The organism is Virgibacillus salinus, from assembly GCF_900102415.1.
GTDB classification, from domain to species: Bacteria; Bacillota; Bacilli; order Bacillales; family Amphibacillaceae; genus Lentibacillus; species Lentibacillus subterraneus.
The window spans coordinates 519,043-576,713 of record NZ_FNKD01000002.1; the positions used below are offsets into that span (position 1 = coordinate 519,043).

At 33.9% G+C, this 57,671-nt stretch carries 66 protein-coding genes, 2 pseudogenes, 1 riboswitch and 1 other annotated feature (2 of these 70 only partly in view); of the genes and pseudogenes, 23 read left to right on the forward strand and 45 right to left on the reverse strand.

Translation table 11 applies throughout. The annotated features are described in order from the left end of the window. Window positions 1-770, reverse strand: the 5' portion of a protein-coding gene (locus BLS02_RS09440; RefSeq protein ID WP_092492755.1) for a C40 family peptidase. Its footprint begins 256 nt before the window's first position; 770 of the gene's 1,026 nt are visible here — the first part of the coding sequence; the start codon lies at window positions 768-770; its stop codon lies off the left edge, out of view. Window positions 771-1,453: 683 nt separating this feature from the next. Here BLS02_RS09440 and BLS02_RS09445 point away from each other — a divergent pair. From BLS02_RS09445 to BLS02_RS09475, 7 genes are all read left to right on the forward strand, one after another. Then, the gene (locus BLS02_RS09445; protein WP_092492756.1) at window positions 1,454-2,410 is read left to right on the forward strand and encodes a thymidylate synthase; all 957 of its coding nucleotides are present in this window, start codon (window positions 1,454-1,456) and stop codon (window positions 2,408-2,410) included. Between the two features lie 23 nt (window positions 2,411-2,433). Next, window positions 2,434-2,925 carry a dihydrofolate reductase gene (locus BLS02_RS09450; protein ID WP_092492757.1) on the forward strand — a complete coding sequence of 164 codons (492 nt, stop codon included), beginning with the start codon at window positions 2,434-2,436 and terminating at the stop codon, window positions 2,923-2,925. Between the two features lie 12 nt (window positions 2,926-2,937). Further along, window positions 2,938-3,522: a molybdenum cofactor guanylyltransferase gene (mobA, locus tag BLS02_RS09455; protein WP_092492758.1), complete on the forward strand. Its 585-nt coding sequence runs from the start codon at window positions 2,938-2,940 to the stop codon at window positions 3,520-3,522. 270 nt (window positions 3,523-3,792) lie between these two features. Further along, window positions 3,793-3,999 (forward strand): twin-arginine translocase TatA/TatE family subunit, encoded by a 207-nt coding sequence (tatA, locus tag BLS02_RS09460; protein WP_092492759.1) that lies wholly within the window; start codon window positions 3,793-3,795, stop codon window positions 3,997-3,999. 19 nt (window positions 4,000-4,018) lie between these two features. Beyond that, window positions 4,019-4,210, forward strand: a complete 192-nt coding sequence (tatA, locus tag BLS02_RS09465) for a twin-arginine translocase TatA/TatE family subunit (RefSeq protein ID WP_092492760.1) — start codon at window positions 4,019-4,021, stop codon at window positions 4,208-4,210. Between the two features lie 68 nt (window positions 4,211-4,278). After that, window positions 4,279-5,040, forward strand: a complete 762-nt coding sequence (tatC, locus tag BLS02_RS09470) for a twin-arginine translocase subunit TatC (RefSeq protein WP_092492761.1) — start codon at window positions 4,279-4,281, stop codon at window positions 5,038-5,040. A gap of 3 nt (window positions 5,041-5,043) precedes the next feature. Then, on the forward strand, window positions 5,044-5,265 hold the full coding sequence (locus BLS02_RS09475; RefSeq protein WP_092492762.1) for a YozE family protein: 222 nt from the start codon (window positions 5,044-5,046) through the stop codon (window positions 5,263-5,265). A gap of 23 nt (window positions 5,266-5,288) precedes the next feature. Here BLS02_RS09475 and BLS02_RS09480 read toward each other — a convergent pair whose 3' ends face one another. Then, window positions 5,289-5,618 (reverse strand): YolD-like family protein, encoded by a 330-nt coding sequence (locus tag BLS02_RS09480; RefSeq protein ID WP_175476761.1) that lies wholly within the window; start codon window positions 5,616-5,618, stop codon window positions 5,289-5,291. A gap of 97 nt (window positions 5,619-5,715) precedes the next feature. Here BLS02_RS09480 and BLS02_RS09485 point away from each other — a divergent pair, with 97 nt between their 5' ends. The 6 genes from BLS02_RS09485 to BLS02_RS09510 all read left to right on the forward strand — a co-directional run bounded on the left by BLS02_RS09485 (window position 5,716) and on the right by BLS02_RS09510 (window position 12,805). Further along, window positions 5,716-6,867 carry an exonuclease SbcCD subunit D gene (locus BLS02_RS09485; protein ID WP_092492764.1) on the forward strand — a complete coding sequence of 384 codons (1,152 nt, stop codon included), beginning with the start codon at window positions 5,716-5,718 and terminating at the stop codon, window positions 6,865-6,867. 1 nt (window position 6,868) lies between these two features. Further along, window positions 6,869-9,979 carry an AAA family ATPase gene (locus BLS02_RS09490; RefSeq protein ID WP_092492765.1) on the forward strand — a complete coding sequence of 1,037 codons (3,111 nt, stop codon included), beginning with the start codon at window positions 6,869-6,871 and terminating at the stop codon, window positions 9,977-9,979. 403 nt (window positions 9,980-10,382) lie between these two features. Beyond that, window positions 10,383-10,811, forward strand: coding sequence for a VrrA/YqfQ family protein (gene vrrA / locus BLS02_RS09495; protein ID WP_092492766.1), 429 nt, complete (start codon window positions 10,383-10,385; stop codon window positions 10,809-10,811). Window positions 10,812-10,897: 86 nt separating this feature from the next. Continuing rightward, window positions 10,898-11,857: a peptide-methionine (S)-S-oxide reductase MsrA gene (msrA, locus tag BLS02_RS09500; RefSeq protein WP_092492767.1), complete on the forward strand. Its 960-nt coding sequence runs from the start codon at window positions 10,898-10,900 to the stop codon at window positions 11,855-11,857. Window positions 11,858-11,906: 49 nt separating this feature from the next. Then, a complete protein-coding gene (locus BLS02_RS09505; RefSeq protein WP_092492768.1) occupies window positions 11,907-12,113 on the forward strand; it encodes a DUF6501 family protein in 207 nt (68 codons plus the stop codon). Between the two features lie 140 nt (window positions 12,114-12,253). After that, on the forward strand, window positions 12,254-12,805 hold the full coding sequence (locus BLS02_RS09510) for a histidine phosphatase family protein (RefSeq protein ID WP_092492769.1): 552 nt from the start codon (window positions 12,254-12,256) through the stop codon (window positions 12,803-12,805). Window positions 12,806-12,813: 8 nt separating this feature from the next. Here BLS02_RS09510 and BLS02_RS09515 read toward each other — a convergent pair whose 3' ends face one another. Next, window positions 12,814-14,004 carry a M14 family metallopeptidase gene (locus BLS02_RS09515; RefSeq protein WP_092492770.1) on the reverse strand — a complete coding sequence of 397 codons (1,191 nt, stop codon included), beginning with the start codon at window positions 14,002-14,004 and terminating at the stop codon, window positions 12,814-12,816. A 146-nt stretch (window positions 14,005-14,150) separates the two neighbouring features. On the opposite strand from BLS02_RS09515, the gene BLS02_RS09520 reads away from it, so the two are divergent. Beyond that, window positions 14,151-14,393, forward strand: coding sequence for an indolepyruvate ferredoxin oxidoreductase subunit alpha (locus tag BLS02_RS09520; RefSeq protein ID WP_092492771.1), 243 nt, complete (start codon window positions 14,151-14,153; stop codon window positions 14,391-14,393). Window positions 14,394-14,425: 32 nt separating this feature from the next. Here BLS02_RS09520 and BLS02_RS09525 read toward each other — a convergent pair whose 3' ends face one another. After that, entirely contained in the window at window positions 14,426-14,695 is a 270-nt protein-coding gene (locus BLS02_RS09525) for an acylphosphatase (protein ID WP_092492772.1), read from the reverse strand. Window positions 14,696-14,989: 294 nt separating this feature from the next. Here BLS02_RS09525 and BLS02_RS09530 point away from each other — a divergent pair, with 294 nt between their 5' ends. The 8 genes from BLS02_RS09530 to BLS02_RS09565 all read left to right on the forward strand — a co-directional run bounded on the left by BLS02_RS09530 (window position 14,990) and on the right by BLS02_RS09565 (window position 24,284). Beyond that, entirely contained in the window at window positions 14,990-15,406 is a 417-nt protein-coding gene (locus BLS02_RS09530) for a hemerythrin domain-containing protein (RefSeq protein WP_092492773.1), read from the forward strand. 35 nt (window positions 15,407-15,441) lie between these two features. Continuing rightward, window positions 15,442-15,762 (forward strand): hypothetical protein, encoded by a 321-nt coding sequence (locus tag BLS02_RS09535; protein ID WP_092492774.1) that lies wholly within the window; start codon window positions 15,442-15,444, stop codon window positions 15,760-15,762. 28 nt (window positions 15,763-15,790) lie between these two features. Then, the gene (locus tag BLS02_RS09540; RefSeq protein ID WP_092492775.1) at window positions 15,791-16,066 is read left to right on the forward strand and encodes a hypothetical protein; all 276 of its coding nucleotides are present in this window, start codon (window positions 15,791-15,793) and stop codon (window positions 16,064-16,066) included. Continuing rightward, window positions 16,063-19,743 carry a nitrate reductase subunit alpha gene (locus BLS02_RS09545; RefSeq protein ID WP_092492776.1) on the forward strand — a complete coding sequence of 1,227 codons (3,681 nt, stop codon included), beginning with the start codon at window positions 16,063-16,065 and terminating at the stop codon, window positions 19,741-19,743. Before BLS02_RS09540 ends, BLS02_RS09545 begins: the two co-directional genes overlap by 4 nt. Then, window positions 19,733-21,235 carry a nitrate reductase subunit beta gene (gene narH, locus BLS02_RS09550; RefSeq protein ID WP_092492777.1) on the forward strand — a complete coding sequence of 501 codons (1,503 nt, stop codon included), beginning with the start codon at window positions 19,733-19,735 and terminating at the stop codon, window positions 21,233-21,235. Before BLS02_RS09545 ends, narH begins: the two co-directional genes overlap by 11 nt. A gap of 4 nt (window positions 21,236-21,239) precedes the next feature. Beyond that, window positions 21,240-21,842, forward strand: a complete 603-nt coding sequence (gene narJ, locus BLS02_RS09555; RefSeq protein WP_092492778.1) for a nitrate reductase molybdenum cofactor assembly chaperone — start codon at window positions 21,240-21,242, stop codon at window positions 21,840-21,842. Window positions 21,843-21,871: 29 nt separating this feature from the next. Continuing rightward, window positions 21,872-22,567 (forward strand): respiratory nitrate reductase subunit gamma, encoded by a 696-nt coding sequence (narI, locus tag BLS02_RS09560; protein WP_092492779.1) that lies wholly within the window; start codon window positions 21,872-21,874, stop codon window positions 22,565-22,567. A 196-nt stretch (window positions 22,568-22,763) separates the two neighbouring features. Further along, entirely contained in the window at window positions 22,764-24,284 is a 1,521-nt protein-coding gene (locus tag BLS02_RS09565; RefSeq protein WP_092492780.1) for an FAD-dependent oxidoreductase, read from the forward strand. A 46-nt stretch (window positions 24,285-24,330) separates the two neighbouring features. Here BLS02_RS09565 and BLS02_RS09570 read toward each other — a convergent pair whose 3' ends face one another. Further along, window positions 24,331-25,218 carry a LysR family transcriptional regulator gene (locus BLS02_RS09570; RefSeq protein ID WP_092492781.1) on the reverse strand — a complete coding sequence of 296 codons (888 nt, stop codon included), beginning with the start codon at window positions 25,216-25,218 and terminating at the stop codon, window positions 24,331-24,333. Window positions 25,219-25,325: 107 nt separating this feature from the next. Here BLS02_RS09570 and BLS02_RS09575 point away from each other — a divergent pair, with 107 nt between their 5' ends. Next, entirely contained in the window at window positions 25,326-26,381 is a 1,056-nt protein-coding gene (locus BLS02_RS09575) for a citrate/2-methylcitrate synthase (protein ID WP_092492782.1), read from the forward strand. Window positions 26,382-27,263: 882 nt separating this feature from the next. Here the strand turns inward: BLS02_RS09575 and BLS02_RS09585 are convergent. The 40 genes and pseudogenes from BLS02_RS09585 to BLS02_RS19405 all read right to left on the reverse strand — a co-directional run. Then, a complete protein-coding gene (locus tag BLS02_RS09585) occupies window positions 27,264-27,617 on the reverse strand; it encodes a hypothetical protein (protein WP_092492784.1) in 354 nt (117 codons plus the stop codon). 173 nt (window positions 27,618-27,790) lie between these two features. Next, complete coding sequence (locus BLS02_RS09590; protein ID WP_092492785.1) at window positions 27,791-28,357, reverse strand: GNAT family N-acetyltransferase; 567 nt, start codon at window positions 28,355-28,357, stop codon at window positions 27,791-27,793. 79 nt (window positions 28,358-28,436) lie between these two features. Continuing rightward, window positions 28,437-28,685 (reverse strand) — a binding site (T-box leader). Between the two features lie 147 nt (window positions 28,686-28,832). Continuing rightward, window positions 28,833-29,393 (reverse strand): hypothetical protein, encoded by a 561-nt coding sequence (locus BLS02_RS09595; RefSeq protein WP_092492786.1) that lies wholly within the window; start codon window positions 29,391-29,393, stop codon window positions 28,833-28,835. A gap of 165 nt (window positions 29,394-29,558) precedes the next feature. Beyond that, entirely contained in the window at window positions 29,559-33,014 is a 3,456-nt protein-coding gene (locus tag BLS02_RS09600; RefSeq protein ID WP_092492787.1) for a YncE family protein, read from the reverse strand. A 174-nt stretch (window positions 33,015-33,188) separates the two neighbouring features. Continuing rightward, window positions 33,189-33,271: riboswitch (cyclic di-GMP riboswitch) on the reverse strand. A 643-nt stretch (window positions 33,272-33,914) separates the two neighbouring features. Further along, window positions 33,915-34,580, reverse strand: a complete 666-nt coding sequence (locus BLS02_RS09605; RefSeq protein WP_092492788.1) for an EAL domain-containing protein — start codon at window positions 34,578-34,580, stop codon at window positions 33,915-33,917. A 112-nt stretch (window positions 34,581-34,692) separates the two neighbouring features. Beyond that, entirely contained in the window at window positions 34,693-35,277 is a 585-nt protein-coding gene (locus BLS02_RS09610) for a bifunctional transcriptional activator/DNA repair enzyme AdaA (protein WP_092492789.1), read from the reverse strand. After that, on the reverse strand, window positions 35,261-36,547 hold the full coding sequence (locus tag BLS02_RS09615; protein ID WP_092492790.1) for an APC family permease: 1,287 nt from the start codon (window positions 36,545-36,547) through the stop codon (window positions 35,261-35,263). Before BLS02_RS09615 ends, BLS02_RS09610 begins: the two co-directional genes overlap by 17 nt. Window positions 36,548-36,699: 152 nt before the next feature. After that, on the reverse strand, window positions 36,700-36,978 hold the full coding sequence (locus BLS02_RS09620; protein WP_092492791.1) for a hypothetical protein: 279 nt from the start codon (window positions 36,976-36,978) through the stop codon (window positions 36,700-36,702). A gap of 247 nt (window positions 36,979-37,225) precedes the next feature. Next, window positions 37,226-37,528, reverse strand: coding sequence for a hypothetical protein (locus BLS02_RS09630; RefSeq protein ID WP_092492793.1), 303 nt, complete (start codon window positions 37,526-37,528; stop codon window positions 37,226-37,228). Window positions 37,529-37,955: 427 nt separating this feature from the next. Further along, entirely contained in the window at window positions 37,956-38,408 is a 453-nt protein-coding gene (locus BLS02_RS09635; protein ID WP_092492794.1) for a hypothetical protein, read from the reverse strand. A gap of 583 nt (window positions 38,409-38,991) precedes the next feature. After that, the gene (locus tag BLS02_RS09640) at window positions 38,992-39,651 is read right to left on the reverse strand and encodes a hypothetical protein (RefSeq protein ID WP_092492795.1); all 660 of its coding nucleotides are present in this window, start codon (window positions 39,649-39,651) and stop codon (window positions 38,992-38,994) included. 142 nt (window positions 39,652-39,793) lie between these two features. Next, window positions 39,794-40,291, reverse strand: coding sequence for a GNAT family N-acetyltransferase (locus BLS02_RS09645; protein ID WP_092492796.1), 498 nt, complete (start codon window positions 40,289-40,291; stop codon window positions 39,794-39,796). 194 nt (window positions 40,292-40,485) lie between these two features. Then, window positions 40,486-40,827 carry a VOC family protein gene (locus tag BLS02_RS09650; protein WP_092492797.1) on the reverse strand — a complete coding sequence of 114 codons (342 nt, stop codon included), beginning with the start codon at window positions 40,825-40,827 and terminating at the stop codon, window positions 40,486-40,488. A gap of 170 nt (window positions 40,828-40,997) precedes the next feature. Next, complete coding sequence (locus BLS02_RS09655; RefSeq protein WP_092492798.1) at window positions 40,998-41,534, reverse strand: dihydrofolate reductase family protein; 537 nt, start codon at window positions 41,532-41,534, stop codon at window positions 40,998-41,000. A gap of 161 nt (window positions 41,535-41,695) precedes the next feature. Continuing rightward, window positions 41,696-42,028 (reverse strand): MazG nucleotide pyrophosphohydrolase domain-containing protein, encoded by a 333-nt coding sequence (locus BLS02_RS09660; protein ID WP_092492799.1) that lies wholly within the window; start codon window positions 42,026-42,028, stop codon window positions 41,696-41,698. Between the two features lie 185 nt (window positions 42,029-42,213). Continuing rightward, a complete protein-coding gene (locus tag BLS02_RS09665; protein WP_092492800.1) occupies window positions 42,214-43,044 on the reverse strand; it encodes a GNAT family N-acetyltransferase in 831 nt (276 codons plus the stop codon). A gap of 216 nt (window positions 43,045-43,260) precedes the next feature. Continuing rightward, window positions 43,261-44,130 (reverse strand): GNAT family N-acetyltransferase, encoded by an 870-nt coding sequence (locus BLS02_RS09670; protein ID WP_092492801.1) that lies wholly within the window; start codon window positions 44,128-44,130, stop codon window positions 43,261-43,263. 47 nt (window positions 44,131-44,177) lie between these two features. Next, a pseudogene (locus BLS02_RS09675) lies at window positions 44,178-44,455 on the reverse strand (aminoglycoside 6-adenylyltransferase); the annotation flags it as partial. A gap of 295 nt (window positions 44,456-44,750) precedes the next feature. Then, the gene (locus BLS02_RS09680) at window positions 44,751-45,110 is read right to left on the reverse strand and encodes an ester cyclase (RefSeq protein WP_092492802.1); all 360 of its coding nucleotides are present in this window, start codon (window positions 45,108-45,110) and stop codon (window positions 44,751-44,753) included. A gap of 615 nt (window positions 45,111-45,725) precedes the next feature. Further along, a complete protein-coding gene (locus BLS02_RS09690) occupies window positions 45,726-45,920 on the reverse strand; it encodes a hypothetical protein (protein WP_092492804.1) in 195 nt (64 codons plus the stop codon). A gap of 369 nt (window positions 45,921-46,289) precedes the next feature. Continuing rightward, complete coding sequence (locus BLS02_RS09695; RefSeq protein ID WP_092492805.1) at window positions 46,290-46,619, reverse strand: hypothetical protein; 330 nt, start codon at window positions 46,617-46,619, stop codon at window positions 46,290-46,292. A 243-nt stretch (window positions 46,620-46,862) separates the two neighbouring features. Continuing rightward, a complete protein-coding gene (locus BLS02_RS09700; protein ID WP_254788751.1) occupies window positions 46,863-47,165 on the reverse strand; it encodes a hypothetical protein in 303 nt (100 codons plus the stop codon). 203 nt (window positions 47,166-47,368) lie between these two features. Next, on the reverse strand, window positions 47,369-47,719 hold the full coding sequence (locus BLS02_RS09705) for a YqfO family protein (protein ID WP_092492807.1): 351 nt from the start codon (window positions 47,717-47,719) through the stop codon (window positions 47,369-47,371). A gap of 181 nt (window positions 47,720-47,900) precedes the next feature. Continuing rightward, entirely contained in the window at window positions 47,901-48,071 is a 171-nt protein-coding gene (locus BLS02_RS18945; protein ID WP_175476762.1) for a hypothetical protein, read from the reverse strand. Window positions 48,072-48,248: 177 nt separating this feature from the next. Next, window positions 48,249-48,437, reverse strand: coding sequence for a hypothetical protein (locus BLS02_RS09710; RefSeq protein ID WP_092492808.1), 189 nt, complete (start codon window positions 48,435-48,437; stop codon window positions 48,249-48,251). Window positions 48,438-48,446: 9 nt separating this feature from the next. Next, window positions 48,447-48,587 carry a hypothetical protein gene (locus tag BLS02_RS18950; protein ID WP_175476792.1) on the reverse strand — a complete coding sequence of 47 codons (141 nt, stop codon included), beginning with the start codon at window positions 48,585-48,587 and terminating at the stop codon, window positions 48,447-48,449. 10 nt (window positions 48,588-48,597) lie between these two features. Continuing rightward, complete coding sequence (locus tag BLS02_RS09715; protein ID WP_092492809.1) at window positions 48,598-49,179, reverse strand: hypothetical protein; 582 nt, start codon at window positions 49,177-49,179, stop codon at window positions 48,598-48,600. Window positions 49,180-49,310: 131 nt separating this feature from the next. Beyond that, on the reverse strand, window positions 49,311-50,519 hold the full coding sequence (locus BLS02_RS09720) for an MFS transporter (protein WP_092492810.1): 1,209 nt from the start codon (window positions 50,517-50,519) through the stop codon (window positions 49,311-49,313). A 227-nt stretch (window positions 50,520-50,746) separates the two neighbouring features. Continuing rightward, window positions 50,747-51,388 (reverse strand): alpha/beta hydrolase, encoded by a 642-nt coding sequence (locus BLS02_RS09725; RefSeq protein WP_092492811.1) that lies wholly within the window; start codon window positions 51,386-51,388, stop codon window positions 50,747-50,749. Window positions 51,389-51,511: 123 nt separating this feature from the next. Further along, a complete protein-coding gene (locus BLS02_RS09730; protein WP_092492812.1) occupies window positions 51,512-51,814 on the reverse strand; it encodes a hypothetical protein in 303 nt (100 codons plus the stop codon). 153 nt (window positions 51,815-51,967) lie between these two features. Then, the gene (locus BLS02_RS09735) at window positions 51,968-52,492 is read right to left on the reverse strand and encodes a hypothetical protein (protein ID WP_092492813.1); all 525 of its coding nucleotides are present in this window, start codon (window positions 52,490-52,492) and stop codon (window positions 51,968-51,970) included. Window positions 52,493-52,689: 197 nt separating this feature from the next. Beyond that, window positions 52,690-53,235, reverse strand: coding sequence for a nucleotidyltransferase family protein (locus BLS02_RS09740; RefSeq protein ID WP_175476793.1), 546 nt, complete (start codon window positions 53,233-53,235; stop codon window positions 52,690-52,692). A gap of 125 nt (window positions 53,236-53,360) precedes the next feature. Then, a complete protein-coding gene (locus BLS02_RS18765) occupies window positions 53,361-53,513 on the reverse strand; it encodes an ester cyclase (RefSeq protein WP_139180784.1) in 153 nt (50 codons plus the stop codon). Further along, window positions 53,510-53,746 carry a nuclear transport factor 2 family protein gene (locus tag BLS02_RS09745; RefSeq protein WP_092492815.1) on the reverse strand — a complete coding sequence of 79 codons (237 nt, stop codon included), beginning with the start codon at window positions 53,744-53,746 and terminating at the stop codon, window positions 53,510-53,512. Before BLS02_RS09745 ends, BLS02_RS18765 begins: the two co-directional genes overlap by 4 nt. Before the next feature lie 137 nt (window positions 53,747-53,883). Beyond that, window positions 53,884-54,414, reverse strand: coding sequence for a GNAT family N-acetyltransferase (locus BLS02_RS09750; RefSeq protein ID WP_092492816.1), 531 nt, complete (start codon window positions 54,412-54,414; stop codon window positions 53,884-53,886). Window positions 54,415-54,575: 161 nt separating this feature from the next. Next, window positions 54,576-55,094 (reverse strand): annotated as a pseudogene (locus tag BLS02_RS09755) (Nif3-like dinuclear metal center hexameric protein); the annotation flags it as partial. 358 nt (window positions 55,095-55,452) lie between these two features. After that, window positions 55,453-55,749 (reverse strand): hypothetical protein, encoded by a 297-nt coding sequence (locus BLS02_RS09760; protein ID WP_139180785.1) that lies wholly within the window; start codon window positions 55,747-55,749, stop codon window positions 55,453-55,455. Window positions 55,750-56,255: 506 nt separating this feature from the next. After that, window positions 56,256-56,771 carry a phosphoribosylanthranilate isomerase gene (locus BLS02_RS09770; protein WP_092492818.1) on the reverse strand — a complete coding sequence of 172 codons (516 nt, stop codon included), beginning with the start codon at window positions 56,769-56,771 and terminating at the stop codon, window positions 56,256-56,258. A 513-nt stretch (window positions 56,772-57,284) separates the two neighbouring features. Next, window positions 57,285-57,539: an LAGLIDADG family homing endonuclease gene (locus tag BLS02_RS19400; RefSeq protein ID WP_368073008.1), complete on the reverse strand. Its 255-nt coding sequence runs from the start codon at window positions 57,537-57,539 to the stop codon at window positions 57,285-57,287. Window positions 57,540-57,557: 18 nt separating this feature from the next. Beyond that, a protein-coding gene (locus tag BLS02_RS19405) for an LAGLIDADG family homing endonuclease (RefSeq protein WP_368073009.1) crosses the window boundary here: on the reverse strand, window positions 57,558-57,671 show its 3' portion. The gene runs 45 nt beyond the window's last position; 114 of the gene's 159 nt are visible here — the last part of the coding sequence; its start codon lies off the right edge, out of view — the gene reads right to left on this strand; its stop codon occupies window positions 57,558-57,560.

A 57,671-nucleotide genomic window follows, 5' to 3' on the forward strand; every position in this document is an offset into this window, starting at 1 on the left:
TGGATAAAACCGCTGCAATCGAATCCTCTAGTTGATTCACCACCCCAAACATATGGTGTACCAATTTGAGCATGTGCCGCATCAATTGCACTTGAATAATTAGTACTTGTAACTTTAACCTTTTTTGTCTTTTGTGTTTCCTCTTTTGATTCCTTTTTTACCTTTTGTTCTATTTTCTGTTCTTCATTCTCGTCTTTTTCATATAACGCAGTCAATGATGATTCTGTTACTTGATCAGACTCACCTATTAATTTTAACCCATGTTCTTCTTCAGCAATTTCTAATGCTTTTTTAGTGAGTGGACCATATATTCCGTCTAAATCTCCTTCATAATAACCGAAGTATTGTAATGCATATTGTGCTATTTTTACATCTTCACTTTTCATCCCCGGATAGATAGACTCAGACATTTCATCTATTTGTTCCATGTACTTTTTCTTTTCTTTATTAATCAGTGTAGTTAATGTAATCATATCTGCTTGGCCGCTGATTGTTATATTATTGTCAGCCTGAAACTTTTTTAAAGCATGCTCAGTTAAAACCGTGAAATCTCCATGAATTTCGTCGTCGTAGTAGGATAATTTGTTTAATTTGTGTTGTAGAACACGAACAGATTCACCGTGCTGTCCATACTCTAACTGTTCTGCTTCTAATAGCTGCTTATTTTGAAGGACAGGATATGCATCAACATAAACAGAAAACGGTTGACTTAACACGTAACTATACAGAATAGATTGTTTAACCACATGTTCTACAGTACCATTCAGCATACAAATATCCCCTTTCTTGTTGACTCTTCTTAACAGATTTATGTCGATTTAGCGTTGATTATGCCCCAGCTAGTTTACGTTTGTGTTACAATAAATTAAATTATAATGATGATGTGAAATCCTAAGGGGTGTTTTTTTAAAAGCTTGTTGCTTTACCAAAGTAATGAAATCATATAAACTGCGATGTAAGCTTAAGGTACCCTATCGTAGCATATAGTGTGGCTCACTATTCGCACATTCCAACTGCTGATTTAAATGGTTTAAAATCTTGTTTTTATTCATTACAATATAAAATTGTTAATTTCCAGGAAATTGTTTAGAAAACATGGCTTATCACCATGAAGTAAGAAGTAGTTAGCTTTCTTAACTTTGATCATATCCAGCGGCGGAAATACACGAGGACTTTTTCGGGTCACCGGCTAAAAACCGGCCACGTCCTGTGACCAACGCTGGTACTAGAACGTCCTGTTCGTCGAAGCAACAGATGAAGATCCCGCAGGAAGCGGTTTTTGCTTCCGGGGAAGCTGAAGCGTTGCCCTAAGTGCGTGAATTTTACTTCTGCAACGATGTCTTAATAAAATATTTACAACATTACATGTTTAAATCAACTGCAAAAAATTAAAAAGCAACAATACTTATGAAAAGATCCAATCATAATTATGATGGTATATGGAGGGTTAAAAATGCTGAAAGGTGAACAAGCATATTTGGATTTGTGCAAACATGTTCTAGAAAACGGAACGATAAAGGAAGATCGAACAAATACTGGTACATATTCAATTTTCGGTCATCAAATACGTTTTGATTTAAGTGAAGGATTCCCGCTTCTAACAACTAAGAAAGTTCCATTTCGTTTAATATCCAGTGAATTGTTATGGTTTATTAAAGGGGATACGAACATTCGTTATTTACTGCAAAATAATAATAACATCTGGAATGAATGGGCATTTAAAAAGTGGATAGAGAGCAGTGATTACGACGGACCTGATATGAATGACTTTGGAAACCGCAGTCAGCAGGATCCTCAATTTAATATTATTTATCAGGAACAAATGAAGAACTTTAAAGAAAAGATACTTCATAATGATGACTTTGCAAATAAATTTGGTGATTTAGGTTCGGTGTATGGGAAACAATGGCGTGATTGGAAAACATCCCAAAACGAAACCATCGACCAATTAAAAGAAGTTATTGAATCCATCCGCAACAAACCGGATTCAAGAAGGCATATCGTATCGGCTTGGAATCCTGAAGATGTTCCGAATATGGCCTTGCCGCCATGTCATACACTATTTCAATTTTACGTAGCTGATGGTAAGCTTTCGTGTCAGCTTTATCAGCGTAGCGCAGATATATTTTTGGGTGTACCATTCAACATAGCAAGTTATGCGTTATTAACCTATTTAATTGCCCATGAATGTAATCTTGAAGTAGGCGAGTTTGTCCATACACTAGGTGATGCACATATTTATACAAACCATGTGGAACAAATAAAAACACAGCTTGGTCGTGATTTAAGACCATTACCAAAACTTAAAATTAATAAGGAGAAAAATTCGATTTTCGATTTTGAATTATCCGATTTTGATTTAATTGATTATGATCCACATCCTTCAATTAAAGCACCAATCGCAGTCTAAAATTTAAAGGAGGCGAAAATATCATGATATCATTACTTGTAGCTATGGATAGCAACCTAACAATTGGCGCTGACAACGATTTGCCATGGCGTTTGCCAAATGACTTGAAGTTTTTTAAGCAAAAATCAACCGGAAACACAATCATTATGGGGCGAAAAACATATGAATCAATGGGCAGACCATTACCAAACCGCAAAAATGTTGTGATTACACGACAGCAAACTGACTTTCCAGATGAAGTTGATGTGATTGATAATATGGAAATCATACGTGAATGGAACAACGAAAATCCCGAACAAGAATTTTTTGTTATTGGGGGAGGCATTATCTTTGAGCAGATACTGCCATATGCAGATCGGATGTATATTACCTGGATTGAAGAGACGTTCGAAGGGGATACATATTTCCCTGAATTCTCACAAGAAGATTGGAATTTAACATCTAAAGTAAAAGGGGAAAAGAACGAGAAAAACCCTTACGATTATTATTTTCTGCAATATGATCGTAAACGATAGGTAGTGTTGTAAATGAATATTTCTGGAGTTGTTCTTTCAGGTGGAAAGTCGTCCCGAATGGGAACAAATAAATCTCTCTTAACATTGGAAGGTAAACCAGTCATTGAACATATTACAAATGAACTTCAATTAGTAAGTCACAATGTTTCAGTGATTTCTAACACTCCGTCATCTTTTGATTTTCTTAATCTTGATTTGTATGGGGACAGGTATCTGAACTCAGGTCCACTTGCTGGTCTAGAGTCAGCAATGTATAACATTAATGCAGATATATATATATTTGCAGCTTGTGATATGCCATTTGTACATAAGGATGTATTTAATTATTTATTACAATCATTAGGTGAATTTGATGCCGTTGTTCCAATTTATAAAGAAAAGATGCATCCGCTGTCAGGAGTTTATACCAGTAATATCCTACCTGAAATACAGCAGCAATTAGCGAAAAATCAGCTAAAAGTCAGGGAGTTATTTAACCACATAAATGTAAACTATGTTAAAAATTTTAAACACATTTCGAACCAGGTTGTGACAAGGCATTTTTTTAATATGAACTATCCAGATCAATATAAAGAAGCAAAACTATTTAGCAGTTAAGCAAGAAATAATTTTTAACATAGGTGCAACTGACATTTTCCATAAAAGCTCGCACTCGAAGTATAAGGCGTTCTAAAACAGTAAAATACGCTTTCATAAGAACCTGTTTAACGAATGCCAAGTTTTCTAAAGTTGTTAAACAAGAGAAATTCATGTTAAACTATATACGTTTACATAAACTATGTCTATTATGTGTATTTTTCGTTTTTGGATATACGTCATTGTCTAAATACATTATAATATAATTAATTATACAAAGAAGGTGTTACGATGTTATCTAGTATAGGATTTCCAGGACTTATTCTGATTTTGATTATTGCTTTGGTCATTTTTGGTCCGAAAAAATTACCTGAAATTGGCAAAGCAGCAGGTAATACATTGCATGAATTCAAGAATTCAGCACGTGATTTAACAAGTGATGTTTCAGATGAGGTAAAAGAAACAAAAAGTATCATTAAGAGTGAAGAAAGTAAATAATCTTGCGGAGTGATTATGAATGATTGGAAATATTGGCATTCCAGGGTTAATTTTAATTCTTGTTATTGCTTTAATCGTTTTTGGGCCATCAAAATTACCTGAAATCGGCAAAGCTGTTGGCAGTTCTTTAAAAGAATTCAAAAATGCAACAAAAGATATTGTCTCAGATGATGATTCCAGTAAAAATGATAAATCATCAAAAAATAATTGACTTGTTGAAGGTGTAGGGGAAAGTACCTTACATCTTCTTTTGCGCTTGAGTGCTGGAGGAGTGAAATAATGTCTGAAGAACAGCAATTTGAAAATGAAAAAGAAATGAACCTGGTAGGACATTTATCAGAATTAAGAAACAGGCTTATTGTTACAGCAGTTGTATTCATTACTTTATTTGTTATTGGGTTTATCTATGTTGAATCAATTTACTATTTTTTCACAAAAGATTTGGACTTTACTTTAAAAATTACAGGGCTAACTGACACTGTTTCCGTTTATATAACACTGGCTGGATTGGTTGCAATAATTGGTACATTGCCGTTACTTTGTCTGCAAATTTGGCTATTTATTAGACCAGGGTTAACTAAAACTGAACAACGAGCATCATTACTATACATACCAGCTATTTTCTTGTTGTTTATAGGTGGTTTAGTTTTTGGATATATTATTTTTGTTAATCTAATAATACCGTTTTTACTATCGTTAAATACCGGAATGTTTGATGAAATTTTCACGTATGATAGGTACTTCAAGCTACTATTTCGTATAACAATTCCGTTTGCACTATTATTTGAAATCCCAATTTTATCAATGTTCCTTACAAGTTTGGGGATTCTTACGCCTGAATTTATGCGTAAAACCAGAAAATACGCTTACCTTATCCTTGTAATAGTAGGAGCAATAATTACCCCGCCAGACTTTGTTTTGCAAATCGTTGTGGCGATACCTTTAATCGTGTTATATGAAATCAGTATTTATTTATCCGGAATTGTTTATCGAAAAAAAATTAAAAAGCATCAGGAGTTTATGGAGAATAATGAGGTGTAACCTATGCGATCATTCTATCATTATATGATGACACATCGGGGAAAGAAACAAGCTGATGATGAGAGTCGGCTTGCTGATTGGATTTTTTACGATCATGATTTCCCAAAGCATTCAACAGATTATGATGAGATTAGCAATTATTTAGAATGGAACAGCCCTTTTGCCAACGCTCTATCTGTGTTCGATCAACTATGGGATATTTATACAACTAAAAACATTGATTAGGCTCTGGTAATTTACCAGAGCTTTTATCTAATCGTAATGGATAATATATCATCAAATGCTATCGTTATCTGAGTAGAATCAGTTAATTGCAATATTACATTATTCGTTTGACTATCTAATTTAGTGATTATTCCAAGACGGTTTATAACTGTTCCATCTGAATAAATAGATACTGAAATAGCTGATTTGTATTCAAAGGCTTCCAGTATTTGAGCATTAAGCATCTCTGTTTCTTGTGAATCTAGCACAGGTCTTGACATTCGGTAATCATCCCGCCACATATCCTGAAGCAGTTTAACATGTTCCGGAAGCATCAGTGAAGCCCACTTTATTGTACCTCGATCTTTTGACATTATAACCACCTCACACTTATTATATGCAAACATATGTTCTTATTCAACTAAAAGTATCTGATTAATGATAAACTTATCATACGAGGGGGGAAGGAAAATGAAAATACTACATACAGCGGATTGGCATCTAGGGAAGATTGTAAATAGTGTTCATATGACAGAAGAACAGGATTATGTACTCCAGCAATTAGTGGAAATTATCGATAGAGAAAAGCCGGATATCATAATAATTGCCGGTGATCTATATGATCGTGCAGTACCACCGAAAGAAGCTGTTGAATTATTAAATAGAACCCTAACCAAAATTATTCAGGATTTTAAAATACCTATACTTGCAATAGCTGGAAATCATGACAGTCCAGATCGTCTTGAATTCGGAAATCAGTTATTCCGTTCACAGCAACTATATATTGAATCCAAATTAACAAGCATGCTAGAACCTATTGTTATTCAGGATAAATCGGGTCCAGTAAATTTTCATTTAATCCCATATTTAGAGCCAGCGGAAGTTCGGGCCTTTTTTGATGATGAGGACATCTATTCTCACCAATCAGCAATGGAAGCAATCGTAAACAAGATTGAACAAGAAAATAATATGAATGAAAGACACGTCTTTATTGGACACGCATTTTTAGCTGGGGGAATGGAGTCAGAATCGGAAGAACGATTGTCAATGGTGGGTGGAAGCCCTTATATAGATACAACGTTATTCCAAAATTTTTCATATGTAGCTTTAGGACATTTACATCAGGCACAACGTGTAATGGATGAAACGATCAGATATAGTGGATCCATTTTAAAGTATTCATTTTCTGAAGCTAAACATAAAAAGTCAATAACAATGGTCAACCTTGATAAAGATGGAGAAGTTCATCTGTCACTTATTCCACTTATACCAAAACACGACATGAATATTGTAGAAGGATATTTTGATCAACTAATTAATGACCCAATCGAAAAAAATGATGATTATTTACATATTCGTTTATTGGACGATGGTCAGATTGTTGATCCAATGAATAAATTGCGAAAAGTATATCCTAATATACTGCGACTTGAACGCGTTATGCGGACATCGAAAAATGGCCTTCTTGATTTGGAGCAAATCCGAAAAAAGCAAACACAATCACATACAGAGTTGTTTGCCTCTTTTTACGAAGAGATTAAGGGAGAATCAATATCTGAAGAAAGTAAACAGAAAGTAGAAAAGATTGTAACATCACTATTGGAAAGAGAAAGAAGGGAATAGTTTGCGTGCGATATCACTTAGTCTTACTGCATTTGGACCATATTGGAATAAACAAGTAATTGACTTTAATGAATTGGGCGGAGAATCAATATTTTTAATAACCGGCCCAACCGGAGCAGGTAAAACAACGATATTTGATGCAATTTGTTTTGCGCTTTATGGGCGTGCCAGTGGTTCTGATCGTGATCAGGACACGCTTAGAAGTCACTTCGCAAGTATTGATGAACCGACAGAAGTAAAGTTTCGGTTTATTCTAAATCAAAAAGAATATGAGGTAATTCGTAATCCAAAACAGTCCAAGAAAAAGGAACGTGGCGAAGGATACACTGATGAACCTGCAAAAGCAGTTCTATACGAAATTGTTAATGATGAAAAGCATCTAATTAGCTCTCGGGTTAAAGAAGTAAGTGAATCACTGGAAGAAAAGCTGGGCTTTGATTACGAACAGTTTCGCAAAATGATTCTAATACCACAAGGTGAATTTCGGAAATTAATATCAGAAAATAGTAAAGAACGTGAAGTCATTTTACAGAAGATCTTTCACACATATTTTTATGAACAGATTACCGAAGAGTTGAAAGTACAATCAAAAGACTTAAAAGATAAAATTAATAACCTAGATCAACTAATTCAACAAGAAGTAGCGAAAATTGAATGGACTGCAATTGAACTTGACGAAACTGACAATATTGATCATGTTATGCAAAAGTTAATACAGGAAATAGCATCTCTCAAAGAGCAGCAGGTTGAAAGCGAAAAATTAAAAATTACTAAGACCCAAGAACTGAAGGAATCCCAAAATAACCTGCATAAAGGGAAATCACTTGATGAAAAGTACCTCGAAGTGGAGTTTCTTAAAAAGGAAAAAAAGGACCTGAACCAACAAGCAGACGAAGTAGAACAAAAGAAAAAGGAATTAAAGCAAGCAAAAAATGCCCAAAAAATCCAGCCTTTTGAGGAACAAAGTTATGCACGCAGAAAAGAATGGCAGGAACAGCAGACTCAATTGACCAAGCAACAAGAAAAGGTAGTGAATCTGGAAAAAGAGTATGAAACGATTTCTGCTAAATATAATGAAGAAGCAGAAAAGGAAAGTGATCGTGAACAACTTAAAGAAACAATCACAAAAGCCAGTGAACAGCTAAAGCAAATAAAGATCTATCAGGAAGAGGAAAATAATGCAAGTAAAATAAAAAAAACCCATGAAAACTTGGAATCAGAACTCGGAAAATTAAAGGAAAAAATAACCATACGAGATAATAAAATAGAAGAAATTGAAAACAAATTAAGTAATGATCAGGAAGTAACAAAAGCTTATTATTCGAAAAGTAGTGAAGTGGAAAAAGCACATCAAATGGTGAGTAAAATCTCCGAACTAGCTAAAGAAAACAAGCGCCTGCAAGAATTGCGAGCGGATTTTAAATCAGTTCATACTAAATATAATGACATGCAGAAAGAAATAGAACTATTACGGAAAAACTATAATGAATTGGAAGCTAAGCAAAGAGAACATTATGCAGCGTTAATGGCCAAACAATTACATGATAATTCACCTTGTCCAGTGTGTGGGTCACTTGACCACCCTTATAAGGCTGAAGCACATGAGGAAATAGTACTTATCGATGAACTAGATCAACTTCAGGAAAAACTACAGCAAAAAGAAAAAGAGTTTACTGCATTCCAAACAACATACACGGATTCTAAATCCAAAGGTCAGAGTCAAAGGGCAACTGTCAACAAACTATATGAAGAACTAACTGAAGAATTACAAAGTATAGAGCTAAATGAAGTTAATAACAAATTAGATAAATGGAATGAAAAAGTTAAAACATTATCCCTTGAACAGAACCAATTACAGAAAAATTTGGAAGAAATACAGATGTTAAAAACGGAACAAATGCGGTTAAAACAGGAAAATAAGGAATTTAAACAAACGTTTGATCAATTAACTGAAAATTACCAGAAAGCCAATTCGTCTTTAGCAAAAATTGAAGCACGTTTAGATGAAATAGCGAAACATTTGCCACCGGAAATAGTAGATTTTAAGAGCTTTCAAAAAAAGATATCGCACTATGAAGAAACATATCAGGCATGGTTAACGAAATGGGAAACAACTAAAGAAAAGTTTCAGCAAACACAGGAATCGTTACAAAAGGAAAAAACAATCCTTGAACAGCAAAAAGAGTTTGAAAAAAATACGAAAAATAATTATGACATCCAATATAATCTTTTTGCAGAATCAATTGAAGAAAACGGATTTGAAACAATTGAAGACTACGAAAAAAGTAAATTATCATCTGGCTACCAGGCAGAAATCGAGCAAAACATTAAAACATATGAAAATAAAACGGAACAGATTAACTATCGATTAAAAGAATTAGGAGATCAAATAAAAGAAACAACTCGGCCTGACCTGAACTTGTTAGAAGAAATAGCAGATAGAAAACAAACTGAGCTGCAATCTATTCATGATAGCCTAAACGCACTAGATACAAGAATAAAATACAATCATCAGATAAAAACAACTATAAAAGAAAAAAGTAACAATCAGAAAAAGCTATCCGATGAATATTACGAAATTGGAGAACTAGCTGAATTAGCATATGGTAATAATCAATTAAGGCTTTCTTTTGAACGGTATGTACTGGCATCCTTTTTAGATGAAATTTTATTACAATCAAATGTACGATTGGATAGAATGACAGAACACCGCTACCAGCTTATACGCAGTGGACAAGTTGCTAAGCGTGGAGCACAAAGTGGTTTAGACTTGGAAGTGCTAGATCATCATACAGGGAGACAACGTTCTGTTAAAACATTATCTGGAGGTGAAGGCTTCAAAGCCGCACTATGTTTAGCGCTTGGACTTGCTGATGTTGTCCAGGCACATGCAGGAGGAGTGCAACTGGATACACTATTTATAGATGAAGGGTTTGGTACGTTAGATGATGTTTCATTACAGCAGGCAATTGACTGTCTAAAAGACTTACAGGATAGCAATCGTTTACTGGGGATTATCTCGCACGTACCTCACTTGAAAAGTGAAATTCATGCAAAACTTCAAATAACTTCATCAAATCAGGGCTCTGAGCTAGGATTTTCTTTTGGATAGATAAAAAAGACAGAGACGGGATTCGTACTTATTCGCCAAAAACAGCAAAATATATGTAAAATTATGTAGTAACATGCGGTTGCCCGGGAAATAATAATGTTAGATGAATGATATTTCATGAAATTGTCATAAGTATAGTACCATTATCGTCCTCTTATCACTTATTCTTATAATATAAGGATAAGAAAGAAGGGGATAATATGTTTACGTCAATTGTATTTGGTATTATTCTAACAGGAACAATTGGATTTATTATTGCAGCAGAAGTAGCAGAATAACCAGATTCAAAGCCCTTACACAAAATTTGTAAGGGCTTTTTAATATTATTAATGATGTCTGCCTACACTCTTTAGAATTTATTACGTACAATAATCTAGAAAATTGTTTTGAAGGGGAGGATAACATGGTATGGCCTATACAACCGCAAAATCCTAGTAATCATATCTTACAAAATCGCGGAGGGTTCCAGGGGGTTCCACAAGAACCGCACCTGCAAGACTTGATGCATCGTTTCTTGCCGCCACAATATGCCCAAAATTTATTATCTCCAAATAGAATCGGAGGACTTACACAAACACTGAACAACATACAGAAAGTATTAAAGGTTGTTCAATCTACAGCCCCTATTGTACAACAATATGCTCCAATTGCTAAAAATCTTCCAACGATGTTCAAACTAATGAAAGCATTAAATGAAGATGATGATACGGAAAGTGAGAGTGAGGAACAAACAAGTAGAATAGAATCTAAGAATGACCATAAACATTCAACAAATAACCAAAATACTTCCAAAAGAGATGTTGGTAAATCGACACCAAAGTTATATATTTAACTATACAAGGCACACAACTTGATTTTTTCTTTTAAAAGCGAAAAAATAGGGTTAAGATAACTTTGTACGCAATGGAGGTAAAAACAATGACTAATCAAAATGAATTAGCAACATTCGCGGGTGGATGTTTTTGGTGTATGGTGGAACCATTTGATCAACGCCCGGGTATTATCAATGTTGTATCGGGCTATACAGGTGGAGATACCGAGAATCCCACATATGAACAAGTTTGCTCCAACACAACAGGACATGTGGAAGCAGTGCAAATAACATTTAATCCTGAAATAATGTCATACGAAGAGCTGGTTAATACATTCTGGCAGCAGATAAATCCAACTGATGCAGGTGGACAATTTAATGATAGGGGGGAATCTTATCAAACAGCGATCTTTTATCATAATGAGAAGCAGAAAAAAATTGCAGAGCAATCAAAACAAAAATTAGATCAAAGTGGAAAGTTTTCGAAACCGGTAATTACCCCTATTATACCTGCAAAAACTTTTTATGAAGCAGAAGTAGAACATCAGGATTATTATAAGAAAAACTCGTTTCATTACAAATTATATAAAAAAGGTTCAGGCAGGGAAGATTTCATTAAGAGTAACTGGAAACTAAAAACTGATAAAGTTAAGCTAAAAGAACAGTTAAGTCCTATTCAATATAGTGTTACTCAGGAAAATGCCACTGAGAGACCTTTTGATAATGCATATTGGGATAATGAAGAAGAGGGAATTTATGTAGATGTTGTATCAGGAGAGGTATTATTCTCTTCGCATGATAAATTTGATGCGGCCTGCGGGTGGCCAAGCTTTACCAAACCTGTTGATCCACACCAATTAAATGAAGAAACAGATACATCTCATGGAATGATTCGTACAGAAGTTAGAAGCAAAAACGCTGATTCACATTTAGGGCATCTCTTTGACGATGGTCCAAAAGATAAAGGTGGTATGCGGTATTGCATGAACTCAGCTGCCATGCGATTTATACCAAAAGATGAAATGGAAGGCAAAGGATACAGCAACTATCTATATCTATTTAAGTAGATCAACGATAATTTAATTATGTAAACCAATTGTACAAGGAGAGATAGAAATGATTCATTTAAATTGGGAAGAACGCGACACAGAGAAAATAGTTGAGTGCGTCCATTCAGACGCTCAAAAATTTATTGTTCATAATAAACTAACTCCTGGGAAACAATATGATGTAAAGAATGAAACTGAAGAGTTTTATTTTATTATAGATAACAGCAATCGGATTGGCGGATTTTACAAATATTATTTTAAAGAACTAAAATAACAGGTTTCGACCTGTTATTTTCTATATGAACAAAAAATATTATATTTTCTATTTTAATCTATTAATGCTATAATTAATTTACTATTTAGAAATATCTTGAACTTCCATTATAATTCTTCTACAGAAGGGATTGAATCATTTTGAAAAATTTATATTTAATTCGCCATTGTACTGCGGACGGGCAACATATAGATTCACCACTGACAAATGAAGGTATAAGGCAGGCACAATTGCTTTCGGATTTTTTTACAGAACAGAATATAAATATAGACAAAATCATTTCAAGTCCTTACTTGAGGGCAATTGAAAGTATAAAGCCCTACGCGGAACAAAATAATATAGAAGTTAAGATAGATGATCGATTAAAAGAACGTATTTTAAGTGAGCACCCGATTGATGATTGGATGGATGTATTAGAACAGTCATTTACAGATTTAGACTTCAATTTGCCAGGTGGTGAATCAAGTAATGATACAGTTAATCGGGCAAAATTAGTAATTGAAAGTGTCCAGTCGGATAAAAATGCAACAAATGTCATTCTAGTAAGCCATGGAAATCTGATGGCTTTATTACTGAAACAATATGACCCGAGTTTTGGTTTTGAAGGATGGAAAAGCCTTCGGAATCCTGATGTTTATTTGATTAATATTGAGTACAATAACCACTCAATAGAGTGCTTATGGGGTGATTAGTCCTTATGCTATAAATATAAGTTAGCTACCATAATACCTAGACTTTCCTGATATATTTCCTCAAACTGAGCGAACGGTAGCGGGTTAACGCCACTTCCTAATTCTATTGTAAATCCTGGACGTCTAAAGTTCTGAATGAACCAATCTTTATAGCCTGCATAACTGTCTACATATCGTATTGGCTGATAGCCGCTTACACGAGCGTACTCATTTACAACGGCTCTCGAAACTGCTGGTTCAAGTCCTTCGAATCCCCAATATATTTCTTCTCCCTGCGTATGAAATGCATTAACACGCAAAAAATTTCGTTCTCTTGCTAGATTTGCCATTGCAATAGCTTCTGGCTCAGATAATGGGTATGGCCCAGGGTAATCACGTGGTTGTGGTGAATCCGGTTTACGTGCTGCTTCTACTTCCCAAAGTGCTGGATATTGATTATTTAAATCTACTCCTGATATATTTGCTTTCCAATTTGAGAAATCCTCATTCTGATAGTTTATTTCAAGAACTTCTTGTTTAAACTCTCCCGCAGCCTCTGCACCTTCCAGAACCAAATTAACACCATCTGGATTTACCATTGGAACAATTGATAGAAATGATTCATTATATAATGGAAGCATATTTACACCACGAATAGTCTTTTTATTTGTCAGTGAAAGAACATACTCATTTACAAACCGCATAATTACAGAAGTTGTTATCCATTCATTAGCATGAAAAGATCCATCTATATGAACTTGTTTACTACCATTTCCAATCTGCAACTCCACTAAATCTTTACCCATTACAGATTTACCAATTATTTGTCTTGAGATAAACGGATAAACTGATAATAGGTTATTAATATCGCTCACCATTTTTTCAAATGTATAATTGTCAAAATCAGATATAAGCAAACCATTTACACGCTGTGGAATTACAATCGTTTGCCCAATCTGAAGGTTCTTTGCATCAATTGACTGGTTCATTAATAAAAGCATATCTACTGGAATATTATTCTCAATTGCAATTTTCCATAAGGAATCATTTCCATTTATTTGGTAATTATTTAATGTATACCCTGGCAATTTAATACTTTGTCCCACTAGTAATTGATCTGGATTGAGTTGTGGGTTTGATTGTTCTATTAATATGAGTGGAATATCGAATAATTGGCTATAATACCAAAACGAATCATTTGGTCTTATGATTACTTCCATGTACATTCGCTCCTCTATTTATCGAATAATAAATAATATGTATAAAAGCCTAACTATGTGTGTAATTAGCTTGAAAGAATAGGAAAGTTTATGTAGTATTATTGTATAAATAAATATTTGGCCTTAATTTTGAGGAGGAGATTTACTTGGCATTTATTATTACATCACCTTGTAAAGATGAGAAATCAGGCGAATGTGTCGAAGTTTGTCCTGTTGATTGTATAGAAGAAGGAAAAGATATGTTCTTCATTGATCCGGATATATGTATTGATTGTGGAGCTTGTGAAGCAGTTTGCCCAGTGGAAGCTATTTATATGGAAGATGAAGTTCCTGAAGAAGAAAATGAATACATTGCTTTAAATCGTAAATTCTATGAAGATCAACAATAAAGCAACAGCCGCTACTCATAAGAGGGCGGCTTTTATTTTATCGAAAAATTATTATAACCCTTATGCTCCTCTATTTTCTCCACTGTTATATCATCAACACGAATGAACTGATTAAACCCACTTTCCAGCTCTATTAAAAATGAATTTACACTTGTCTCCTCACCTTCAACTTCCAATTCAACAGTACCATTAGATTGATTTTGGACCCATCCGGTTAAACCATGTTCTTTTGCTTTTTGCTGAGTGGTGTACCTGAAACCAACTCCCTGTACTCGCCCGCTTACAGTTACATGTAGAAGCATGTAATCACTCCCTAGAATAATATTACTTTATTGCATATTTTTTACAATGCATAACAACCTAATAGTATATTACCGCAAAATATGCTAATTAAACTAATAACTCGATGATAAAGTATATGGGTTTCACTTGAATCTATTTATGTGATAATTGTCACTTAAATTTAAATATTCAATATAATTAATTGTTCCATAAAATGATACATGATATGCTGAATCTACTAGATGGAATAAGTTTCTATCTTAATTATTATAAACAATTAATAAAAATAGTACACTCAAAGAGGTGATCATTTTATGTCAGGTCCTGCATTAAAACATGTCGATAGTCACAAAGCTATTCATGAAGCAGCACTAAATGAGGCAATTGAATTGACGAATTTCCTCGATAAGCTAGTTAGAGATAATCATACCGAAAAAGCGTTGGAACTAGCTTATGTAATTGTCGAACAATGGGAAACTAGAACACTTCGACATGCTGAAGCTGAAGAAGAAGGATTATATAAAGAATTAGTTGAAGAAAATCCCGATCTAAATGAGGATATTGTTGCATTAACCAGAGATCATAATTTGTTAAGGATATTAATTAAGGAAATTAAATCCACTCTAAAAGACGACGGCATCAATGATGGAGTTGTCCAAAAATTCCAATCGTTAATTATAGTAGATGAGCTTCATAACCAAAAAGAAATGGAAGTACTACCAGAACACTAATCATATATTAAAAAAATTACTGGAGGTGAGTTGATATGGAATCAGAACGATTACAGACAGAGCAGGAACAATTTTTAAGAGTCGCTTTGCCGGATCTGTACAGCTTTCTAATGGAAGAAGTGGAAAAACATTATAATATACATCCTTATGATATCCAAGCACACGTCATTAAAGATTCGAAGCAATACCAACTCATTTTTTATTATGGAGATGGCTTCGCACACCAAAAATCGAAGTATTTTTCACATGAAGCAGTTGAAAGAATGGGTGAGGAAATGACAGACTTTTCCAAAGAACTTGGAGAAGCTTGTAAAGAAGTTATGATAGCAGATTATTTTAAAATGATGAAGATGTAATAACTCCAGCAAAAATAGGGGGATTTAGATGTTGTTTGAAGACGGTGCTAGTTATGTCCAGGATAGAGAAGACCTAATAGCAATACTTAAGATGCGATTTGGGGAAATACCCCCAAAAGTGATTGAAGAAATATATGCGATTGAGGAATACAACACCTTAGAACGTTTAATAGTGGTTTCTTCAAACGTTCCAAGCCTAAAGATATTTCTTGAAGAATTAAAAGAAGGTGCAGGCAGTTTTAAAATTCTTGGCGAACGGTTTAATCCTATCCAATCATTAAATGAAGAAGGTGAAAATAGATGAGGAGCAGTAATAAACTGTTAGAAACACTTAAACATATCCGTCATGGTGAAAAAATTAATGATGATTTCACCGAGGAAAGTCCTCGTCCGCGTGATTCTGAAGATATATATCGGAGACGCTGGCAGCATGACAAGATAGTCAGATCAACCCATGGGGTAAACTGTACCGGTTCATGCAGCTGGAAGATTTATGTTAAAGATGGAATTATTACATCCGAGACACAGCAGACGGACTATCCAAGTACCGGAGATGATTTTCCGGAGTATGAACCAAGAGGCTGTCCTAGGGGTGCAAGTTTTTCTTGGTATACATACAGCCCTATTCGTGTTAAGTATCCATACATACGCAGTGACTTATATGAATTATGGAAACAAGAGCGAGAACAAGCTGGTGATCCAGTAAAAGCTTGGGAGAATATTACAGAAAATCCTGAAAAACGAGCAAAGTATGTCAGTGCTCGAGGCAAGGGAGGATTTGTCCGAGCATCATGGAGAGATATGTGCGAGATTATTGCTAGTTCAAGTATCCATACAATTAAAAATTACGGGCCAGATCGGATTGCAGGATTCAGTCCAATTCCAGCCATGTCTATGGTCAGTTATTCTGCAGGAACCCGCTTTTTATCATTACTTGGTGGTACTATATTAAGTTTTTATGATTGGTATGCTGATTTACCACCAGCATCACCTCAAGTATGGGGAGAACAGACTGATGTCCCGGAAAGTGCCGACTGGTATAACTCCAAATATTTCATTATCTGGGGAACTAATTTACCTCAAACCCGTACACCTGACGCACACTTTATGGTGGAAGCAAGGTATAATGGCACCAAAGTTGTTGGAGTCAGTCCCGACTATGCTGAATATGAAAAGTTTGCTGACATATGGCTTCCTGCTCGGGCAGGAACTGATGGTGCTTTAGCTATGGCCATGACCCACGTTATTTTAAAAGAGTTCTATGTAAACAAAGAAACACCATACTTTACTTCGTATGCAAAGAAATTTACTGACTTGCCATTTTTGGTGACATTGAATGAAGAAAATGGATCCTACCGCAGTAACCGTTTCCTTCGGGCATCAGACCTGAACGGTGATCACAAGTTAAGTGAGTGGAAAACAACGGTATGGGACGAAACTACGGGTAATTTAGAAACACCAAATGGTAGCATGGGATTCCGTTGGGATGACGACAATAAATGGAACCTGGAACTGGAAAAAGAAGATGGAAGTTCTATCGATCCATTATTAAGCTTTATTGACAACCCAGATGAAACAGCAATGGTGCAGTTCCCGTATTTTGCAGAGAAGAATGGCAATATTGTGGAACGCGGAGTACCAGTTAAGACTATTCAGAACAATAATGGTGAAACACTTAAAGTAACTACTGTCTATGACTTAATGATGGCACATACTGGGGTCAATCGTAATTTACCTGGTGATTATCCGACAGATTATGATGATCCAAAACCTTATACACCAGCATGGCAAGAGAGCATAACAGGAGTTAATAAAACCCACGTTATTAAAGTTGCAAAGGAGTTTGCAGACAACGCTGAACGCACAAAAGGAAAATCTATGATAGCAATGGGTGGCGGAACAAATCACTGGTACCATAGTGATCAAATATACAGAAGTATCCTTAACCTTGTGCTGCTTACAGGCTCACAGGGCGTAAACGGCGGAGGCTGGGCACATTATGTTGGCCAGGAGAAAGTAAGACCTCAAGAGGGGTGGCAACAAGTAGCTTTTGCAAATGACTGGGAAAAAGCACCACGTCTGCAGAACGGAACTTCTTATTTTTACTTTCAAACGGATCAGTTTAGATATGAAACTGTGCCTGATGAGGAAGAAGAAACCGACTGGGGAAACAAATACGATTCAATCCACCCTGCAGATATAAATGCTCTATCAGCAAGACTAGGCTGGTTACCGTCATATCCGCAATTTACAAAGAATTCAATTGATATTGTGAAAGAGATCCGGGAAAGAGGAGCACAATCCGAACAAGAGATAATTGATGATGTTGTAAGTCAACTGAAGGATGACAAGCTTGAGTGGGCAATTGAAAATCCGGATGATCCGAGAAACTTCCCTAGAGTATTTTTTAATTGGCGATCCAACCTGTTGGGAGATAGTGGAAAAGGCCACGAATTCTTTGTTAAGCACTTAGTTGGGGGAGATAATCAGGTGCTTGCAGAACCCGAAAATTCTTGGCAGCCTTCAGACGTAAAAACTGATGGTGAAGCACCTACCGGTAAAGCTGATCTATTAGTCAGTGTCGATTTCCGTATGACAAGTTCAGGTCTCTTTTCAGATATTGTGTTGCCGGCTGCAACCTGGTATGAGAAATTTGATATTAGCAGTACCGACATGCATCCGTTTGTACACCCTTTCAATGCTGCTATTTCACCACCTTGGGAAGCTAAAAGCGATTGGAACACATTCCGGGAAATCAGTAAAGTTTTCTCAGAACTTGCGGAAGAACATCTTCCAGCTACAGAGGAATTACACACTTCGCCTCTTGCACACGACTCAAAAAGTGAGATTTCTCAGCCATTTGGCAAGGTGAAGGATTGGCGAAAAGGAGAAGTAGAGGCAATTCCTGGAAAAACAATGCCGAACATGAAAGTTGTTACACGTGACTATCCAAATGTTTTCCGAAAACTGACCACTATCGGTCCGTTGATTAAAAATGGTTACGGTGGTAAGGGTGTTACAATTCCAGGGGAAGAGGTTTATGAAGAACTTGGTTCACGACTTGGCAAGTCAAGACGTGAAGGCATCGGAAAAGGTAATCCAGACTTATATACTGACAAACAAGCAATTAATGCAATTCTGCTTATGTCTGGCGCAACAAATGGTAAACGGGCAGTTGCAGGATGGAAATCACTCGAGGCCAAAACAGGACAGAAGCTTGGTGATATTTCCCGAGCACGTGAGGAAGAAGATCATACATTATATGATTTAAGTATTCAGCCACGTACCGCTATCTCAACACCTGTTTGGAGCGGACTTGAAAAAGACCATCGACGTTATTCTCCATTTACTGTTAATACGGAATATAACATTCCATGGCGTACGCTGACAGGGCGGCAAAGCTTTTATATGGATCATGAAATGATGCTCGACTTTGGTGAAGGGTTACCATTATATTTGCCACCGTTAAATTACGGTCCGTTTCTGAAGAGCGAGAAAGGCGTTGAAGAAAATGGGAAATCGATTACTGTCAGATATCTGACACCACACCAAAAATGGGGAATTCACACAATGTTTACAGATACCACGCATATGTCAACATTGTTCAGAGGCTGGCAGACGATTTGGATGAACGAAGAAGATGGCGCATCGATTGATCTAAATGATAATGATTTTGTTGAGGTTTATAATCGAAATGGTGCAATTGCTGCAAGAGTTGTTCTCACGTATCGTATCCCCAGAGGTATGGCCTACATGTATCATGCGCAGGACCGTACAATGGGTGTCCCAGCAACTTCGATCAGCAAAAAACGTGGCGGAACTCATAACAGTGTTACGCGTATAACACTGAAACCAACACATATGATTGGCGGTTATTCACAATTGAGTTATGGGTTCAATTATTACGGCCCAACGGGACATCAGAGAGATACAATTGCAGTTATTAGAGCACTTAAGGAGGTTGATTGGCTTGAGAATTAAGGCACAGGTAGCAATGGTTATGCACTTGGATAAATGTATTGGTTGCCATACTTGTTCAGTTACATGTAAAAATACTTGGACAAATCGTCCCGGAACAGAATATATGTGGTTTAACAATGTGGAAACACGTCCCGGACCTGGTTATCCTAAAAAATGGGAGGATTCCGATCACTATAAAGGTGGTTGGGTTCTAAAAAACGGGAAGCTGCAGCTTAAAGCAGGTGGCCCTATATCCAAACTTATGAACATCTTTTACAATCCTGATATGGCTACTATGGAAGATTATTACGAGCCATGGACATATGATTATCAAAACCTGATTAATAGTCCCAAAGGTGAAAATCTGCCTGTTGCCAGACCGCAATCCCAGATAACAGGAGAGTTCATTGACAAACCGGAATGGGGACCCAACTGGGATGATGACCTTGCAGGAGGAACTGAGATTGTATCGACGGATCCAACAGTTGAAAAACTGCAAGAGCATATTTCAATGCAATACGAGAAAACATTTATGATGTATTTACCTAGAATCTGTGAACATTGTTTGAATCCATCATGTGTTGCGTCATGTCCTTCAGGTGCACTATATAAACGTGATGAAGATGGAATTGTCCTGGTCGATCAGGAAGCATGTCGTGGATGGCGCTTTTGTATGAGTGGCTGCCCATATCACAAAGTTTATTATAACTGGAACACACATAAAGCTGAAAAATGTAACTTCTGCTATCCAAGAACTGAAGCAGGAATGCCAACCATTTGTTCTGAAACATGTGTTGGAAGAATTCGCTATATTGGCGTAGTTTTGTATGATGCGGATAAAGTAAAAGATGCTGCATCTGTTGAAGATCCACAAGATCTTTATGAAGCACAGCTTTCTGTATTTTTGGATCCATTTGATCCAGAAGTTATTGAGGAAGCGAGAAAAGCTGGAATTAATGATGAGTGGATTGATGGGGCACAAAATTCTCCTGTATACAAAATGGCAATAAAGTGGAAAATTGCGTTACCGTTACATCCGGAATACCGTACATTACCAATGGTTTGGTACGTACCACCGCTAAGTCCAATTATGAATCATATTACAAATGAAGACGAATTGGACACTGACGGGTATATTCCTGCTGTTGATCAGATGCGTATCCCGGTTCAATACCTAGCTTCCATACTTGCGGCCGATGACACCAAAGTTATCCGTAAAGTACTTCTTAAATTAATAGCTATGCGAGTTCATATGCGAGGTAAAACAGTAGGTGGTATCGATGAATTCAGACAAAGCGAATTATTAAATGAAGCAGACACGAATCCTGAAGAGGTTGAGGATATGGCACGTTTACTAGGTATTGCAAAGTATAATGAAAGATTTGTCATTCCAACTGGGCGAAGAGAAATGGATGGCGAAGACAAACTTTACTATGAGCAGGGTGCTTGCAGTTTAGAAGATTTAGCACCACCAGAGGGTGTAGTAACAACAGCATTTGGAAAGGGTAGATAAGCATATGGAAGAACAGGAACGTACCATACTTGTTATTGGTTCCCGTTTGTTAGCCTATCCTGACGATAATTTCATTAATGAACAGATAGATATAAAAGACTGTATTAACGATAATATAACGTCACCAGAATTAAAGAAAGAACTGAACAAGGCATTAAAGTCAATTCACCGATTATCACCAGAAGAGCTTAAAAAGTTGTATGTATCAACATTTGACTTAAAAGCTAAACATGGCTTATATCTAACTGCTCACGAATTAGGTGATAGCAGTAAACGAGGTGCAGCATTTATTAGGCTGCAAAAAATTATCAGTGATGCAGGATTTGAAAGAGTAGATGACGAACTAGCTGATTACATTCCAATGTTGTTTGAGTTCCTGGCTGTCGCTCCAGACAGTCAGGACAATGATCGACTGGTTAGACGTCTCGCTGTTGCATTAAAGCGAATCATCAGCAGTCTTCCGCTTGATAATCCTTATTACAATATATTGTACATCTTAAGAAAAAATGTGTTCCCTGAACCAACAAAAGAAGAAATTGCCAAATTGGAATTTGAAAGAGAAGACGCGGATCTGGAAGAATTACCATACCCTATCATGTACAAGTAATCAAAATCACAGCAAAGGAGGGATAATGTGTGAGTGAAATTTTCTGGTGGGTGATTTTCCCATATATAACCATAGTTATTATGATAGTTGGTTTATTAAATCGCTTTGCATTTCGACAATTGACATGGGCAGCACCATCAACGGAATTCTTTGAAAAAAGATGGCTTCGGATTGGTTCACCCTTGTTTCACTTTGGGATTATTTTTGCGTTTTTCGGACATGTCATGGGAATCGTTATCCCAATGGATTTTTATCAGGCAATAGGAGTATCAGATCATTTGTACCATATTGGAGCAGTATATGGGGGATCTCTTGCAGGTATAATGGTAGTCGCAGGACTGATTATCTTGCTGATTCGAAAAATGACTATTGATCCAGTCAGGATTCATGCAACGTTTGCAGACTTCTATTCGGTAATAGCGCTTCTAATTGTTTCAGCTATTGGAACATATATGACCGTTTTTCAAGATGTAACACCTCAGGAGTTTGATTATCGAACATCTATTGGACCTTGGTTCAGAAGTTTATTTATTTTGAATCCACAGTACCACCTAATGGGAAATATCCCGTTCATCTTTAAGTTACACACTTTGACAGCTTTCGGGTTATTTGCATCAATACCGTTTACTAGATTAGTTCATTTTTATACTATTCCTGTAACATACCCAGCGAGGTCACCACAACAATACCGCTCAAGATCTCAATATAAAAATAAAGTAAAATAATAGTGGACAAAAAAGAACTGAGAGACTTCAGTTCTTTTTTGTTATTTAAGAAAAGAAATTTTCTTATGCATAAGTGCAACTAAGGCATGATTATAAGCCACTTTTCTAACTATCCCGAGCATTAATGTATAATTATCGTATTACTGATAAAAATAAAGTTGAGCTTATAGTCGACAAGATAAAGGAGTTAAGGTAGATGTCACACAACATGAAATTACCTCAAAATCCAGAGCCATACTGGCGGGATTCTGTACAATTACCTTCATACCCGTCACTGGATAAATCGATCAAAACTGATGTTGGTATTGTAGGTGGCGGTATAACAGGAATTACAACTGCGTATTTACTGGCAAGGGAAGGCGTACAAGTTGTCTTAATTGATGCCAGTAAAATACTCAATGGTACAACAGGCCATACCACGGCCAAAATCACTGCTCAACATGGGTTAATATATAATGAACTAATCGAGCACTTCGGTTCCAAAAAAGCTTCATTATATTACAAGGGTGCAACCGAAGCAAAAAAGCTTATTAGCGACATCGTTACAGAACACAAAATAGATTGTAATCTCAAGGAAGAGGATGCGTATGTATTCACGAATGATGATTCCTACATATCCAAATTGGAGAACGAAAAGAAAGCCTATGACCAATTGGAAATACCCAGTGAACTAGTTAAAAACATGCCACTTGATGTACCTATGAAATCGGCATTATTAATGAAGCGACAGGCACAGTTTCATCCATTGAAATACCTTAAGGCATTGCTGAAAGACAGTGTTGAAAATGGGCTTGAAATTTATGAAAATACTACTGCAGCAGATATTGAATATAACAAACACCCTTCAATTATATTGAAAGATGGAAATCGTATTACATGTCGTTATGTTATTGAGGCGTCTCATTATCCATTTTATGATGGACAAGGGTTTTATCCAACACGAATGTATGCTGATAGATCCTATGTAGTTGCAGGGAAGTCTAATAAAAAATTTCCTGGTGGAATGTATATAAATGCAGAAGAACCAACAAGATCAATTCGTGTTGCAGAGGATGATCTGTGGCTGATAAGTGGAGAAAACCATAAAGCAGGTCAAGGCAAATCAACAATGCATCATTATAATGTATTACAAGAATATGCCGAAAATAATTTTGGGATTTCAGAGTTTGTAAATCGATGGTCAGCACAAGATTTAATAACATTGGATAATGTTCCATATATAGGCCCCATTACAAAGGCACAACAATCTGTTTTTGTTGCAACCGGTTTTCGTAAATGGGGCATGACAAATGGTACGCTGGCAGCAAAAATGATAACCGATATGATTCTTCAAGAAGATACACTTTACAAAGAATTATATACACCTTCGCGTTTTCAAGCTGATCCTGCATTGCGCCAGTTCACAGGAATTAACGCCGATGTAGCAAAACATATGGCAAAAGGGAAAATGGATAGAAGAGATGATAATTTAGATGATCTATCCCCCGATAATGCTACTGTTACACGAATTAATGGACAAAGAACCGGAGTTTACAAAGATAATGAAAAGAATCTTTATGCTTTAGATACTACATGTACCCACATGAAATGTGAAGTAGAGTGGAATTCTGGGGATCGAACGTGGGATTGCCCCTGTCATGGATCAAGATTTTCATATACTGGTGAAGTTATAGAGGGTCCAGCAAAAAAACCTTTACCTAAGGTTGAAATCGAATAATTAGTTTCTTTACCAATCAGAAGCAGCCAATTTGGTTGCTTCTTTTTTAACTTAAATGAAAATTAGATATAAATTTTACAAAGTCAGTTTCAATTTCATGTTCATATTTGTAAATTATATACATACTTGCTGTTGGCAACTCCATAAAAGAAACGGGAATTTCTATTAATCTGCCTTCGATTATTTCACGATTTATAATGGATTTTGGAAGAAAACTAACACCAATACCTTCCAAAATAAAACGTTTTGCTATATAGGAGTGTGTGACGCTCATAAATTGGTATGAAGATAGTGTGGCTTTCAATTGCTCCTTTAGAAAATTCCAATAGGATGGATGATTATCTGTTAATATAATATTATTTTCAAGAAGATCCTTTGCATCAACAATAGGACCAGACTCCGCATCATAGCCGTCATGATTACATACAAGAACAACAGACTCCTCGTGAAATTTTAAGCATTTCACGTTTGGATCTCCAGGTAAACAGGACAATCCAACATCGACACTCCCATCTTCTACTACAGCCGCTATTTCCTTTGATTCCAATACTTTTATCGATAATTCAACATGTGGATACTGCTTTTTATACTCTCTTAATGTACTTGGCAGAATTGTATCTGCGAGTAAAGGGGAAATAGCAATACGTATTGTTTTATTAAATCCTTGCTGGAATTTGCTGATTTGACTTAAACTTCTTTCACTTTGTGCAACAATTTCCTTTGCTTCTTTGTGAAATAAACGACCTAACTCAGTTAATTTTATATGCCTCCCACGTTTATCGAACAGTTTACCACCGATTTCTTTTTCCAATTGCCTTATTTGAGAACTAACTGCTGGCTGAGTAATAAACAGTTTTTCCGAAACAATCCTATAATTCTCATGTTCTGCAGCCAAAATGAAGGTTTTTAATGTTCGTGTATCGATAAGTAGCACCCCATTAATAAAATATATTTATTATTATACTAAAATTATTTAAATTTTAATAATGATTGAATTAATATATAATTGAAATATCAATGAGAGGGAAGGGGGAGCGTATAATGTACCAGCCAGGATTAAAAGGAGTAATTGTTACGGAAACGAAGTTAAGTAATATAGATGGCAAAAATGGAAGATTGATTTATCGAGGGACACCCATTCAAAACCTTGTAAAAAATAACACATTTGAAGAAGTTGCATACTTTTTGCTGTACGGGGAATTACCATCTAATCAAGCACTCGCTGTATTTAATTCAAAGTTAAAGAACAAGCGCAAATTGCCTGGCCATGTCAAAGAAATAATAGATAACATACCAAAACATTTATCTATAATGGATGTTCTGAGAACTGCAATATCTTCATTATCTAGTAATACTGATGCTATCCAGCTTATAGCGATCATGCCAACAATAATCGCTTACCGTTATCGGAGATTAAGTTCTATGAAAGTAATTGAACCTGATTTGAACCTAACTCATGTTGAAAACTTTCTTTATATGCTTGTTGGCAATGTAAATAAATCGGACGTTAAGATGCTCGAGGCGTATATGATTATGACTATGGAACATGGTATGAATGCATCGACATTTTCCGCAAGAGTAACTGTTTCCACACAAAGTGATCTGACTGCTGCGGTAACAAGTGCTTTAGGAACTATGAAAGGACCATTACATGGCGGCGCACCATCTGGAGTTATAGAATTACTTGATGAAATAGGTAACGAAAATAAAATAGGTGAAGTAATTCACAAAAAACTAAATAATAATGAAAGAATTATGGGATTTGGCCATAGAGTGTATAAAACGTTTGATCCACGTGCAGAAGCTCTAAAAGATAAAATACTCGAGTTGGCTGATATTCCTGATTGGATTGATTTAGCATTAAAAACGGAACAAGAAACAATAAGAATACTGAACACATATAAACCAAATCAGAAACTATATACAAACGTAGAATATTATGCTGCAGCAATTATGAAATCACTGGAGTTAGATTCAACATTATTTACAGCAATCTTTAGTTCAAGCAGAGTTGTTGGTTGGTGTGCACACGCAACGGAACAAGCAAACAATAATACAATTTTTAGGCCAGCAGCTAGATATGTTGGAGAAAAATAATCACGAAATCACGTTATAAATTTATAGCGTGATTTTTTCTATTACATCTCAATATCAATAGTATACTTGGATATTGAGATGTAATTCATTAAAACTGCTACAGCTTCCTATAATATATATTATGTTAACTAGAAATAAACCTTAACAGAACAATAACTCCAGGTCCCTGGTGCTCATAATATTCATTATTGGGTAGTTACATCTCATCAAACCACCTCTTATATTTTTAAATATATAACCGTCGAGATTTTATCATTTAACTGTATTATAAACGCTTCATAAAAAGCGAAGGTGTTCTCTCTGATAATATTTCTATTTACATACTTCCTCACCCTGAGTTCATTATCTTATTCAACTTAAGCACCAGTTACTTTAGTATAAAATTTTTTAGGAATCTTTACATAACACTTGTTGTGAACTCTTAACCTTCCTCCATTTAGAAAACATTTCAACAAGAGATATTAGTAGGACAAGCCAAAAGAAGCCATTTCTAAATGATATTCCAGTAGCCGACTCCCCACCTAAGAATGTAAACAATCCCATTAAGAAAAATATATAACCAGTAATGAATACCTGCCACTTTAAAGTATCTTTATTGTCAAAGTTTCTGCCCCTGCTACAGTATATGCTGGCTAATACCAAGCCAATTACGAGAAAAATAAGTACCGACTTTGGTATTTCTACTACTTGTGAAATACTTGGAAAGTAATCATAAGCAAATAATATTGTAAAACAAAAGACTATAAGTACAGTTATATACCTCAGATTTATCGCTCCATTCCTAATTTTTCATTCAACTAATCTGCTGCGTTAGTGAAATAGTGACTGCCTTATTTCGCAATCGCACCCGCTAGTGGAAGAACAAAGGGTGAATTACTTTACTTACATTTCTTTTAAGTTCAAACTTTCGGTATGTTCTTCCCAATGGATAGTAATTTCATAGCTGGTTGGTTCTTCACTAAGCTGGAAACCAATGGTCTGTTTTCCTTTTTCGGATAGAGGGAACGACTTGGTAAATTTCATCTCCTTATATTTCCTGGATATCTCTATTTTTTCTTGAGGGATTGGCTCATCACCGATGTATTCAATAACTAAGTGTTTATCTCTATCATAAACAATCTTCCAGTTTTCACTTTCCCCTACATAGTACGCCTTTGAGCTAGGAGAATATAAATTTGAGCATCCAGTCAGGTATAATCCGATTAACAGAAATAACATCAGCCTCTTTTTAATCACTTAATACCCCCCCTTGTTCAACTAAACTGCTGCGTTAGTTTAAGTACATTAATTCACGTACTTATTCTAACATAAAATTCCAATAATTCTTCAAATAAGAATAGGATCGCCATATTCGACGATCCCTTGTTAAACTATTGCACCTGTTACTTAAAGTGTAAATGTTCACAATGTTACTTTATTATGGAATAAAAACAAGTGTCAGTCAGCCTGCTACCATCTGCGGACAAATCATCATTTCTTAAAGTGCCTTCTAATACAAACCCAAGTTTTTCAGGGATAGCACGACTTTTAAGATTGGTTGATTCACACCTTATTTCAATTCTTCTAAATTTGATATTATTTAACCCAAAGTTTGCTAATTTCTCTACTGCTTCTGTCATATATCCATTACCGCTAAACTTTGTATTTATCCAGTACCCAATTTCACATTTAGGAATGTCCCAGTCAATCCCTCCCTGAATGCTTGTTGTTCCAATAAAGTCATTGCTTTCTTTATCAAATATAAGAAAACGAAAACTTTCTCTCTTTAAGAAATTTATGTGAGCATTTCTTAAATTTATCTCTGTTTCTTCAACAGTAGGAAGTTCTTGAGCAAATGGCAACCACGCTTTTAATTCAAAAAAGGATTCTCTAATTGCTTGGTTTACAATTTTACCGTCTCCTGTTTGAAGTGGTGCTCGAAGTATTAGTCTGTCTGTTTCTAATTGTAAAGGAACATCTAACAACAAAGGATTCATTTGATTTCCCCTCTCTGAATTTTAATATTAAAAATGTAAAGTAATACAATAAAAAAACTCTCACCTCCAAGAAATAATTCTTGAGGACGAGAGTTATAACTTCGTGGTACCACCTCAGTTTGTTGATATGTCACCAAATCAACCTCTTCAGGTACATTCATACCCTATCTTTCTATCGGAAGAACCCGTCTCACTATCCCTAATTTTCATTAAATTGGTAAGAAGCTCCGAGGCTTTATTCATTAAGAGGAATACTACTCCTTTTCAGCAAACAGGAGCTCTCTGTAAATATCCACTTCTTAACTACTTTTCTCATCAACGCTATTTAATATGAAATTTTCTAAAAATTATATCCTTTATCATAAATCTTGTCAAAAAATTCTTAGTTAAATAAAACTGCGGCTTTAGAACAATTAAAAAAGGAGCTTTCGTACAAACTCCTTATTCAACTCTAGCACCCGTTAGTGAAATAGTTTTATTTCAGCTTATAATTTAACATACTATGACCTTTAAGTTGTTCTCCGTCTTTCCATATGAATTGAATTGCATATTGTTTTCCAATTTCTTCTTCTCCAACTTGTATGTTTAACGTAGAACTATCAGTGTTTATATTTTTTTTACTAATTTCTTCTCCTGAACTGTTTACTTGAATTAAGATAATTTCAGTAGGGCTTGGTTTCATATCTCTCCAGTCAATTAAAATGCTGTCACCAACTTCTACATCACCAGAGTGAATGTCAGGGTAATTATATGTCCTGTCGTCATCACAATCATTCCAACATATTTCTTGGTAACTATTATCTAATACTATGTTTAAACCATCTGCACTTATTTTTTTTATAGAAGGAATTTCTGTGTGAAATTCCGAACCTTCTTCATCATTCTGTTTTTCTGTTTTTTGTGCAACTTCATCATTCTTTGTTTTAGTTTCTGGTTCACTTCCCTGACTTTCCTGTTCCTGTTCTACCCCCTTACACGCTGAAAGGATTAAAATTATTGATAATAGCAACGTAAAAGTTACACTTATTTTTTTCATTTTATCTTCTCCCCCCCTTTTTATATTAGACACACGAAATGATGGTTCGGTTTTAAAAAAATAAATTTAATTCTACTTCAACTAAACTAGAGCCAGTAAAAGCTTACACTCCTGTTTCAGAACTAAAAGGCACGCTAACATATGTTAGCGCGCCTTAAATATATATTAGCTAAATCTTCTTTTTCGAATAATAAATACAATAATACCTGTTGTTATTAATATTCCTATCACAATTACCCAGATAATTGATGATGGGGAATATTCTTTCTGATTAAAAACTTCTTTTTCTGCACTTGCCTCTTCTACACTTTCATTAGAAGAGTTTTGAGTTTCTTCTCCGGCAACTTCTTCTGATGACTCCTCGTCTCTTTTTTCAAACACAGAATAAACACTAAAGTGACTTGTTTGAGCAGTTACAACACCATTTTCATATGTCCCACCGACAAGCTCCCAAATTTCCTCGTCTTCATTATAGTAATAAATTTTAACATTTTCAGGGTTTTCTATTCTAGATGTATTCACTTTAAAGCTTAATGTTACGGGGTCAGAGAATTCGCTAATATTAATATCCCCTTGACTTATTGTGAAGTCAAAAACATCACTGATTGCTTCATCATTCGACTCAAGTTTATTTACTATTATTTTAGTGTCAAATTCTTTTCCTTCAAAAATAGAAGCTGGGATTGTAACACTTGTTGTCTTTTTTATAATAGAAACTAAGTTTCTATTTTCTCTCATCTTTCTTATTTGTTCTTCTGTCAATAAAATTTGGTTTAAGTCATTATTATTTTCATTTACATTAATCTCAAGTTCTGAACCATCTTCTAGATCATCGAAGTAATTATCAGAGACTATAAGCACATCACCCTGTACTGTGGCTTTTGCATTAACAACCTTTCGCTTAGTATCAGAACCACTATCATTTGATTGTACATCATTATCAACTTCATCAGAATTTTCTTCTGTCTGATTACTTGGTTCATTATGCACTACATTACCTTCTTCTTCTTTTTCTTTTTCATCTTCAACTTCTTTTGATTCATCTCCATTGGAATTAGTTGTTTCCTCTAGCTCACCTTTATTTGTATCGTCACTAGTAGATTCCTCTTTTTCCTTTGAGTCACCTTCATTTGTATTATTCCTAGTAGGTTCCTCTTTTTCGACAGAATCACTCTCAGCCTCAAATGTATAACTAAATGTTTCTGTTCTATCGGATTCATTTCCATTAACTACATGGGAGATCTCGAAATTAACAGTTTTACCTTCCCATGCTCCATACATTTCTTCTGTAAAAAACAACTCTTGATTAGGCATTTCTCTAATTTTATATTCTGTATTTATTTCCTCATCATCCGAATATACATAAACATTAAAACCATCCATAAGTTTATGTAAATCCCATCTAATAACAAAAAATGTATCACCATACATTCCTTCATATTCACTAGGTGCATCCTCAAAATCTAGTCCGATATTTTTAGGAATAGGCACATTAAATGTATTAGAGATAGTGTCCATTGTCGAGGATTCATTTTCACCAAACAACGATTTCACACCAAATGTTACGTCGTTTCCAAACCAACTTTTAACCAATTCTTCTGTTGCAGTAAAACGTTGATCAATAATTGGTTCAGAGATCGCTTGGAATTCCTCCTGGTCCGAATGTCTAGCATATAATTTATATCCATCACCGGTCAGTTCATCCCATGAAAATTGGAACTCATTGTTTTCCCCTTCATGTATTTGTAAGTTACCTACAACTTGTTCCTGTAGTTGTTCAATGGAATCAAATTTATATACAGCTTTATTATCAGAAACAGATAAGAAAACACTTCCATCGCTATCGATAATCGCTTTATTAATCTCAATACCATTTGGAAATTCATAAACTAGTTCATTTGTTTCTTTATCAAATATTTTTTTGCTTGAAAATATATAATTATCTTCCAAGGAAACAAACTCATCTTTATTACTTTCAAAAAGCTCAACTTTTTCATTGGTAACATTCGTTTTTTGCAATCGATGACCCGCATAATAAACATCAGTTTCATCAAAGAAAACGCTTCTGCCTGGATAGCTGAACCCATATCCATCATTATAGTCAGTTTGTGAAACATGGCTCCCATCTACGGTATTCAATACATATAGATCTGAACCGGATAATCCTGATTCACCTATGTATAGGATATCATTATTTTTATCCAATTTAATACTGGTTTCATAATAATTGTAATTTGTAGTTTCATCTGGTTCTAGTACTCTTTCCATACTTGTTAATAAATCAATATGGTATATATCTAACCATTGATCCAATACTGTATAATACAGATTTTTACCATCAGTTTCTACTTCATATGGATTTTGTTTTGTTGTAATATACTCTACTGGACTATCACTGTTGGGTTCAGTAATAGCAACTTTTGTACTGCCAAATAGAGAAATATATAATTTACCATTTACAAGATCGATATCAGTTGGGAATGATCCTATAAACTTTCTATCACTAATTTCCATTGTGTTCGTATCAATAAACAGTAATTCATTTTTACGTGCTGATATAGCATAGATTTGATTACTATCCTTTTCTAGAACCCAATCGTCAATTTGTTGATTGAGCTGTAGCTTATTGTTTGTCAAAGTTTGATTTGTTAATTCTTCGGAATAGGTTTCATCGTTTTCAAATATTATACTTTCATTTGCGTTATACATAAATCGGCCTTTTTCATCCGACAGTATATGCGTAACATAATTAGGGACAGTTCCAACTTTTCTGAATGTATCTTTGTCATATACAGTATCAGTAGAGTAGACAAAATCAGAATCAACTGTAACGATGTTTGCTACTTTTGAATATTCATTGGAAATATCATTGTATTCTTCAGCATAAACGCCAAATATTTCTTCTAAATTGTTTTTATTCATTTTATGGCCTGCATAAAATAACTCTTCATTTTCTTCTACAAAATACCTTTTAGGATAGGGGAAACCATACCCATCATCAAAAGTTGTTACATCTTTCAATGAGTAATCCTCCGTTGAAATAGCATATATGTCTGAACCTGATAAACCAGTCTCAGCAACGTATAACGTTTTTTCCAGATTGTCTATAAAAAGTTCTGCTCTAGAAAAGTATGAGTAATTTTCATTTTGAATAACTACTTTTGTCTCTTCTTCGGTGGCTATATTATAATTGTATAATGAATAATTACTATTAACAGCATAATAAATTTCCTCACCATTAGCAGCAACTCTATATGGTTTATCAGATGTGTCAATTGTATTAACTACTTCCATTGATGACAGATTCACAACTTTTATCATAGATAATTCAGGTAAAGCTATATAAAGAGTATCCTCAAAAAGATAAATATCTGAAGGATTTTCTCCAATCGAAATTGTATTTGAAATCTCTAAAGGTCTATAATCAATTTTATGTAAATTTCCATTAGATGTTATGCCAAATATAGCATCATGACTATCCACCTTTACCCAATCAACTAATTTCTCCTCATCTAAGGATAACTGGTTATTACTCATTGCCTGACCATCGTTCGTTGTAATAGAAAAATAAATCAATATCATGAATACTAAAGCAAAAAATAAGCGGCTAAAATTCTTCATCCAATCCCTCCAATATTAATAAATAACTATTTTTAGATCTTCAAACGTTAAATAATACTGTCATAAATCCCCCCTTTAAATTAATAATTGAGAATTAAAAAAGCCCCCCAAAAAGAATGGCGGACTAATCATATCAATGCCTATGATTAAATTCATAAAAGCTATCCAATCCTTTTCGGTAACTCGGCAGCCTTAGCTAATGCCTTAGGTCCGTAGTTTTGCGTCTTCATTTTTCAATGAATTTGCTATTGTCAGAGGAGTTTATACCTAGACGTTTTACATTATTATCGGTTTCTAAGTTAGAAGTATTAAGTCAAAAGTACTTATTAATAATAAAAAATTCTAAACAGAAACTGAGACTATTCCTTCCCACTTAACAAGAGCGCTTCTAAATCATGCTAAGTGGGATTTCTATTTGCTTTTCAAACTTACTGTTAATTTGTCGTAAATCTACACGTATAAGAATTTCTCTTATGTATATCGTGATACTTGTACCTATCTGAATTTCGTTTTCACTAAAGTAAGTAATGACCCGGGTTATTTCTTTAAAGCAGTTGAATATAGAATGAATCGACTGCTAAGGTTAGCTAAATGGAGATTTAACACCACATTCGTTAAGGTATACGTCAACATCGTTATTAGCAGAAAATGCGTGCTTTTGTTATCTTATAATAAATCGCCTGGTTCATTGTGAACTAGGCGATTTCCATATTATAATTATTTACTTATTGAACTAAAGTACCCATTAAATCCCACCCAAGAACAGCTCCTACTAAAAAAGCTTTTTATCTATTTTGCAAATTTTCTTTTGGTGCAAGTATACAATTTATTGTTTTAAATCTCTAAACTTCATGAAACGAAGAAACAGTGAAATCTCATTACTCAACCATGTTTTAACAGTTATTTGGAAACTCTATTATTCCATTGTTTGTTCCACACTTGTTCTGGTGAAAGTGGAGGGCTATAGAAATAACCTTGTCCAATCACACTATACTCTTTTAGTAGTTCACTTTGCTCTTTTGTTTCAACGCCTTCAATGATCACTTGAGTATTAAGGTCCTTCCCTAAGCGAATAATAGCAGTTAACATAGACAGCATGCGATCATTTTCCGAAACATCGTAAATCATAGATTTATCAATCTTTAAGGTGTCAATTTCGACACTTTTCATGACGTTCAAAGATGAATATCCCGTCCCAAAATCGTCGATTGCAACTTTTAAGCCCAATTCTTTCAACCGTTGTATGATTTGTGATGCGCCCTCGACATCTAACATAACACTTTCTGTAATTTCGATTTCGAGATCATTTGGATTAATATTTTCTTCTTTGATAATTCCCCTTACCTTCAAGGGGAAATTTCTATCCTTGAACTGCCTTGCCGATACATTCACAGAAACCATTACTTTTGGAAGTTTTTGTTTCTCCCATTTTTTGATTTGACGGCATGCCTCTCTAAGCACCCATTCCCCAATAGGAAGAATAAGTCCCGTTTCTTCAGAGATTGGAATAAACTCGTCAGGAGATACTGCACCAAAAGAAGGATTCCATCTAAGCAAAGCTTCCATTCAAAGCATTCCTGCTTATTACATTAAATGACCCTTTAAAGAAATATCAGACGCAGCTTTACTCATGATTTGCGCCCGATTGTTGAAAGGATAACAAATCCAGCTTAAGCCCTTAATAAACTTCTGTTTCCACATGATTTGCTTGAAATTGGCTTGGCGAAAGTCCAGTACTTCGTTTAAACGCATTATAAAAACTGGAAATGCTTTGATATCCTATTTGATAGCCAATTTCCGTGCTGTTTAACTTAGTCATTAAAAGTAGCTCTTTCGCCTTCTTGATTCTGATTTCTTCCAAATACATATGTGGCGTATAGCCAGTTCTGTTCTTAAAGATTCGGTTTAAATGAAAACGACTGACCCCTACCTTTAAAGCTACTTCATTTAAGGGCATCTTTTGGTAATAATTATTCTTTATGACCTTCTTTGTATCTTCTATAATCGACTGAAACGGATCGTAACTCTTTGATTCTAAGTCGGGACGACACCTTTTACAAGGTCGGTACCCTGCTTTTTGAGCATCCGCTACATTGGAAAAGAAGGACACGTTACCAACATTCGGTACTTTTGATTTGCAAGACGGTCGGCAAAAAATACCTGTTGTCTTTACTGCATAAAAGAATATCCCATCATAAGCTGAATCACACAAGACTGTTGCCTTCCACATTGTATCCTTGGAAATATCATTTTGATCCTTCATTAGATTTCAACCCTCCCTTGTAGGCAAAAATCCCCTTATTCATAACCATATAAATCGCATATAAAGCCACGACAATTAACGGAACAAAAATATAAAATTGGAAAAATGGGATTACCAGTAAGCATAAAATAAAAGCGGTTAATGATGCCCACCATGGCAGTGTGCTCTTCTTAAACAATCTCACCCCTGCTGCCATCGAAAGAATATAGACTAAAATTCCAAGAGAGGTAGGAATAAACAAAATATCATCGAACGTCAGTGACAAAGCCTTTACCACTAAAACACCTACCGCCGAAAAACAGATTACAAACAATACCATCCTTCTCGGAATTTGAGTCGTTGTATGCAGTCTTGAAAGAGCTTTTGGGAAGGCACCATCCCTGCTTAATGAATACCCTAATTGTGTTAGACTGGCCACAAACGTATTTGATGTTCCTGTGCAAATGATGAATGCTAAAATAGCTGTGACAAATTTGGCGCCTGCACCCACTGCATCTCCCATTATAACACCAATAGGAGACAGGTTGCTTTCCTTACTGCCATACGTAGCCGTTCCAATGGTGACCAGACTTAACGCCAAAAATAGTACACCAATGATAACTGCACTAACAACGGCCCCCTTGACAATATCTTTGTCCGGTTTCTTAAAGTTATTAGCCAGATTACAAATGGCCTCCCAGCCGAAAAACGACCAAAAGATAACCGTCATAGCACTTCCAACGGAAAACCATCCATTTGGAACAAAAGGAGTAAAATTCCCCCATTGTATATTAGACAACGACACAGATACGGCTGATAGTAAAAGTACAAGTAACAAAGTGCTTAAAATCAATGCGACTTTACCACTGACATTTACACCGTAATAATTTGAAACACCTGCAATCATCAAAATAAAGACGGCAATTAGGGTTGTTACAAAGGGAGAAAATCCAAACGCCTTATTGACGTAAAAAGCACCAGTCAATGATACGATTGTTTGCCCAACTGCTGCGGTTACAAAGTAAAACCAACCAACAATATTGCCAAGGTGATATCCGAAAGATTTTCTAACAAAGGTTGCTGCTCCACCAGCATCAGGATATTTTCGGGCCAAACTTGCAAAAGAATAGGCAAGCGGAAAACTAATTAAATTAACGATAAACCAGGATACAATAGATGCAGGGCCTGCTATTGAAGCTGTAACTCCCGACAAAAAAAGGACGCCTGATCCTAGTATGGCTGCAATATATAATGCAATTCCTTGAAATAATCCAATGGATCTATTATTCATGATCTCACCCCTTTTTCAGCTTTTAATATACTAAAAAGGGAAGAACAATTCTTCTTGTTTTTTGCGGTTTAATTCGCTAATGAAACGATCTAAATGCTTTTTTACATTAGTTTTTATTCCACAAAATGGCCCTTAAATGTAAAAAGGGCGCGTTATTCGATAAACGCGACCGATTGCTGAAGACCGTTCTGCACATCTATGCTTTCTGGATAAAGAAGAAACAATCCTAAACTTTCATATCCAGTTTCTTTGGGATACTGTGGTGACATATCAGTTATATCACTTTCCATATACTGTGGAAGTTCAGCTCCAACACTAACTGCCCCCGCAATTGTTTTTATTAAAACCTCATCGTTTTTAAGATGTTGTAAGGACTTTTTAGTCCATTTTAGTTTTTTCTTTCCATGCAATTCGAGTGATTTTCGTTCCATTGCTTTAACCACCTTTAAGTCGATTGCAAGTTCCTTCTTGTGCTACCTGCACCGTCAGTTCGATATCATCATACTTTAATATAACATAATATTCCGAATTTACTATTTGATCTTCCGATAAGAAAAGACTTTCAAATTGATGATCGCTTTGTTTAACTCTTGCACCCTTTAGTTTAGAACCCTTCAGACTCATCAAAGTAAAAATAAGTCCAAGAAAAGCCATCATAGGTGAATAAATATTATTTATCTAAGTCCAAATATCAAATACTCTGTTTACTATCTCACCAACCACAACATTCGGTATACCAAATGCAACCAATTTATATTTAAGACGATTTCTCCCTTTGTAACTTGCATAATCATGATTATTTCTAAACTCGTTATAACGGTAAAACCAAACCATTCCAATTTGCATATATAGGGCTATAACTAAACTAATTAACCCTACAATTAAATTAAAAAAAACTAAGATTTCTACATAGCCTATTATCCAAACAGTTATTATTGAAATAAATACGAGAAATAATCCTGATAAAAACCATTTTCTCATTTGAATTAAAACCAACTTTCAATGAAAATATTTTTTGTTTTAAAATCCTTTTATACAAAATTCAATTTGTCTTCTTTCTTCTTTGTTCAATTCTTTTTTTATTATTAAATCTGCCATTTATGGGGGCATTAAATGTTCTATTAAAATTTGCTAGTCATTAACCTAACTGTAACTTTCCTAAATGGCTTATTGAATTTCTTTTTTTCGCATCCAAAATATTGGTTTATTATAGTTCCTTTCTGGCTATTGGAGAAATATGGTGCTGTGCATAGAAGCAGGATTGATGATGATCTGTTAGGTAATGAAGGGCATAAACCTAGAGTTCATACGGCGTTTAATGAATGCAAACCATAAAATATAAATTACCTTAATAAAATACAAATGCACAGAAAAATGCAGGATAAATTCCTGCATTTTCCATTATCTATTATTCAGCAGCAGATTCAGCGGATTGATCTGTCGAAGTTGCTTTATTACTTAGCTTGTCTGGCAATTGCCATGCTGTAATCACAGCCAACAATACAAAGATGATGTCCATACCGCTAAATAAAACTGAGATATTATCTTGAAACAATATAAATACTTCACTTTTAAATATTCCAGAAAAACTATTACTGTAATAATAACCGACAATGAAATATTTACCCAGTAAAATCCCAATTAAACTTCCGACTACAGCAATAACTTTATGCGCGGAAGTAACATTACCTTTTGCCAGATAGAACACTGAATAACCTGCAAGACCACCTATTGCCCATGCTACAAAACCAATTTCGTATTCAGTTAGTATTACAATTAACGCCCATACTGCTCCACCGATTATTGAAGTCAACAACCCGCCAAAAATAGCCAAACTAAAATTATTTCTTTTTCTTTCCATTTTCATATGCCCCCTACTAAATTAACTATTATCAACACTTATTCCATATATCGGCAATAAAACCTTATTTCTACATAATTTTACTGAAATTTTATATAAAAATATTATATCTAAAAGAGTATGAGTTGAAATAATTAAGTACTTTGCAGGACAAATTGTATGAGGTTTAATAAAAAAGATATGAAAGAGGGATTTAAAAATGATAAATACAAAACTAACAGAAAAAAGTGAGGATAAATTAATCATAGGTAAATCAAGAGGAGAAGAGGCTTATGAATTTTTAAATTCTATCTTGAATCTAAAATAGTATTGGCCACAATGCGGACATTCCATAGAAGTATCTAATGTAAACATCTTTTTAAACGTTTGTTTCCAACTCCATTCTCTGACGTAATTTTGACAAGTTGGTATCTGTTCAAACCCCTTTCTTTTACACTATTCTGCCAGATAGTTCAATTCTATATATTTAATGTTAACAAAATATTACAATTAGTAATCGAAAATTTCTGAACAAAAGAAAAGATCGACTTTAACGTCAGTCTGCTTATTTAACTATTGCACCCGTTAGCTTAAGTAGGGAATATTATCTTTTCTTAATCGTAACCTCCGAAGTATCTAATCCTAACCTTTTCCTTAACTCTCCTGTGATAGAGAATGAAATTATTGCACCTTTTTCAACTTCAACAAATTGGTGGTGAGTCCCCATAACAATTGTTCCATCAGTACCATATGTTTTAGTTGGGCTGGGGTTAAATTTTATAAGATGCTCATTATAATTTCCGCTGATTTTCCCTTGTGTAAAAATGTCTTTTGGTAAAACTACATAAGGTGGTTGTCTTTGCACCACAGAAACTTTAATTGTGTTTTTCTTCACTTCTATTATACCGTCTTTCGGAACAGGTGACCCATTTACTTCTAACTCATAATCCCATAATTCTTTTGCTAAATCCTTTAATTGAGCGTCACTGTATTCATTTATAAGGTCGTCAATCAATTGATTATAATAATCAGCTTCCTCTTTCGCATAGTTAAAATCCGTTTCAATACTTTTTGATGTATTTTCTAGTTCCTCATTCTTTTCTTCTAATTTTTTTATTCGGTCATCTTTATCTTCAATAAGTTGTTTCGTAGCGTTGTCATCATTCGTTTTGTCAGCGTTTTGAATCGAACTTTTATCCGTACAACCTGATAAGAAAACAATAATACATAATGTTGTTAATAATAAAGTAACTATTTTCTCCATTTTAATCCCCCTATATTTAACTTCAATCTTACCTTAATGTTCTAAAATCTCTGTATAATTTACCTGCAACTTTAGTGGAACAAAGCCAATAAGCATCGGCTTTTCCTTTTAAAGTATTGCACCCGTTTATTCAAGAACAATACTATAAAAGTTTCGACATATAGTATTCATCAACAAATTCATCATTTAAAAGCAATGAATTTCTTTTTGTTCCTTCAATTTCAAACCCTAATTTCTTATATAATGATAATGCTCCTTCATTTTTAGTTACGACTGTTAGTTCTAACCTACTAACATTTTGATTAACAGCCCATTGTTCCAGTTTGTTAATTAGTTGTTTTCCGATTCCCTTTCCTCTATAACCCTTCAAAATCCCAATAACAATGTAAGCCGAATGCTTATTCCGTTGTGCATTACCACCTATAACTATCAAGTAACCAACCAACTCATTATCCTTTTCAGCAACAAGTATAGTAGAGTTTTCAGCATTCTTAATGCCATTAATCACCTTTAATTGGTTTTCGGATTTAATATTTCTTTCTCCAGCTTCCCAAAGCATATACTGTGAACTTTCATCAACCTGTTTAATAAGATTTGCTAAATTTTCTGCATCAGAAGTTTCTACTTCTCTAACTATCATTAATTTTCGCTCCCTTATTTGTTTCACTCTTATTGAACTAGCCTGTTGCGTTACTTTAAGTACATTAATTCACGTACTTATTCTAACATAAAATTTCAATAATTCTTCAAATAAGAATAGGATCGCCATAATCGACGATCCCTTGTTAAACTATTGCACCCGATAGTTGAATAAGAAAATAGGGATTTTCTGATTTATTCCCAAAAACAAACCTGCAATTTATTATTATCTAAATCGTAAAAATCAAAAAACTTATTGTCACCATCATCTTTTAATTCAGTTACTTCTACACCTTTTTCTTTTATCTTTAAATATGTATTTTTAATATCAGTAGTGAAAAAAATCGGATAAGTTGAGTTCTCTTGCGAAGATACACTTCCTTCTTCAATAGTTAATGGAACTCCACTATTTCCAATCGTGAATACTTGATAATCTTCTCCATTGAAAGCTACTTTAAAACCTAATTCCTGGTACCAAATACTTGATTGATCCACATTACTAACCGTTATACATACAGTGTCTATCCTTTCAAACATATAAGTACACTCCCTTTAAGAATTTAATAATAATTTCTATTATTAGGAAATTAATACTTTTATTTTTTTGCGTTCTTATTCAATAAAACTGGATCTATTGTTGAACAAGGATGCGATTCCTTATTCAACTCGTGCACCCGTTAGTGGAAGAGTCTTTCCTTTTTGTCCTTTTATTTTAACTCATAGTGTAATTCAGCGAATTGTTTACAATGCTTTACATTTATAAGTTTTAACTCATTCTCTTTCTCATTCGGTAAAAATAGTGGAATGCCACGCCCCATGATAGTTGGGGCAATTTGAATATAAAATTCATCAACAAGCCTTTCTTGAAGAAGAGGATAAAGAACCTCTCCACCACCGACAATCCATATCCGTTTTCCACGTTTTTCTTTTAATGAGTTTGTAAAATTAACAATATCATCATTTATGTATTGAACATTATTATCAGAACCAGTTAATAAACGAGAAAAAACATAACACTCCCTGCCCTTATATGGAAAACCATCATCAGGTAGGTTTAGCATGATTTGATCATAAGTTTTTCTGCCCATTATAACAATATCGATAGTAGAAAAGAAATCGGGATAACCAATTTCTTCTTCACCCTCTGTACCCAACAACCAATCCAACGAATGGTCATCCCTTGCAAGGTAGCCGTCTATGCTTATCGCACCATAAAAAACTAACTTAGTTTTACTATCATTCATTCAACAACACCCTTTCACCCTAAAACAAACATTTGTTCCCACTTAGTGTGGCACATTACATTGAACTATTCAACTCTTCTACTGCTATAGTTGAACAATGATGTAATTCCTTATCCAAGGAAGCTACCCGTTTGTTGAATAGTGAAATACTACTTTCAATTCTAATGTTCTTTATCTTGTAATACTAAAAACTCTTCTAAATTTGGAGATTGATTATATTTAATAGCAGCTTGACTATCCTTTTTAATGATGGCTTTTGTTAAATCAATGTGATTTATGCTGGCAATTGCCATTGCGTAATGTATGACATCAACTAACTCTTTTTCTAAAGAAGTATCCCCTGAAATTTCCTTTCGACCTTCTAGCTGGTTTAGCACCTCTGCTACCTCGCCAATTTCTTCTACAAGTTTCATAAATAAAGCAGATGAAGAGCGTCCTTCTTTATATTTTAATTCTAGGTAGTTCTGGAACTCTTGGAACGTTAATTGTTTCATAGAATCCTCACTTCTTATATTATTTTTCTATTAAAAATTCAACACAAAGTAGCATATTACCTCAGATTGACGTTACCTTAAAATACAGCATTTATAATGCTATAATTTCACTATTCATCCCCATTAGTTAATCAAAGTGCAAATTTCCTTCTTCAACAATTGCACCCAATAGTTGAAGAAGAATTTTATTCAAAAGAGATACTATACCAAATATAATTAAATTTATTTTTAAATCCTATATTTTCTACAACAGAAACTGATGGTTTATTTACCTCCATACAATCCCAATATGGAGTATTATTATTCTCTATACAGTCTTTTACAAAAGTATGAGCCACCTTTTGTGCAAGTTTTTTTCCTTGATGATGCTTTAAAGTCTCAATGTCTATACCGTGTACATTTCCAGCTACTACACCCGAAAAACAAACACTTACAATTTCATTTTCATAAACAACACAATAACCAATACCATAATTTAAAAACCTTTCAAATGAAGTCCAAAACTCTAAAACTTTCGAATGCAAAAATTCAATGTTTTCATATACTAAATAATCTCTGTTTTCCAAAATAGTTTTTGTGATTTTTATAACTTCATATCCTTGCTCTATAATAGGTACATTTTGTTTTCTATAATCATCCTTTTGTAATTCATAAACCCTTTGATTATAACTAATCAAATTTTCGCCAAATACTTTTTTGATAGTCTTATTCCATTTCGAATGATTACCTATCGCTTCAAAAGACGTTAAACCAACTTTTCTGACATCTAGTTTGATTACTGTATTAATAAAATTTTTTAACTCAAAATTAAATCCCTCATTTTCTTCGTTACCAATAAAGATAAATCCATTATTACTTCCTAACCAAATAAATCCAGAGGTAGGAGAAATAATATCATCTACAAATATTCGACCAGAATTTTTCCCTTCAATTATTGCTTTTGGTTCTATGTGTCCTTGTTCATATAATAATTCTTTACACTTATAAAATTCAGACTTTTTAAGTTCTGAAATCATCCGTTATCCTCCTCTCACCACATACTATTTTAAAGTTCCCTGTTAAACTAAACTGCCAGTTAGTGTAATCGTTCACACTCTCTGTTTACCTTTTATACCTTAGCTTTCATTCTTATACAGTTAAGCTACATTATTATATAATGAAAAAAGGGAGCTTTTTTACACACTCCTATATTTAACTTCTACACACATTTCTTAATAAAGACTCTATTCCTCTTATCCAAAAATCTGCGCAGCTATGGCGAACAATGTATTGTTTCTAGGTGGCATATTGACAGAATTAGTTATCATTATAGGTGGTTCGCTAGCTTTTATAAATCCTTTCTGTTCCAAGAACAACATAAATTCATCATTACCTGATGGTACATCAATCCTTAATTTACCTTGATGATTAAAAGCTAGACTATCAAGTAATAAAGCCGCTGTTTGAGAATCTGGTGCTACAATAGGTCCCAAAATTAGATTTATTGGTCCTGAAATAGATATTCCATAACCAATAATATTTGCTTTATTGTCTTTAACTACTAAACATTGTTCTGATTGATTTATCCTATTATGAAGAAAGTTGCTTCTACTGTCTCCAAAGGCAATCTTGTCTAAATTTACAATTTCAGTAAAATTATTCTCAACGAAATCTTCAATGGCTACTCCTGTTTTATCTAATGGTTTTGTAGCTGTATAGCTACCACAAAGATACTTATGGACACAATCAACAGTTATAAAACCCATTCTTTCATATAGGGGTTTTCCCACCTCTGTAGCAATTAGCATAATTGAAATATCACTAGTGGCAAATCCCATACATTGTTGAGTTGCATTCTTCCCTAATCCCATACCTCTATATTCGTTATCAACAATCACCATACCAATTGAAGCTACACTGGTATCGTACAGTATTATTGCAGCACTAGACACGATTTTCCCCTCAGCATTTTTGTGTCCGAATATTTTTCCGGATGACATAATGGTTCTAATTTCATATTCATCATAATCCCAGCCGACTGATGCGGAGAGTTCAATCAAACCTGAAACATCATTTTTATCAAACTGAACTAATTTTAGTAGTGTGTTTTTATATGTAGCCATTACGATTTCACCTTCTCTAAATCGTTTTCTAAAATCACTTATTCATTATACGGATAAGACTTGGTGAAATCGAAATCAATTTGCCTACCAAAATCATTTTTGTCAGGTTCTTGCATCATTATTAAACTTCCAAACTCGTTAATCCATGTCTTATCTTCTATAAAAGACGCTGTTTCTGTCACAACATAAACAATATCATAATCCTGAAAATATCTTTGGGTACATTAGGGTTTGTTCTTGAACCATTCATATAAACTGCTCGAATACGCTCATCTGCCATTGCGAAATTTATTATTAGGTCCATCATTTCTTGTTCATTCCTCATTTATTTCCCTCCTAAAATAGTTAGTTTTTTAAATGAAAAATTACAACGGAGGGGATCGAGGATGATATAAACCTAATAAAATAATAAAAGTTTATAATTTATTTAAGGTTTTTTTCATCTAATCTTCCTTCCCTGTTTAGATTTATCCTGTACTTAAATTAGTTCAATATATGTTCGCAAATTCCTTTTTTATAGAAAATGCATATAAAAAAATTTAACTAAAACGGCATTTTTCTTCTTCAATATTACTGCTTCTATAGTTGAATAAGAAAATTTGGCAACCCCTTGTCCATTTTTATTTTTTTAATTGGTTCATGACATCAAGGTCACTCATTTCACACCACATTTCCTTAATTAATCCACTCTCAAATCTTATTATCATTATACCTGTTTCTTTCACACGTTGGTCAGAGGACGGAATGTCTTCCCATCCCCCTTTGTAAGTCATATGCCCTGTGTATCTCACAGCTACCTTATCTTCTAATCCTAAATAATCTTCAATGCTCCAAACGTCATCAGTGAAAACCGTTCTAAACCAATTAATAAAATCATTAATAAACTCATCATGTCCGTTAAAATCATGATTTGGTACATGACTAACAAAGTTAGGTGCAGTAATCTCTTTTAAAGTATTGATATCACCTTTAGTGAAAATTTCATTAAACCACTCTCAACAAGTCGTTTCTTGACATTATTCATTTACTTCTTAAATTAAACTGCTAGTTAGGACTATAAAAAAGGAGCTTTCCTACAAACTCCTTGTTCAACTATTGCACCCGTTTGTTGAACAACTTCAACTCTTTATTTTTCGAATTCAATTTCACTTTTTATTATCTGCGAAGAAATCTGTTAATGTTTCAATTGAATTTCCATTAAGTTTAAAAGTACCATTTTCTTCTGATAAAAGTCTTTGGACATAACCCTCTCCACTCTCATTAAGCCAAAGATGATAGTTCTTCTTTGGGTTATCATCCAGAAAAATTTTAAAAAAAGTAAAGGCTTTGTACTAATTATTTTTTGTTTATCTAATTCTTTAGCACTATTAACAGCATCAACAAACACAGAAATATCATTTTTATTATCTAAGTATTCGTCTGATACTTGATTTTCACTAGTTTACCAGTATTGCAATTCTATTTGTTGTACATAGTCACTGTAATATTATTTCTCCATTAAAAGTAAATTCTCCTTCTTCAACTAAACTGCTGCGTTAGCACAAGAGGAACTGCTCTTCTTGAACAGTTCCACCCGTTAGCACAATGGAAATCCTTTAATTATTAGTATTAAAAGAAAAGAAAAATACAAATATAAGAGTAATAACCAGAGCTTGGGCTAAACAAATAACTAAATCATTTTTCCAATAAGTTTTACCAAAGGGACTCCATTTGCCACCAAATAAGCTAAATAACCTAGCAATTAAAAAGCTACACAACCAAATACAAAAGAAAGTTATTATAAACCCCATTGTTGTCCCCCTCTAATTGCAAATAAATAAGTCGAATAAAATTTAAGTTTCTTCAACTCTTTGCTGCGTTTAGTTCAATATCTCTACACTTAAATACTAACATAATATTCCAAATATATTATTGAGTTTTTCAATAAAAAAAGACGATCAAATTCTATGAATCGCCCTGTTAAACTATTGCACCCGTTAGTTGAAGAAGAAAATAGCCGCTTATTAAACAATCGCGCCCGATTGCTTAATAAATCCTATTAATTATAATGACTTCTTCATAACAATTCTGTTCCTATTTACAGAAATTTTTCTTTAAATAAAAGCTTTCTGATAGACAACTATTAGATGTTAGAAGATAGATACGTCCAATAGTATAGATTAATCAGAGGTGTATAGTTTATTTAATGATATCTCCCAACATAACTTTCCCCACTCTGTCAGTGTATTATAGACCTCGATTTCTTCAAATTTCCCAATTTCATTGATTATTTCTTTGTACTTCTGATCCAGTTCCTTTCTATCTTTACATTGACCTAAAAGTAGAGAACTATTGATTAGCTTTATTAACTTTTCGTTGTCTTCTCGTCCCTCCTGGAACAACTCCATTAATGTTGATAATAAATTAAGGTCTGAGTTAATCTCTATATACCCTTTGTAACTTTTATTCACTTTTACTAAATCAAATAAATTTTCAGGTTGTTTGTTCATTGGTATCACCTCTTCTTTATTTTATAAGCATTTTGAGGATATTACATCCGTCTAGAGGTGGAGTAGTTTCACGCCAAGTAATATGGTGGTTGTTGTTCATTTTTAAACAAATAGAGGTGTATATCCTTCTTAGAATAAAGCTCCCTTTTGACAATGGTCGTATTCAATAAACTGGCCCTTTAAGCAAATGTAGACGCAAGCCTTATTCAATTCTCGCTCCCTTACCCGGAAGATAGCTATTTATTAATAACTTTCTACTTTTTTGCTAGAAATTTCATAAGCAAAATATCCAAATAATAAACCTATTCCAGCTCCCAAACCAACTGTAGATAATAAGGAGATTGGGAAAAATACGCTGAGAAGTACAGCAACAGCACAACCAATCATCATTCCGAGTGGTATTAAACTATCTAATAAATTTTGATCGCCTTTTGATTTTTTCTTACCCAGGGTGCCTTTCTGATATTTATGCTTAATTCTAATAACTACAAATACTGCAATCCCACCCGCTATTACAACAGGTAGTGAAATACGCGCAATTTCCAATGCTAAGCTTATATTAGACGCTCCCTTCTTTCACTTTTTAATTGATCCAATTTTAACATAATTTATTCTGTTAAATGGTCCTTATATCCAGTTTAGGCGCTAATACTTATTCCTGATTAGCGCCCGATTGTGGCAATGTCAATTAAGTTCTTCAGCCAATGGAATAAGGTAAACCAAAGAAGGTAAGAGATAAAAAGAAGAATTTAACCGTGCTTTCTCGTTTCATATTCTTCGGTTACTTGTACGACTGGCTCATCCCAAGGGTGATTAGGATAAATGCCTTCTTCAATTACTTTTGATAGTAAATTTTTATCTCTTGGAATGGAAAATTCTATTTTAAAAGATGTTACTTGCTTCCTCTCCCCTATACTACCCTCTGTTGGCACAGAATTTTCTGAAGGGACGAATTGTTCTATTCCATCATTGGAATGCCACGCTACGTTCTTGTAGTTTCCATAAATTAAACCATCAACACTTAACACACCTTCAATTACTCTATCCAAAGATTCTGGAACCACATAAGTATTAATTCTGTATATTGGTATTAATTTCATAATTCTTTTCCTCCCAATTACTCTTTTCGATAATAACCTTTTACCACAGTTTCGCTCCATATATGCTGGCCAGCTGAATTCTATAAGTGATTTTATTTTTACAAGGCGTTACTTAATTATATGGCCCGATTCTGGCACATATTTATTCGATTATCGCACCCGTTACCTGAATAACGACAGGTTATACTTTTCCAAATTTATCCTTTTTAAATAACCCAATAACCGTAATTAAAATACCAATAATCATAATGAAAAATTCTCCATCTCCAGGTACTATAGATGAGTTTTCTTCCAGATACAATACCACTATCATTATTGCAATTCCTAATAACATTATTTTTATAGAACGCATTTAATCCCCCCCCCCACCTTATTCAAGAAACCTGCTGCGTTAATTTAAGTACATCTGTTCACACAATTTATTTTAACATAAAATTCCAATGATTCTTCAAATACAAAAATAGGATCGCCGTAATCGACGATCCCTTGTTAAACTCTTGCACCCTATAGTTAAATAAACTTCTAGTTTTTAGTCATTATCATTGCGGGTGAATTTGTCAGCTAATTTTGCGCCGATATAAGCACCTAAACCAGCAATTAAGCCAATTATAATTTCCCTATAACTAGAATTTGGAACGAACATGCTTGCTGCAAAAGCAAATAGACCAGTAATGAGTCCTACCAAAACACCTTGTGACCAACTTCTCTTTCTTTTCATTTCTACCTCCTATGCTTTTCTTAGCCATTTTATTTCTAAATCATTAGGAACTGCCTCATCGACAACTCCTTGTTTCACTTTTGCACCCGTTACTTTAATAAGCAATTTAGAAATTACTGTTAAACTGAAAATCCAGCGTTTAGTTTTCAAAAAAAAGTCTTTACTCTTTGGGGGTCATAACGCCACTCGCATGCGTCATTACCACTTTTTGAAATTGAATAATTTCAGTCGAATCTGGGGGGCTGTATTGTCCGCTTTCGTCAGATTTGAAATTGTAAATATATAGCCCATATTCCCCGTATCCTCCTTTATCCACTGTCATTTCCTCCACGATTTCTTCTTTTGAATAGGGAACGACTGTCACCTGCTCTGTATCATAGGCGGGCAGTTTTTCATGGTTATCAAAAAGAGTACCAATCGTAACCAGTTCTTTTTCATAATCCCCTTTAATCTTAATGGATACTTTTTGTTCCATTTTCAAATCATTAAACGAATCGACTTCACCTTTTACTACTGTATCTTCCTCTGCCTGCACTAGAAACGCTTCAATGTTTTTTTCGTTTTCGTCAAAATCCGCTGTTTCTCTTTGTTTTTCTGTCAATGTATCCCCTACATAGACTACTACCGTATTATTGTCATGGTTTACCCCGTGTATTTTTCCTTCAACAGACACAGTCTGATTGTCTACGCACCCTGTTAACAGCAAACCTATAACCATAATAATCCCAAGATTAAATCTCATAAGAACCCCCTTATTTCTTATTGAAGTATTGCACCCGTTACTTTAAGTATATTATTTCGCAATCTATATTTTCAGGTATTTAAATTAAGCGTCTTTTAGTGGAACAAGTCCATAAACTTTCATAGAGTTTTTTATTTTGAACTTAGAGAAGCGTTTCTAGATGAAGGATTTATAAAATAGGTAACAGATACAAATAAAAAGCAAATTCCTAGCATTATGAAAACTATTGATTGGGAGAATTTTGTACCAATTAATCCTCCAAGTATCGAGCCTAATGGCATCAATGAAGTGGCTATGCTTGTGATTACTGCCATTATTCTTGCTAAAAAATTCGTAGGTACAATAGTTTGGATAGCTGTCATCATAAGTACTCCTGTTGCTCCTATAGGAATCCAGGAAGCACCAAAAAGTAAAATACTAATTAGATTATTAGGAGTAGATACTGAACTTATCCAAAAAATAAAAGTCAGTAAATAGGAAGCAATCATTAATTTTCCAATTGGAAATCTTCCTAGAAAGGAACTTGTTAATGCCCCCACTAAATTACCACCAAATAAAGCAGTCAAGAATAACCCATATACCTCTGGTCCTCCTCGCCAGTCAGCATAAGCAGGTAAATTTGCCATCATTGCTCCAATAACAAAATTGACCACTACTATCCCTAAAATAAATGGCGATAATGGAAATCCTAAAACATATCGAAACCCGTCTTTAAGTTCTCGAAAATAAACTCTATCTTTAGGATGATTTATTTCTCTTTTTATATTTTCATTTGATACATTTAATCCCAAAAATAATAAACAACCAATAATGAAAGTAAGAGTGTCAACATAAAAGAGAATATTAACTCCTACCAGAGCAATTAATACACCTGCTAATGCATTAAAAGATAAATCAGCTCCTTGATAAGCAAAGGCTAATATGGAATTTCCTTTCAAAAGGTCATTTTGTGGTAGTATTTCGGGAATAATTGCAAATTCTGCTGGTTCTGAAATCTGATTTGTCACTGATATAATAAATATTAGAAGTAAAAATATATAAATAGTTAATAAATCATATGTAATCATAATGGAGACAATTAAAAGTAGTATTGCTTGAACGCCTTGTGTAAGGGTTAATATTTTTTTCTTATCCCAACGTTCAATAAGTGGACCTACAAGAAATTGAAAGGACTGAGGAAGTAAGATTAAAAATCCTGCTAAGCCAGTATAAAAAGATGATTGACCTAGCTCAAACACAAACCACATTGCAGCCACAAAATAGATGCTATCTCCTATATTTGTAATAAGTCTTCCAAAAATCAAAAGTAGAAAATTTCTATTTTTAAATAAATTAATCAATTACTCATCCCCATTTTGTGTAAATGATTGAAGATATCTCTTAGATATTTAAAGTTCCTTCAGTATATATTATAACATTCTATTGGGACTTTTCTTGACAATCTACCTATTGAAGGTTATTGAAACATCCTTCTGCTATAGTTGAACAGAAATGCCTTTTCCTTATTCAAGTAAAGCACCCGTTAGCTTAAGTACAGCTCTTCACAAGTAATTAAGTAAAAGGTAATTTAAAATTTTTCTATATCGGCTACTATACCTTTTAAAACATCTATTGAATTAGTTATGTCTTCGTCGTATTCGAGACTATGATTAACCCCAGGAATTAATTTAGAAATAATATTTTTGTTTGTTCTTATTTTATTAAACCTTTCCTCTGTATAGAAACGGTCTTTATCACCAATAAAGCACAAACCTTTATTTTTACTATCTACCATAGATGTGAAAACTTCATCTAAATCTAATATAGGTGTTAACCAAATAGTTTTAGCATCTCTGAAACAATTTCTTTTCAATTCAGAACTCATTGCAATTGTCCCTATTGATTTACCAACAATATAAAAATTCGTATACGAGTTAGTGTTTAGTACCTTATCTATGACTAATTTTGAATCACTTTTAACCGCTTCATATAATTCATTGCGAGTGAAATTGTTGTAAAACCCATCATTATAAGGATAATTAACTTCTAAGATATCTTTATATTTATTAAAAAATATACCAGTAGAATAGTGAAAAACTGGACTGTTAACCGTATAACCTGCACCTGGAAGTAATATCACTAAATCCTGTGAGTTTTCACTTTTGCCGTATAAAGTATAAGGTATTTTCTTTCCCTTGTACCCTTCGATACTTTCATTAATGTATTTCATTTTTATTCCTCCCCTAAAAAACCATATGTCCTTATTAAACTTTTCTCCTTCTATAGTTGAACAAGAAGTGCAATTCCTTATTCAAGGAAAGCACCCATTTGTTTAAGAACAAGTTGTGATTTTTTATTTAAATAACTCATTAAAGTAAATGGAAATAAGTGACCAATTAGGCAGATATAACAAAAATGGAACAAGTAAATAAAAAATTGTGTTTATGTCAAATCTAAATTTTTTCGGTAAAAATAGTAATACTATGGCAAAGAACAACGGGAAAATAATAAAAGAAACTGGTTGGCTATTCATTAAAAGAGTTATTGGTTTTGTGTCCATTAAAACCATCACAAAAAGGTAACAGTATTCTAAAAACAAAAACAATCCTATTGACCACCAAAACCATTTGGGTTGTCCCCACTTTTCTTCCTCCATAAGGTATTCCTCCTCATTAAAATATTCGGATTAAGAAGGTATATTTATTTCTAACCCATATTAAATTATCCTGCGTCTTTACTTCAATAAGTAATAGGAGCTGCCAAATCTACAACTCCTTGTTCAGCTAAAGCACCCGTTAATGAAATTACTTTAATTACTCAAGGAACCCAAAAAGTCACCTATGCGAATTAACATATCTTCAATTTTATGTTCTTTATTTAAATTCGCTTGACCAGTAACCGTTTCAACTTCTGATGATTCGCTGCCTTCTTTTTGGTACTGTAATTCTAAGGTGAAATCATAAATTATCTCTTCAGATTCTGTTTTCTCGTATTCGATATTTTTCACTTTAAAGTTGTAATCATATTTCATTGCTTCAATCAGTATTCCAGAACCATTATTGTTATTTACAAATTCCCTATAGGATGTTTCATTTGCAAAATAATCTTCAAAATGGGCTTTATCATATTGCAGTAAATCTTCGATGCTAGATTCTTCACTATTAAATATTTCCTTTAATTCATCATCTGGACCCGTAAGAGCATTCTGTAATACAGTTTCAATTGTCTGTATGTTTTCATCTTGTGCTTTCATTTCTGTGTTTTCAGTGCATCCAACCATAAATAATAGAAGTGAAGTTAAAAAAGCGATTGCTAATAATTTATAATTTTTCAAATAAATCTCCCCCTTTATAAGTAATACGACCATTTATTCAAAAGGCATTATATTCAAATCTTGTTCTTCAACTCTTCTGCACCGTTAATTTAAGTACATCTGTTCACATTTTATTTTAACATAAAATTCCAATGATTCTTCAAATACAAAATTAGGATCGCCGTAAACGACGATCCCTTGTTAAACTCTTGCGCCTGTTAGCTTAATAAACTTATTACCCTTTCTTTCACTTCCAGTGGTAAAGATTGTTTCAGTGCTTCTTCTAACATTTGTGGATGTTTTATTCCATTAGTTTTGAAATAGTTCTCAATAAGAATCGCTTTTTCTTGTTTGTTTGGAATTAACCAGTATAAGATATACCAATCTTCAAGCGAATATAAAGGAATATCCACCCCATTAATTTTTTTATGGGCAACAATGGATCCCTGTTGAATTGATAATTTATAAACCCCTTCATTATGTTGTATAGCAAATCCAGCCATTATATCGATATCAATATCTTCAATACTATATTTAGAGAAATACGTTGTACGAAAAGGGTTAGAACGTATTACTTCTTTCGGTTTCCCAATAGACGTCATCATTTTATTCAATTTGGTAGCATTCATTTCATCCACTAAAATATCTATATCATTTGGTTTATCAATTAAGTTGTAAAAATTAAGTAGAAGTGAACCACCTACTCCCCAAATAATATTCTTGTTAGTTATTCTGTCTCCGATAAGAGATAATGTCTTTAGCATATTAATTCCCCTAACATTATGGATACTTTCTAATACCAGACTACTACAGGAAAGATGTAAAATGGCTATTCAACTATTCTGCTTCTATAGTTGAATAAGAAAATTTGGCAACCCCTTGTCCATGTTTATTTTTTTAATTGGTTCATGACATCAAGGTCACTCATTTCACACCACATTTCCTTAATTAATCCACTCTCAAATCTTATTATCATTATACCTGTTTCTTTCACACGTTGGTCAGAGGACGGAATGTCTTCCCATCCCCCTTTGTAAGTCATATCACAGCTACCTTATCTTCTAATTCTAAATAATCTTCAATGCTCCAAACGTCATCAGTGAAAACCGTTCTGAACCAATTCATAAAATCATTAATAAACTCATCATGTCCGTTAAAATCATGATTTGGTACATGACTAACAAAGTTAGGTGCAGTAATCTCTTTTAAAGTATTGATATCACCTTTAGTGAAAATTTCATTAAACCATCTCTGAACAAGTCGTTTCTTGTTCATTTATTCTTCACCCGCTTCATTATTTTTTACATTATTCATTTACTTCTTAAATTAAACTGCTAGTTAGGACTATAAAAAAGGAGCTTTCCTACAAAATCCTTGTTCAACTATTGCACCCGTTAGTTGAAGAACGTTATCTATTTACCTTTAAGTAATGAATACACGTATGTATCATAAGCCTCTCCATTTTGATACATATAATCCCTTAGAACGCCTTCTTTTAGAAAACCCAATTTTGTTAGTAACTTATTAGAAGCTTCATTATCTATAAAGACAACTGCACCTATCCTAGTTAGACCAAATTCACCAAATCCGTATTCAATTACTTTAGATATGGCTTCAAAGGTATACCCCTTTCTCCATTGCTTAGAATGTACCTCATAACCTATCTCTGCTCGTTTATGTTTAGGAGACCAAGCATTAAATCCAATAGTGCCAATAATTCCTTGAGTTCCTTTTATTTCAATTCCCCAACGTATTCCTCTTTTCTCCTTGTAACTCTTTGCAAAAAAATCAACAAATGCTTCTGCTTGTTCTATATTTTTTAAAGTTTCTTGCCCATAATGCCGCGTTACATTTCCATTTGAAAAACAAGCAAATATACCCTCTGCATCATCCTTTGATATTTCTCTTAGTACCAATCTTTCTGTCTCTAATGGTGGAACCATTATTCTCTCTCCTTCTCAATCCTTTATATGCAACACATCTTCTTCAATAATTCTGCCAGTTAATACAATAAGAACAAGGAGCTTCCCTACAAACACCTTATTCAACTCTTGCACCCGTTTGTTTAAGTACAATACTTCACAAAGTCGGGAAAACATAAAAATCATATATGATTGAACTCAAAGTGGTCTTCCTTTAACTTAACAAGTTTAATGTCTTCATCTAAATGCTGGAGTTTATTGGCTAGACTTTCTACGCCGAATATTTCTGTAAAAGTGTGACTGCCGACTAAAAGGTTAATTCCTACAAATTGAGCATATTGTATAGTGTATAAGGTTGCTTCTCCTGTTATATAGGTATCACAATCTTCTTCAACTGCCATTTTTATATGGTTTGAAGAATGCCCTGCACCTGTTAACACTCCAACCCTCTTTACTTTCTTATCATTATTCCTCCAGGCTCTAACTGGCTCCTCTAACTCATCTCTCATTTTTAGAGCAAGAAGATTAAAATCAATAGGCTCGTTAAACTCTCCTATTCCAGGAACATCACCATTATCATAAACCGAATATTTAATAATGTTATCTAAACCGACAACATTCATAAGAGATGTGCAAGTGCCAAATTCGCTAAAGTCTAAAGGACCGTGTATCCAGAAATGACTAATATTATGCTCTTGTAATTTCTTTAAGCATTCCTATCTTAATCCATAAATAAAATCCCAGGCATCGTGATGAGTAACCATCAAATCAACATTGTTCTTCGCAGCTTTTTCAATTGTTTCGATTGATAAATTTGTTGAATATCACTGCTCTAAGTTCATTATTTTCCCCCTAAGTTAATTTTTCTTAAACTATCCTGCGGCATTAGTTCAATATCTATATATTTAATGTTAACATAATACCCTTATTAGTAATCGGAAATTTCTGAACTAAAAAGCAAAGGAAAAGACCGACTTTAACGTCAGTCTGCTTATTTAACTATTGAACCCGATAGTTGAAGTAGGATTCTTCACAATATCTGGTTTAGTAGGATAAATATTATTTCTTCAAACCATCCAACAAAATATATCCCAAAATAATACCAGATATTGTAGTAATAGTTGGACCACCAATAAAAATAATCTCAGGTATTTTTACTTTACCTTGAGCAAAAGGTGAATACGGTAATATTGACATAACAACTATATATAGTGTTGGAAGTCCAATTACAGCATATTTTACCCAATCAAATATCCATTCCTTCTTCTCTTTAACTTCTATGATAAATTTAGGGAACCTTAACAACATACCAACAACAACTGGGAATACCGCTACAAACGTAGTTACCTGTATCATATTTAATTCTTCCCTACCAACTTGCACCAAATGAAAACGATATTTCATTCCAAAATATAGAAACAAGCCAATAAAAATGCTCCAAGCTATATAATAAGAAAATCTCTTAATAAACATCCCCTCCTTAATTACTATTAAATAATACCGCTCTTTAGAGAAACTGGTTGTTATAGATAAGCACCCGTTAATGAAATAAAGAGTTAATTCTGATTTTTAATTACATCTATTAAATAGTAAATTAGAGAAACCACAAATGAGAGTAGAATTACAATTATTGTTCCAAAGGTATAAATTGCTGATTCCGCAGGGTCTCCACCATCAAATACATTTCCAAATATGAAATAGAAAATAGCACTAATTATTATAGAAAAAAACAAAAATGCTTACAAATTTCCCCATATTCAATCCCCCTTAAATAGAATTTTCTCTTGAATAATCCTGCGGCTATAGTTGAACAAGAAGTGCAATTCCTTATTTAAGAGAAGCACCCGTTAACTCAATTAGATTTAGTAAGATTTTCGGCTACCAAATATCATACTTTTTAAGGCATCTATTTTTCTAATATCTTTATTATTATTGTTATCTGCCCTGTAACTATCATTGGATGAAGATTCGTAAACACTTAAATATTGCTCGAGATTTAGTAAATAATACTTTAACTCTCCCATTTTATGGACTTCCAAATCCTCTAATTGTACTCCTGCGAAACTCGGTAAAGTATCAATAATACCAAACTCCACTGATAATCCCTCTTTAGAGAACTCATGTTCATGCAAATTAATCAAACTATATTCCATTGAATTCATAATGTTCACTATATCATTCCAGTTGTGTATATTTAATTCGGGCGGTACTTCCCAACCTCTTTTATCACCAGGTACATGAATATCTAAGTCTTGTGCGTCCCAACTCTTTCCTGTGACGACTTCTAAACCAACCGACCCCATTAACAATGGAATAATTTCAATATCATTTAGTTTCTTTGCGATTTTAATAAACTCATTAAACTTGTGATTATCCATTTGTACCACCATCTTTTTTCTTAATTTTATCATAATGCTTTGTTCAACTAACCTGCTACGTTAGTTTAAGTACATTTCTTCACAATCTATTTATATTTAAACATAAATATCCAATTGTTCCTGAACTGATTTTTGATTGTATAGGCCAATACATAACCCGACGCTGGATTTATTAAAGATAAATTCCGGTTAAACTTTGAGGTCGATCAGACTTATAATATATATATGATGAATCGATTGTTGAAAAGAAACCTTAAACAAATAGGTCAAGTAGCGTATTTTATTTTCAGAAATGGACAAAATTACTACTAATTATAGTTCATTGGTAATATGAACGTAATGAACGAGGTCACATCTGATAAATTAAAGGTCCGATACAATAATTCCACCTTCAACCGAATAACTTGGAATTACAACGAATTGAATATATATTATGTTAACTCGATAATCTTTAAAAAAATAAGATGATTCACATCTTAATGTTTGTTACTGTTCCCTTTTAGTTCTTTTTGTTTAAGCAAGCCTTTGCCTTATCGCATTTTTATGTACCTTAATCCCTCGATAATAAGTATCGTGCATTGTAAAATTAGTTTCAAAACCTAAATTGTTAATTTCGTTTCTTAGTGAAACCATAAATACCTCTGATCCTCCAACAAAACTAATAAAATACCTATGATAATTTATATATCCATCTCCATCAAAATAACCTCTAATAAAATGACTCATATATTCCTTTGGGACTTTAAGAAAATGAACACCTGTCTTCATATTTTTATAAATAGGCTGTTAAGATCCAATTTCCTTCCTTATATCCTCTAGAATATACTTTTCCTTTTGTGCAAAACTAATAGACTGCATATCACGGGCAACTGTGCCGTCCGCATCGAAAAAACCCAATAT

Coding starts and splice junctions, on each gene's coding strand:
- BLS02_RS09505 (WP_092492768.1), top strand. CDS start 11,907: ATGATTCATTTAAATTGGGAAGAACGCGACACAGAGAAAATAGTTGAG.
- BLS02_RS09525 (WP_092492772.1), bottom strand. CDS start 14,695: ATGCTTCTACATGTAACTGTAAGCGGGCGAGTACAGGGAGTTGGTTTC.
- BLS02_RS09605 (WP_092492788.1), bottom strand. CDS start 34,580: ATGGAAGCTTTGCTTAGATGGAATCCTTCTTTTGGTGCAGTATCTCCT.
- BLS02_RS09530 (WP_092492773.1), top strand. CDS start 14,990: ATGTCAGGTCCTGCATTAAAACATGTCGATAGTCACAAAGCTATTCAT.
- BLS02_RS09635 (WP_092492794.1), bottom strand. CDS start 38,408: ATGGAAAGAAAAAGAAATAATTTTAGTTTGGCTATTTTTGGCGGGTTG.
- BLS02_RS09745 (WP_092492815.1), bottom strand. CDS start 53,746: ATGAACAAGAAACGACTTGTTCAGAGATGGTTTAATGAAATTTTCACT.
- BLS02_RS09665 (WP_092492800.1), bottom strand. CDS start 43,044: ATGATTTCAGAACTTAAAAAGTCTGAATTTTATAAGTGTAAAGAATTA.
- BLS02_RS09690 (WP_092492804.1), bottom strand. CDS start 45,920: ATGGGGTTTATAATAACTTTCTTTTGTATTTGGTTGTGTAGCTTTTTA.
- BLS02_RS09450 (WP_092492757.1), top strand. CDS start 2,434: ATGATATCATTACTTGTAGCTATGGATAGCAACCTAACAATTGGCGCT.
- BLS02_RS18765 (WP_139180784.1), bottom strand. CDS start 53,513: ATGACTTACAAAGGGGGATGGGAAGACATTCCGTCCTCTGACCAACGT.
- BLS02_RS09565 (WP_092492780.1), top strand. CDS start 22,764: ATGTCACACAACATGAAATTACCTCAAAATCCAGAGCCATACTGGCGG.
- narJ (WP_092492778.1), top strand. CDS start 21,240: ATGGAAGAACAGGAACGTACCATACTTGTTATTGGTTCCCGTTTGTTA.
- BLS02_RS09575 (WP_092492782.1), top strand. CDS start 25,326: ATGTACCAGCCAGGATTAAAAGGAGTAATTGTTACGGAAACGAAGTTA.
- tatC (WP_092492761.1), top strand. CDS start 4,279: ATGTCTGAAGAACAGCAATTTGAAAATGAAAAAGAAATGAACCTGGTA.
- BLS02_RS09540 (WP_092492775.1), top strand. CDS start 15,791: ATGTTGTTTGAAGACGGTGCTAGTTATGTCCAGGATAGAGAAGACCTA.
- BLS02_RS09545 (WP_092492776.1), top strand. CDS start 16,063: ATGAGGAGCAGTAATAAACTGTTAGAAACACTTAAACATATCCGTCAT.
- BLS02_RS09695 (WP_092492805.1), bottom strand. CDS start 46,619: ATGAACAAACAACCTGAAAATTTATTTGATTTAGTAAAAGTGAATAAA.
- BLS02_RS09730 (WP_092492812.1), bottom strand. CDS start 51,814: ATGGAGGAAGAAAAGTGGGGACAACCCAAATGGTTTTGGTGGTCAATA.
- vrrA (WP_092492766.1), top strand. CDS start 10,383: ATGGTATGGCCTATACAACCGCAAAATCCTAGTAATCATATCTTACAA.
- BLS02_RS09705 (WP_092492807.1), bottom strand. CDS start 47,719: ATGAAATTAATACCAATATACAGAATTAATACTTATGTGGTTCCAGAA.
- BLS02_RS09760 (WP_139180785.1), bottom strand. CDS start 55,749: ATGATACAGGTAACTACGTTTGTAGCGGTATTCCCAGTTGTTGTTGGT.
- BLS02_RS09640 (WP_092492795.1), bottom strand. CDS start 39,651: ATGGAGAAAATAGTTACTTTATTATTAACAACATTATGTATTATTGTT.
- BLS02_RS09535 (WP_092492774.1), top strand. CDS start 15,442: ATGGAATCAGAACGATTACAGACAGAGCAGGAACAATTTTTAAGAGTC.
- BLS02_RS19400 (WP_368073008.1), bottom strand. CDS start 57,539: ATGAAGACAGGTGTTCATTTTCTTAAAGTCCCAAAGGAATATATGAGT.
- BLS02_RS09740 (WP_175476793.1), bottom strand. CDS start 53,235: ATGCTAAAGACATTATCTCTTATCGGAGACAGAATAACTAACAAGAAT.
- BLS02_RS09650 (WP_092492797.1), bottom strand. CDS start 40,827: ATGTTTGAAAGGATAGACACTGTATGTATAACGGTTAGTAATGTGGAT.
- BLS02_RS09480 (WP_175476761.1), bottom strand. CDS start 5,618: ATGTCAAAAGATCGAGGTACAATAAAGTGGGCTTCACTGATGCTTCCG.
- BLS02_RS09660 (WP_092492799.1), bottom strand. CDS start 42,028: ATGAAACAATTAACGTTCCAAGAGTTCCAGAACTACCTAGAATTAAAA.
- BLS02_RS09590 (WP_092492785.1), bottom strand. CDS start 28,357: ATGAATCCTTTGTTGTTAGATGTTCCTTTACAATTAGAAACAGACAGA.
- BLS02_RS09770 (WP_092492818.1), bottom strand. CDS start 56,771: ATGGATAATCACAAGTTTAATGAGTTTATTAAAATCGCAAAGAAACTA.
- BLS02_RS09710 (WP_092492808.1), bottom strand. CDS start 48,437: ATGAAAAGAAAGAGAAGTTGGTCACAAGGTGTTTTGGTAGGACTCATT.
- BLS02_RS09670 (WP_092492801.1), bottom strand. CDS start 44,130: ATGGCTACATATAAAAACACACTACTAAAATTAGTTCAGTTTGATAAA.
- BLS02_RS09655 (WP_092492798.1), bottom strand. CDS start 41,534: ATGAATGATAGTAAAACTAAGTTAGTTTTTTATGGTGCGATAAGCATA.
- BLS02_RS09475 (WP_092492762.1), top strand. CDS start 5,044: ATGCGATCATTCTATCATTATATGATGACACATCGGGGAAAGAAACAA.
- BLS02_RS09645 (WP_092492796.1), bottom strand. CDS start 40,291: ATGATAGTTAGAGAAGTAGAAACTTCTGATGCAGAAAATTTAGCAAAT.
- BLS02_RS09445 (WP_092492756.1), top strand. CDS start 1,454: ATGCTGAAAGGTGAACAAGCATATTTGGATTTGTGCAAACATGTTCTA.
- BLS02_RS18945 (WP_175476762.1), bottom strand. CDS start 48,071: ATGCGTTCTATAAAAATAATGTTATTAGGAATTGCAATAATGATAGTG.
- msrA (WP_092492767.1), top strand. CDS start 10,898: ATGACTAATCAAAATGAATTAGCAACATTCGCGGGTGGATGTTTTTGG.
- BLS02_RS09610 (WP_092492789.1), bottom strand. CDS start 35,277: ATGAAGGATCAAAATGATATTTCCAAGGATACAATGTGGAAGGCAACA.
- BLS02_RS09515 (WP_092492770.1), bottom strand. CDS start 14,004: ATGGAAGTAATCATAAGACCAAATGATTCGTTTTGGTATTATAGCCAA.
- BLS02_RS09615 (WP_092492790.1), bottom strand. CDS start 36,547: ATGAATAATAGATCCATTGGATTATTTCAAGGAATTGCATTATATATT.
- tatA (WP_092492759.1), top strand. CDS start 3,793: ATGTTATCTAGTATAGGATTTCCAGGACTTATTCTGATTTTGATTATT.
- BLS02_RS09485 (WP_092492764.1), top strand. CDS start 5,716: ATGAAAATACTACATACAGCGGATTGGCATCTAGGGAAGATTGTAAAT.
- tatA (WP_092492760.1), top strand. CDS start 4,019: ATGATTGGAAATATTGGCATTCCAGGGTTAATTTTAATTCTTGTTATT.
- BLS02_RS09715 (WP_092492809.1), bottom strand. CDS start 49,179: ATGAGATTTAATCTTGGGATTATTATGGTTATAGGTTTGCTGTTAACA.
- BLS02_RS09725 (WP_092492811.1), bottom strand. CDS start 51,388: ATGAAATACATTAATGAAAGTATCGAAGGGTACAAGGGAAAGAAAATA.
- BLS02_RS09600 (WP_092492787.1), bottom strand. CDS start 33,014: ATGAAGAATTTTAGCCGCTTATTTTTTGCTTTAGTATTCATGATATTG.
- mobA (WP_092492758.1), top strand. CDS start 2,938: ATGAATATTTCTGGAGTTGTTCTTTCAGGTGGAAAGTCGTCCCGAATG.
- BLS02_RS09595 (WP_092492786.1), bottom strand. CDS start 29,393: ATGAAAAAAATAAGTGTAACTTTTACGTTGCTATTATCAATAATTTTA.
- BLS02_RS09750 (WP_092492816.1), bottom strand. CDS start 54,414: ATGGTTCCACCATTAGAGACAGAAAGATTGGTACTAAGAGAAATATCA.
- BLS02_RS09630 (WP_092492793.1), bottom strand. CDS start 37,528: ATGAGAAAATGGTTTTTATCAGGATTATTTCTCGTATTTATTTCAATA.
- BLS02_RS09620 (WP_092492791.1), bottom strand. CDS start 36,978: ATGGAACGAAAATCACTCGAATTGCATGGAAAGAAAAAACTAAAATGG.